Annotated in this window: 52 protein-coding genes and 1 pseudogene (1 of these 53 cut by a window edge); 25 read left to right on the top strand and 28 right to left on the bottom strand. The window is 71.9% G+C overall.

The window, feature by feature from the left end; all coding sequences use genetic code 11:
• From ACPT94_RS06545 to ACPT94_RS06530, 4 genes are all read right to left on the bottom strand, one after another.
• Positions 1-1,348, bottom strand: the 5' portion of a protein-coding gene (locus ACPT94_RS06545) for a phospho-sugar mutase (RefSeq protein WP_425245323.1). Its footprint begins 293 nt before the window's first position; the window shows 1,348 of its 1,641 coding nt (coding positions 1-1,348); the start codon lies at positions 1,346-1,348; the stop codon falls past the left edge of the window.
• Positions 1,349-1,652: 304 nt separating this feature from the next.
• Positions 1,653-2,477 carry a purine-nucleoside phosphorylase gene (locus ACPT94_RS06540; RefSeq protein ID WP_360334757.1) on the bottom strand — a complete coding sequence of 275 codons (825 nt, stop codon included), beginning with the start codon at positions 2,475-2,477 and terminating at the stop codon, positions 1,653-1,655.
• A gap of 102 nt (positions 2,478-2,579) precedes the next feature.
• Positions 2,580-2,861, bottom strand: coding sequence for a type II toxin-antitoxin system RelE family toxin (locus ACPT94_RS06535; protein WP_360334754.1), 282 nt, complete (start codon positions 2,859-2,861; stop codon positions 2,580-2,582).
• Between the two features lie 51 nt (positions 2,862-2,912).
• Positions 2,913-3,350, bottom strand: coding sequence for a gamma-glutamylcyclotransferase family protein (locus tag ACPT94_RS06530; RefSeq protein WP_425245322.1), 438 nt, complete (start codon positions 3,348-3,350; stop codon positions 2,913-2,915).
• A 118-nt stretch (positions 3,351-3,468) separates the two neighbouring features.
• On the opposite strand from ACPT94_RS06530, the gene ACPT94_RS06525 reads away from it, so the two are divergent.
• Complete coding sequence (locus ACPT94_RS06525; protein ID WP_360334748.1) at positions 3,469-4,917, top strand: NAD(P)H-quinone dehydrogenase; 1,449 nt, start codon at positions 3,469-3,471, stop codon at positions 4,915-4,917.
• A gap of 352 nt (positions 4,918-5,269) precedes the next feature.
• Positions 5,270-6,235 (top strand): DeoR/GlpR family DNA-binding transcription regulator, encoded by a 966-nt coding sequence (locus tag ACPT94_RS06520; RefSeq protein WP_360350162.1) that lies wholly within the window; start codon positions 5,270-5,272, stop codon positions 6,233-6,235.
• Between the two features lie 176 nt (positions 6,236-6,411).
• Here ACPT94_RS06520 and ACPT94_RS06515 read toward each other — a convergent pair whose 3' ends face one another.
• The gene (locus ACPT94_RS06515; RefSeq protein ID WP_360350165.1) at positions 6,412-6,588 is read right to left on the bottom strand and encodes a hypothetical protein; all 177 of its coding nucleotides are present in this window, start codon (positions 6,586-6,588) and stop codon (positions 6,412-6,414) included.
• A 169-nt stretch (positions 6,589-6,757) separates the two neighbouring features.
• Positions 6,758-8,530, bottom strand: coding sequence for an acetyl/propionyl/methylcrotonyl-CoA carboxylase subunit alpha (locus ACPT94_RS06510; protein WP_360350168.1), 1,773 nt, complete (start codon positions 8,528-8,530; stop codon positions 6,758-6,760).
• Positions 8,531-8,904: 374 nt separating this feature from the next.
• Here ACPT94_RS06510 and ACPT94_RS06505 point away from each other — a divergent pair, with 374 nt between their 5' ends.
• Positions 8,905-9,447 carry a hypothetical protein gene (locus tag ACPT94_RS06505; RefSeq protein WP_360350171.1) on the top strand — a complete coding sequence of 181 codons (543 nt, stop codon included), beginning with the start codon at positions 8,905-8,907 and terminating at the stop codon, positions 9,445-9,447.
• Here ACPT94_RS06505 and ACPT94_RS06500 read toward each other — a convergent pair.
• The 4 genes from ACPT94_RS06500 to ACPT94_RS06485 form a co-directional block, all read right to left on the bottom strand.
• Positions 9,416-10,036 (bottom strand): Maf family protein, encoded by a 621-nt coding sequence (locus ACPT94_RS06500; protein ID WP_360350174.1) that lies wholly within the window; start codon positions 10,034-10,036, stop codon positions 9,416-9,418. The two genes, ACPT94_RS06505 and ACPT94_RS06500, sit on opposite strands and share 32 nt — an antisense overlap.
• Before the next feature lie 40 nt (positions 10,037-10,076).
• Positions 10,077-10,205, bottom strand: coding sequence for a morphogenic membrane protein MmpB (gene mmpB / locus ACPT94_RS06495; protein ID WP_360350177.1), 129 nt, complete (start codon positions 10,203-10,205; stop codon positions 10,077-10,079).
• Between the two features lie 216 nt (positions 10,206-10,421).
• Positions 10,422-10,628, bottom strand: coding sequence for an acyl-CoA carboxylase epsilon subunit (locus ACPT94_RS06490; RefSeq protein ID WP_360350180.1), 207 nt, complete (start codon positions 10,626-10,628; stop codon positions 10,422-10,424).
• Between the two features lie 9 nt (positions 10,629-10,637).
• On the bottom strand, positions 10,638-12,233 hold the full coding sequence (locus ACPT94_RS06485) for an acyl-CoA carboxylase subunit beta (protein ID WP_360350184.1): 1,596 nt from the start codon (positions 12,231-12,233) through the stop codon (positions 10,638-10,640).
• Between the two features lie 110 nt (positions 12,234-12,343).
• On the opposite strand from ACPT94_RS06485, the gene ACPT94_RS06480 reads away from it, so the two are divergent.
• Both ACPT94_RS06480 and ACPT94_RS06475 read left to right on the top strand, forming a co-directional pair.
• Entirely contained in the window at positions 12,344-13,216 is an 873-nt protein-coding gene (locus ACPT94_RS06480; protein ID WP_360350187.1) for a biotin--[acetyl-CoA-carboxylase] ligase, read from the top strand.
• 678 nt (positions 13,217-13,894) lie between these two features.
• Positions 13,895-15,058, top strand: a complete 1,164-nt coding sequence (locus tag ACPT94_RS06475; RefSeq protein WP_360350189.1) for an adenylate/guanylate cyclase domain-containing protein — start codon at positions 13,895-13,897, stop codon at positions 15,056-15,058.
• Positions 15,059-15,075: 17 nt separating this feature from the next.
• Here ACPT94_RS06475 and ACPT94_RS06470 read toward each other — a convergent pair whose 3' ends face one another.
• Positions 15,076-15,720, bottom strand: a complete 645-nt coding sequence (locus ACPT94_RS06470; RefSeq protein ID WP_360350192.1) for a hypothetical protein — start codon at positions 15,718-15,720, stop codon at positions 15,076-15,078.
• A 231-nt stretch (positions 15,721-15,951) separates the two neighbouring features.
• Between ACPT94_RS06470 and ACPT94_RS06465 the strand changes: the two genes are divergently transcribed.
• From ACPT94_RS06465 to hutH, 3 genes are all read left to right on the top strand, one after another.
• Complete coding sequence (locus tag ACPT94_RS06465) at positions 15,952-16,752, top strand: enoyl-CoA hydratase/isomerase family protein (protein WP_360350195.1); 801 nt, start codon at positions 15,952-15,954, stop codon at positions 16,750-16,752.
• A gap of 97 nt (positions 16,753-16,849) precedes the next feature.
• Complete coding sequence (locus ACPT94_RS06460) at positions 16,850-18,019, top strand: GGDEF domain-containing protein (RefSeq protein ID WP_360350198.1); 1,170 nt, start codon at positions 16,850-16,852, stop codon at positions 18,017-18,019.
• A gap of 83 nt (positions 18,020-18,102) precedes the next feature.
• A complete protein-coding gene (hutH, locus tag ACPT94_RS06455) occupies positions 18,103-19,671 on the top strand; it encodes a histidine ammonia-lyase (protein WP_360350273.1) in 1,569 nt (522 codons plus the stop codon).
• Positions 19,672-19,743: 72 nt separating this feature from the next.
• Here hutH and ACPT94_RS06450 read toward each other — a convergent pair whose 3' ends face one another.
• Both ACPT94_RS06450 and ACPT94_RS06445 read right to left on the bottom strand, forming a co-directional pair.
• Positions 19,744-20,490: a hypothetical protein gene (locus tag ACPT94_RS06450; protein ID WP_425245321.1), complete on the bottom strand. Its 747-nt coding sequence runs from the start codon at positions 20,488-20,490 to the stop codon at positions 19,744-19,746.
• Positions 20,491-20,574: 84 nt separating this feature from the next.
• On the bottom strand, positions 20,575-20,886 hold the full coding sequence (locus ACPT94_RS06445; protein ID WP_425245320.1) for an LPXTG cell wall anchor domain-containing protein: 312 nt from the start codon (positions 20,884-20,886) through the stop codon (positions 20,575-20,577).
• A 109-nt stretch (positions 20,887-20,995) separates the two neighbouring features.
• Here ACPT94_RS06445 and ACPT94_RS06440 point away from each other — a divergent pair, with 109 nt between their 5' ends.
• From ACPT94_RS06440 to ACPT94_RS06425, 4 genes are all read left to right on the top strand, one after another.
• Positions 20,996-21,364: a hypothetical protein gene (locus ACPT94_RS06440; protein WP_425245319.1), complete on the top strand. Its 369-nt coding sequence runs from the start codon at positions 20,996-20,998 to the stop codon at positions 21,362-21,364.
• Positions 21,365-21,603: 239 nt separating this feature from the next.
• Complete coding sequence (locus ACPT94_RS06435; RefSeq protein WP_360350210.1) at positions 21,604-22,869, top strand: L,D-transpeptidase; 1,266 nt, start codon at positions 21,604-21,606, stop codon at positions 22,867-22,869.
• A gap of 146 nt (positions 22,870-23,015) precedes the next feature.
• Positions 23,016-24,476, top strand: coding sequence for an ABC transporter permease (locus tag ACPT94_RS06430; protein WP_425245318.1), 1,461 nt, complete (start codon positions 23,016-23,018; stop codon positions 24,474-24,476).
• Between the two features lie 46 nt (positions 24,477-24,522).
• Positions 24,523-25,206: an ABC transporter ATP-binding protein gene (locus ACPT94_RS06425; RefSeq protein ID WP_425245317.1), complete on the top strand. Its 684-nt coding sequence runs from the start codon at positions 24,523-24,525 to the stop codon at positions 25,204-25,206.
• A gap of 145 nt (positions 25,207-25,351) precedes the next feature.
• Here the strand turns inward: ACPT94_RS06425 and ACPT94_RS06420 are convergent.
• The 4 genes and pseudogenes from ACPT94_RS06420 to ACPT94_RS06405 all read right to left on the bottom strand — a co-directional run.
• Positions 25,352-25,465 (bottom strand): annotated as a pseudogene (locus ACPT94_RS06420) (aminotransferase class I/II-fold pyridoxal phosphate-dependent enzyme); the annotation flags it as partial.
• A gap of 80 nt (positions 25,466-25,545) precedes the next feature.
• The gene (gene pdxR, locus ACPT94_RS06415; protein ID WP_360350275.1) at positions 25,546-27,036 is read right to left on the bottom strand and encodes a MocR-like pyridoxine biosynthesis transcription factor PdxR; all 1,491 of its coding nucleotides are present in this window, start codon (positions 27,034-27,036) and stop codon (positions 25,546-25,548) included.
• Positions 27,037-27,047: 11 nt separating this feature from the next.
• Positions 27,048-27,767: a B3/B4 domain-containing protein gene (locus tag ACPT94_RS06410; protein WP_425245316.1), complete on the bottom strand. Its 720-nt coding sequence runs from the start codon at positions 27,765-27,767 to the stop codon at positions 27,048-27,050.
• A gap of 2 nt (positions 27,768-27,769) precedes the next feature.
• Positions 27,770-28,378, bottom strand: a complete 609-nt coding sequence (locus tag ACPT94_RS06405) for a LysE family translocator (protein ID WP_360350219.1) — start codon at positions 28,376-28,378, stop codon at positions 27,770-27,772.
• 176 nt (positions 28,379-28,554) lie between these two features.
• On the opposite strand from ACPT94_RS06405, the gene ACPT94_RS06400 reads away from it, so the two are divergent.
• From ACPT94_RS06400 to ACPT94_RS06390, 3 genes are all read left to right on the top strand, one after another.
• Complete coding sequence (locus tag ACPT94_RS06400) at positions 28,555-29,337, top strand: group II truncated hemoglobin (RefSeq protein WP_425245315.1); 783 nt, start codon at positions 28,555-28,557, stop codon at positions 29,335-29,337.
• Positions 29,338-29,845: 508 nt separating this feature from the next.
• On the top strand, positions 29,846-31,003 hold the full coding sequence (locus ACPT94_RS06395) for a right-handed parallel beta-helix repeat-containing protein (RefSeq protein ID WP_425245314.1): 1,158 nt from the start codon (positions 29,846-29,848) through the stop codon (positions 31,001-31,003).
• Between the two features lie 210 nt (positions 31,004-31,213).
• Positions 31,214-31,975, top strand: coding sequence for a Type 1 glutamine amidotransferase-like domain-containing protein (locus ACPT94_RS06390; RefSeq protein WP_360350228.1), 762 nt, complete (start codon positions 31,214-31,216; stop codon positions 31,973-31,975).
• 122 nt (positions 31,976-32,097) lie between these two features.
• Here the strand turns inward: ACPT94_RS06390 and ACPT94_RS06385 are convergent, their stop codons facing one another.
• Positions 32,098-33,150 (bottom strand): NAD(P)-dependent alcohol dehydrogenase, encoded by a 1,053-nt coding sequence (locus ACPT94_RS06385; RefSeq protein WP_425245313.1) that lies wholly within the window; start codon positions 33,148-33,150, stop codon positions 32,098-32,100.
• 168 nt (positions 33,151-33,318) lie between these two features.
• Here ACPT94_RS06385 and ACPT94_RS06380 point away from each other — a divergent pair, with 168 nt between their 5' ends.
• Together ACPT94_RS06380 and msrA are read left to right on the top strand one after the other, a co-directional pair.
• Positions 33,319-34,233, top strand: a complete 915-nt coding sequence (locus ACPT94_RS06380; RefSeq protein WP_360350234.1) for a helix-turn-helix domain-containing protein — start codon at positions 33,319-33,321, stop codon at positions 34,231-34,233.
• Between the two features lie 205 nt (positions 34,234-34,438).
• Positions 34,439-34,951, top strand: coding sequence for a peptide-methionine (S)-S-oxide reductase MsrA (msrA, locus tag ACPT94_RS06375; RefSeq protein ID WP_360350237.1), 513 nt, complete (start codon positions 34,439-34,441; stop codon positions 34,949-34,951).
• A gap of 265 nt (positions 34,952-35,216) precedes the next feature.
• Here the strand turns inward: msrA and ACPT94_RS06370 are convergent, their stop codons facing one another.
• Positions 35,217-36,335: a hypothetical protein gene (locus ACPT94_RS06370; RefSeq protein ID WP_360350240.1), complete on the bottom strand. Its 1,119-nt coding sequence runs from the start codon at positions 36,333-36,335 to the stop codon at positions 35,217-35,219.
• Between the two features lie 155 nt (positions 36,336-36,490).
• On the opposite strand from ACPT94_RS06370, the gene ACPT94_RS06365 reads away from it, so the two are divergent.
• Positions 36,491-37,645 (top strand): cystathionine gamma-synthase, encoded by a 1,155-nt coding sequence (locus ACPT94_RS06365; RefSeq protein WP_425245312.1) that lies wholly within the window; start codon positions 36,491-36,493, stop codon positions 37,643-37,645.
• A gap of 72 nt (positions 37,646-37,717) precedes the next feature.
• Here ACPT94_RS06365 and ACPT94_RS06360 read toward each other — a convergent pair whose 3' ends face one another.
• The 3 genes from ACPT94_RS06360 to ACPT94_RS06350 form a co-directional block, all read right to left on the bottom strand.
• Entirely contained in the window at positions 37,718-37,966 is a 249-nt protein-coding gene (locus ACPT94_RS06360; RefSeq protein WP_360350245.1) for a hypothetical protein, read from the bottom strand.
• 61 nt (positions 37,967-38,027) lie between these two features.
• On the bottom strand, positions 38,028-38,525 hold the full coding sequence (locus ACPT94_RS06355; protein WP_425245311.1) for a sigma factor-like helix-turn-helix DNA-binding protein: 498 nt from the start codon (positions 38,523-38,525) through the stop codon (positions 38,028-38,030).
• Between the two features lie 144 nt (positions 38,526-38,669).
• Positions 38,670-39,185, bottom strand: coding sequence for a MarR family winged helix-turn-helix transcriptional regulator (locus ACPT94_RS06350; RefSeq protein ID WP_360350281.1), 516 nt, complete (start codon positions 39,183-39,185; stop codon positions 38,670-38,672).
• Positions 39,186-39,348: 163 nt separating this feature from the next.
• Between ACPT94_RS06350 and ilvA the strand changes: the two genes are divergently transcribed.
• The 3 genes from ilvA to ACPT94_RS06335 all read left to right on the top strand — a co-directional run bounded on the left by ilvA (position 39,349) and on the right by ACPT94_RS06335 (position 42,583).
• A complete protein-coding gene (gene ilvA / locus ACPT94_RS06345) occupies positions 39,349-40,578 on the top strand; it encodes a threonine ammonia-lyase (RefSeq protein WP_425245310.1) in 1,230 nt (409 codons plus the stop codon).
• A gap of 173 nt (positions 40,579-40,751) precedes the next feature.
• On the top strand, positions 40,752-41,729 hold the full coding sequence (locus tag ACPT94_RS06340) for an ATP-binding cassette domain-containing protein (protein ID WP_425245309.1): 978 nt from the start codon (positions 40,752-40,754) through the stop codon (positions 41,727-41,729).
• Positions 41,726-42,583, top strand: a complete 858-nt coding sequence (locus tag ACPT94_RS06335) for an ABC transporter permease (RefSeq protein ID WP_360350256.1) — start codon at positions 41,726-41,728, stop codon at positions 42,581-42,583. Before ACPT94_RS06340 ends, ACPT94_RS06335 begins: the two co-directional genes overlap by 4 nt.
• Positions 42,584-42,682: 99 nt before the next feature.
• Here the strand turns inward: ACPT94_RS06335 and greA are convergent, their stop codons facing one another.
• On the bottom strand, positions 42,683-43,183 hold the full coding sequence (gene greA / locus ACPT94_RS06330) for a transcription elongation factor GreA (protein WP_360350259.1): 501 nt from the start codon (positions 43,181-43,183) through the stop codon (positions 42,683-42,685).
• Between the two features lie 180 nt (positions 43,184-43,363).
• Positions 43,364-43,762: a DUF4307 domain-containing protein gene (locus tag ACPT94_RS06325; RefSeq protein ID WP_425245308.1), complete on the bottom strand. Its 399-nt coding sequence runs from the start codon at positions 43,760-43,762 to the stop codon at positions 43,364-43,366.
• 170 nt (positions 43,763-43,932) lie between these two features.
• Between ACPT94_RS06325 and mca the strand changes: the two genes are divergently transcribed.
• A complete protein-coding gene (mca, locus tag ACPT94_RS06320) occupies positions 43,933-44,793 on the top strand; it encodes a mycothiol conjugate amidase Mca (RefSeq protein ID WP_360350284.1) in 861 nt (286 codons plus the stop codon).
• Complete coding sequence (locus ACPT94_RS06315) at positions 44,786-45,052, top strand: hypothetical protein (RefSeq protein ID WP_425245307.1); 267 nt, start codon at positions 44,786-44,788, stop codon at positions 45,050-45,052. Before mca ends, ACPT94_RS06315 begins: the two co-directional genes overlap by 8 nt.
• Before the next feature lie 223 nt (positions 45,053-45,275).
• On the opposite strand, the gene ACPT94_RS06310 is transcribed toward ACPT94_RS06315, so the two are convergent.
• Together ACPT94_RS06310 and ACPT94_RS06305 are read right to left on the bottom strand one after the other, a co-directional pair.
• Entirely contained in the window at positions 45,276-45,398 is a 123-nt protein-coding gene (locus tag ACPT94_RS06310) for a hypothetical protein (RefSeq protein WP_425245306.1), read from the bottom strand.
• 47 nt (positions 45,399-45,445) lie between these two features.
• Entirely contained in the window at positions 45,446-48,652 is a 3,207-nt protein-coding gene (locus ACPT94_RS06305) for a tetratricopeptide repeat protein (protein WP_425245305.1), read from the bottom strand.
• A 158-nt stretch (positions 48,653-48,810) separates the two neighbouring features.
• Here ACPT94_RS06305 and ACPT94_RS06300 point away from each other — a divergent pair, with 158 nt between their 5' ends.
• Complete coding sequence (locus ACPT94_RS06300) at positions 48,811-50,844, top strand: thioredoxin domain-containing protein (RefSeq protein ID WP_425245304.1); 2,034 nt, start codon at positions 48,811-48,813, stop codon at positions 50,842-50,844.
• Positions 50,845-51,256: 412 nt separating this feature from the next.
• Here ACPT94_RS06300 and ACPT94_RS06295 read toward each other — a convergent pair whose 3' ends face one another.
• A complete protein-coding gene (locus ACPT94_RS06295; protein ID WP_425245303.1) occupies positions 51,257-52,450 on the bottom strand; it encodes a glycosyltransferase in 1,194 nt (397 codons plus the stop codon).
• Positions 52,447-53,673: a glycosyltransferase gene (locus tag ACPT94_RS06290; RefSeq protein WP_360350768.1), complete on the bottom strand. Its 1,227-nt coding sequence runs from the start codon at positions 53,671-53,673 to the stop codon at positions 52,447-52,449. The genes ACPT94_RS06295 and ACPT94_RS06290 overlap by 4 nt, the downstream gene beginning before the upstream one ends.
• Before the next feature lie 651 nt (positions 53,674-54,324).
• Between ACPT94_RS06290 and ACPT94_RS06285 the strand changes: the two genes are divergently transcribed.
• On the top strand, positions 54,325-55,752 hold the full coding sequence (locus ACPT94_RS06285; RefSeq protein ID WP_425245302.1) for an ArnT family glycosyltransferase: 1,428 nt from the start codon (positions 54,325-54,327) through the stop codon (positions 55,750-55,752).
• The last annotated feature ends 69 nt before the right edge of the window (positions 55,753-55,821 follow it).

Below are 55,821 nucleotides of genomic sequence, written 5' to 3'. Positions count from 1 at the left end.
CGGCGGCGATGACGGAGAGGTCCTCCACCCGCACCGAGAGCTGGTCGGTGGCGTGCAGGCCGTGCTCGACGGCGAGATCGTCGAGCAGGTCGAGCAGGGTGCGGCCCTGCTCCCTCTGCTGGGAGGCGAGCTCGGTGATCAGCAGGGCGGCCGTGATGCCGTCCTTGTCGCGCACGCCCTCGGGGTCGACGCAGTAGCCGAGCGCCTCCTCGTAGCCGTAGCGCAGGCCGTCGACGCGGGCGATCCACTTGAAGCCGGTGAGGGTCTCCTCGTAGGGCAGCCCGGCCTTCTCGGCGATACGGCCGAGGAGGGAGGAGGAGACGATCGACTCGGCGAAGGTGCCGCGCGCCCCGCGCTGGACGAGATGGGCCGCGAGCAGCGCGCCGACCTCGTCACCGCGCAGCATCCGCCATTCCCCGCCGTCCTTGACGGCCACGGCACAGCGGTCGGCGTCCGGGTCGTTGGCGATGACCAGGTCGGGGTCGGTCGCACGGGCCTTCGCGAAGGCGAGGTCCATGGCGCCGGGCTCTTCCGGGTTCGGGAAGGCGACGGTCGGGAAGTCCGGGTCGGGTTCCGCCTGCTCGGCGACGAGCGCGGGCTCCGGGAACCCGGCACGGGCGAACGCGGCGAGCAGGACGTCCTTGCCGACGCCGTGCATCGCCGTGTAGACGGTGCGGGCGGTGCGCGGGGAGCCCTCCGCCAGTACGGCGTCGGTGCGGGCGAGGTAGGCCTCGAGGACGGACTCGTCCAGGAGCTCCCAGCCGGTGGTGGGCCGCGGGACGTCGTCGAGGGACCGTACGGCCGCGATCTCGGCGGCGATCTCCGCGTCCGCCGGCGGGACGATCTGCGAGCCGTCGCCCAGGTACACCTTGTAGCCGTTGTCCCGGGGCGGGTTGTGGCTGGCGGTGACCTCGACGCCGGCGACCGCGCCCAGGTGCCTGATGGCGTACGCCAGGACGGGGGTCGGCAGCGGGCGGGGCAGCACGGCCGCGCGCAGGCCCGCGCCCGTCATCACGGAGGCCGTGTCCTGGGCGAACTCCGCGGACTTGTGGCGGGCGTCGTACCCGATGACGACCAGGCCGTCCTGCCCGCCCTTCGCCTTGAGGTACGCGGCCAGGCCGGCGGCGGCGCGGATCACGACGGCACGGTTCATGCGCATCGGGCCGGCGCCGAGCTCGCCCCGGAGGCCGGCGGTGCCGAACTGCAGGGTGCCGGAGAAGCGGGCGGCGAGTTCGGCGCGGTCGCCGGCGTCGAGGAGCTTCGCGAGTTCCTCGCGGGTGTCCGGGTCGGGGTCCTCGGCCAGCCAGGACTGGGCGCGGACGAGGAGATCGTCGAGATCGTGGTGCACGGTCGGTCAACCTCTCGTGAGTGTGGTGAGTTTCCTCGCCCCCGCCGCCCCTACCCTTCCCGCCCCCGGGGGCTGCACCCCCGGACCCCCGCTTCGGCCCTGGACGGGCCTCGTTCTCAAGAAAACGCGTTCTCAAGAAAACGCCGGACAGGCTCGATCGCCCGGCCGGCGCTCGAAAGCCGATGCCGGACGGGGTGGTCCGGGGTGGTTGGTTGTGGTGCTTCCTGACCGACCGAGTCGGGTGGTGGGCGCAGGCGGGGGCCAGGGGGCGGAGCCCCCTGGCGGGGTCGTGGGGGCAGAGGCCCTACAGGCGGCCCAGCACCTGCGCCAGCAGGGACCCCATCCGCGTCGCGCTGTCCCGCCCCGCCTGGAGGACCTCTTCGTGGTTCAGCGGCTCACCGGTCATGCCGGCGGCGAGGTTGGTGACGAGGGAGATGCCCAGCACCTCCGCACCGGCCTCCCGTGCGGCGATCGCCTCGAGGACGGTCGACATCCCCACCAGGTCGGCACCGATCACCCGGGCCATCCGGATCTCCGCCGGGGTCTCGTAGTGCGGGCCGGGGAACTGCGCGTACACCCCCTCCTCCAGCGTGGCGTCGATCTCCTTGCACAGCGTCCGCAGCCGCGGCGAGTACAGATCGGTGAGGTCGACGAAGTTCGCGCCGACGATCGGCGAGGTCGCCGTGAGGTTGATGTGGTCGCTGATCAGGACCGGCTGCCCGGGCCGCATGCCCTCACGCAGACCCCCGCAGCCGTTGGTCAGCACGATCGTCTTGCTGCCGGCCGCCACCGCCGTACGGACGCCGTGCGCGACGGCGGCCACACCACGGCCCTCGTAGTAGTGCGTGCGGCCCAGGAAGACCAGCGCGCGCTTCTCGCCGATCTTGTACGAGCGGATCTTGCCGCCGTGCCCCTCGACCGCCGGCGGCGGGAAACCGGGCAGCTCGGTGACCTGGAACTCGGCGTCGGGCGCGCCCAGTGCGTCCACGGCCGGGGCCCAGCCCGAGCCCATCACGAGGGCGACGTCGTGGGTCTCGGCGCCCGTCAGTTCGCGCAGTCGCGCGGCGGCGGCGTCGGCGGCGGCGTACGGGTCGCCCTGGATGTCGTCCGGGAGAAGAGATGCGTTCACGCCGATGAGGGTAGCCGGTCTCTGCCTACGCGCGTAGATGCCGGAGCCCACGGGATGGCGATCGTTGTCTTGTCGTTTCCAACCAGGGGCGGAGGCCGGGCGTCACTCGCCCGTGACGAAGATGTCCTTGTCGTTGAAGACTTCGATGATGAAGATCAGCAGTCGGCCCACGCTGACCGTGTACTCGATGAGGATGTTCTGCGTCAGCCGGATGGTCCGGTCGTCCCCGGTGGAGCTTATCGGCCGGGACAGGTCCGGGAAGGGGTCGGCGGCCAGCATCGTGATGCCCTTGTCGAAGGCGGCGCGCTGCTGCTCGTCGAGTCGGTCCCGTGCCGCTGCCGCCTGCTCGGTGTAGTAGACCGTGTACGCGGTCCTGCCGGTCATCGCGCCCTCCCGTCCGTGTGTCGGTCCCGACCAAGTCTAGGTCGGGTGCCTTCAGCAGGGACGCTTCCGTAGCTCCATCACGTAATCGTGTGGTGCTCCGGCCGACTCCGCCGCGTCCGCGACCTCTCCGAGGTACCGGGCCGACGGCAGGCCGCCCTCGTAGCTGTTCAGGACGTACACCCAGGCGGCCGTCTCGCCGTCCAGGGTGTGCACCCGTACCCGGAGCCGGCGGTAGATGCCGAGGCCGACGCCCTCCCAGCGGTCCAGCGAGTCCTCGTCCATCGGCGCGAGGTCGTACAGCGCGACGAAGACCTGGGAGAGGGGGTCCTCCACGAGCGTCGCCAGGGCGCCCTCCCAGCCCATGTGCTCGCCGCCGAAGGTGAGCCGCCAGCCGTTCAGCCAGCCCGTCGCGCGCAACGGCGAGTGCGGGGCGCGGCGGGTCATCAGCCGCGCGTCGAGGTTGCCGGCGTACGCGGCGTAGAGCGACATGCGACGAGGGTACGGCAGCTCGAACGGACGTCACTTGCGTCGTCCGGCGTCGCTGCGGCACCTGGCGGTACCGCCGCCCGGCCCCCCGAGGCAGTCGTACGTTGAAGCGTGCGGGACAATGGGGTACGTGACTCGGATCGTGATCATCGGTGGCGGACCCGGCGGCTACGAAGCGGCGCTGGTGGCCGCGCAGCTCGGCGCGGAGGTGACCGTCGTCGACTGCGACGGTCTGGGCGGGGCGTCGGTGCTGACCGACTGCGTGCCGTCGAAGACCCTGATCGCCACGGCAGAGGTGATGACCACCTTCGACTCCTCCTACGAGGAGCTGGGGATCATCGTCGCCGACGACACCCCGCCGCTGGAGCAGGCCGCCCGGGTGGTCGGCGTGGACCTCGACAAGGTCAACCGACGGGTGAAGCGGCTCGCGCTCGCCCAGTCGCACGACATCACCGCCTCCGTCACCCGCGCGGGCGCCCGTGTCCTGCGCGGCCGGGGCCGGCTGGAGGGCATGCAGGCCCTCGACGGCTCCCGCAAGGTCGTGGTCACCGCCGCCGACGGCACCGAGGAGACCCTCGTCGCCGACGCCGTCCTCCTCGCCACCGGCGGTCACCCCCGCGAGCTGCCCGACGCCCAGCCCGACGGCGAGCGCATCCTCAACTGGACCCAGGTCTACGACCTCCGTGAGCTGCCCGAGGAGCTCATCGTGGTCGGGTCGGGTGTGACGGGCGCCGAGTTCGCCGGCGCCTACCAGGCCCTCGGCTCCAAGGTCACCCTCGTGTCGTCCCGTGACCGCGTGCTGCCGGGCGAGGACCCGGACGCCGCCGCCGTCCTCGAGGACGTCTTCCGGCGTCGCGGTATGAACGTCATGGCCCGCTCGCGCGCCCAGTCCGCCAAGCGCGTCGGCGACCGCGTCGAGGTCACCCTCGCCGACGGCCGTGTCATCACCGGCTCGCACTGCCTGATGGCCGTGGGCGCCGTCCCGAACAGCGCGGGCCTCGGCCTGGAGGAGGCGGGCGTCCGGGTCCGCGAGTCCGGGCACATCTGGACCGACAAGGTCTCCCGGACGACGGCCCCCGGCGTGTACGCGGCCGGTGACGTGACCGGTGTCTTCGCCCTCGCCTCCGTCGCCGCCATGCAGGGCCGTATCGCCATGTACCACTTCCTCGGCGACGCGGTGGCCCCGCTCAACCTCAAGACCGTCTCCTCCAACGTCTTCACCGACCCCGAGATCGCCACCGTCGGCTACACCCAGGCCGACGTGGACGCGGGCAAGATCGACGCGCGGGTGGTCAAGCTGCCCCTCCTGCGCAACCCGCGCGCGAAGATGCAGGGCATCCGCGACGGCTTCGTCAAGATCTTCTGCCGGCCGGGCACCGGGATCGTCGTCGGCGGTGTAGTCGTCGCGCCGCGCGCCTCGGAACTGATCCACCCCATCTCGATCGCCGTCGACAACAATCTGACGGTCGAACAGATCGCGAACGCCTTCACCGTGTACCCGTCCCTTTCGGGCTCGATCGCCGAGGTGGCACGGCAGTTGCACACGAGGAAGTCGGGCGGCGAGCTCTAGGGCCGGTTGCGAAAGTGGCGTCGTCGCCCGAAGGGCGGCCGCGCGGCGTCCGGTGCGTGCTCTCGGCGTGCCGCCCGGAAGCCCTCGTACTGGGCGTACTCGGGCTTTCGGGCGGTGCGGCGAGAGTGCGTGCCGGGCGTCGGGCGGCAGGCGCCACTTTCGCAACAGGCCCTAGCCCTCTCGGGCGGCCGGCGGCAACTTCCCGCTGGTCACGGGGAGTTGTGGCCCGTGCGGGTGGCATAGGCGCCGGAACTAGGCTCCTATACCACCTCGCGCCCCACTGTGCGAACAACTTCTGCTATTCGGCGCAAAGAGCTGAAAGCAGACGGTCGCCCGCGTTACTGTCAGTTTCGTGTTCGCTGCAGAACGTCGCCAATTGATCCTCGAAATGGTGCGAGCGAACGGGGCCGTGTCGCTCCGTGAGCTCGCCCGCGTCGTCCAGACCTCCGAAGTGACCGTACGGCGGGACGTGCGCGCACTGGAGGCAGAAGGACTCCTCGACCGCCGGCACGGCGGTGCGGTACTGCCGGGCGGTTTCACGCGGGAGTCCGGCTTTCCGCAGAAGTCCCATCTCGCGACCGCCGAGAAGACCGCCATCGCCGACCTCGCCGCCAACTTCGTGGAAGAGGGCGAGGCCATCGTGGTCGGGGCGGGTACCACCACCCAGGAGCTGGCCCGCCGGCTCGCCCGGGTGCCCGGCCTCACGGTCGTCACCAACTCCCTGTTGGTCGCCCAGGCGCTGGCCCACGCCAACCGGGTGGAGGTCGTGATGACCGGCGGCACCCTCAGAGGCTCCAACTACGCCCTCGTCGGCAGCGGAGCCGAACAGTCCCTCCAGGGCCTGCGCGTCTCCCGGGCCTTCCTCTCCGGAAGCGGACTGACCGCCGAACGCGGCCTGTCCACGTCCAACATGCTCTCCGCATCGGTCGACCGGGCCCTCGTGCAGGCCGCCGCCGAGGTCGTCGTCCTCGCCGACCACACCAAGCTCGGCACCGACACGATGTTCCAGACCGTCCCGACCGACGTCATCACCCGCCTGGTCACGGACGAGCCGCCCGCCCACGACGACCGCGCCCAGACCGAGCTGCAGGCCCTGGCGGACCAGGGGGTGCAGATCGCCGTGGCCGGGGCGCAGGGAAACCCGGGGGGTGAAGCGGTCCCGGCGCGCCGCCAGCAGCAGCGCCGGGACGTGCCTCTCCCGGCCCCCCGCCGCGGCCAGGTCCCGGGCGCCTCGGCAGGCCTGCGCGCCGCCACGGTCCTCGGCGAACAGCCCCCGGGCGGGGAGCGGGCCCGGGTGGCCGACCTCCGCCGCCGCTGAGCCCGCCGCCGGCACCCCGTACCGGTGCGACGGCGACCCCGAGCGACCAACCTGCGCCCTGTGGCCGACGTGCTGGTGAGGACCGTACGCAGGCCTCATGCGGTGGGCGCGCGGGCCGTACCGTCGCCCCAGGGGCGGCGAAGCCGTCCGACGGGACGCCCGGGGACGCCACGGAGTCAGCGGGGCGGACGTGCGGCGGGTGAGTCCGTCGCCGTCATGGCGCGCTCCTCGAAGCCGGGCCCCTGGAAGCCGGGCCCTTGGGGGACAGCCGCCCTCGGCACCGGGCGGCCGCCGATCACCGCGACCCCGCCCGTCGACGTGGCCGGGTTCGTCTCCGGCCCGTAGCCCGGCATCCCCCGATCTCCTTCGCCCTGCCTGCCACCACCGGATGCGACCCCGCGGGTCTGGTGATCACCCGGCACGCTTCCGGCCGGCCGCGCGCCGCGCACAACGGGCGAGGCGCCCGGCGGGCCGTTGCTCCAGCCCGCCGAGCGCCTCGACGCCGTATTCGATCCCGGTGTGTCAGTCCTTGATCTCGCAGATCGCCGCGCCGGACGTGATCGACGCGCCCACCTCCGCGGACAGGCCCTTGATCGTGCCGGAGCGGTGCGCGTTCAGCGGCTGCTCCATCTTCATGGCCTCCAGGACGACGATCAGGTCGCCCTCCTGGACCTCCTGGCCCTCCTCGACGGCGACCTTGACGATCGTGCCCTGCATCGGGGAGGCGAGGGTGTCGCCCGAGGCGACGGGGCCGGACTTCTTCGCCGCGCGGCGCTTGGGCTTGGCGCCCGCCGCGAGGCCGGTGCGGGCCAGCGACATGCCGAGGGAGGACGGCAGGGAGACCTCGAGACGCTTGCCGCCGACCTCGACGACGACCGTCTCGCGGCCGGGCTCCTCGTCCGTCTCCGCGTCGGCGGGGGCGGTGAAGGGCTTGATCTCGTTGACGAACTCGGTCTCGATCCAGCGGGTGTGGACCGTGAACGGGTCGGTGGAGCCGGTCAGCTCGGGGGCGAACGCCGGGTCGGTGACGACCGCGCGGTGGAACGGGATCGCCGTGGCCATGCCCTCGACCTGGAACTCGGCCAGGGCCCGAGAGGCCCGCTGCAGGGCCTCCTTACGGGTGCGGCCGGTGACGATCAGCTTCGCCAGCAGGGAGTCCCAGGCCGGACCGATGACCGAGCCCGACTCCACACCCGCGTCTAGGCGCACGCCCGGGCCGGACGGCGCGTCGAACGTGGTGACCGTGCCGGGGGCGGGGAGGAAGTTGCGGCCCGGGTCCTCGCCGTTGATGCGGAACTCGAAGGAGTGGCCGCGCAGCGGCGGGTCGTCGTAGCCGAGTTCCTCGCCGTCGGCGATGCGGAACATCTCGCGCACCAGGTCGATGCCGGCGACCTCCTCGGTGACCGGGTGCTCGACCTGGAGACGGGTGTTGACCTCGAGGAACGAGATCGTGCCGTCGTTGCCGACGAGGAACTCCACCGTGCCGGCGCCGACGTAGCCGGCCTCCTTCAGGATGGCCTTGGAGGAGGAGTACAGCTCCGCGACCTGCTCGTCGGACAGGAACGGCGCCGGGGCCTCCTCGACCAGCTTCTGGTGGCGGCGCTGCAGCGAGCAGTCACGGGTGGAGACGACCACCACGTTGCCGTGGCTGTCGGCCAGGCACTGGGTCTCCACGTGCCGCGGCTTGTCCAGGTAGCGCTCGACGAAGCACTCGCCCCGGCCGAAGGCGGCGACGGCCTCGCGCACCGCGGAGTCGTACAGCTCGGGGACCTCTTCGAGGGTGCGGGCCACCTTCAGACCGCGCCCGCCGCCACCGAAGGCGGCCTTGATCGCGATCGGCAGGCCGTGCTCCTTGGCGAAGGCCACGACCTCCTCGGCGCCGGACACCGGGTCGGGCGTACCGGCCACCAGGGGCGCGCCCGCGCGCTGGGCGATGTGGCGGGCCGCCACCTTGTCGCCGAGGTCGCGGATGGCCTGCGGGGGCGGGCCGATCCAGATCAGGCCCGCGTCCAGCACCGCCTGGGCGAATTCGGCGTTCTCCGAGAGGAAGCCGTAGCCGGGGTGGATGGCGTCCGCGCCCGACTCACGCGCGGCGTTCAGCACCTTCTCGATGTCGAGATAGCTGGTGCCCGGCGTGTCACCGCCCAGGGCGAACGCCTCATCCGCGGCGCGGACATGCAGAGCGTCCCGATCCGGGTCTGCGTACACGGCAACGCTCGCGATACCGGCATCCCGGCATGCCCGGGCCACGCGGACTGCGATTTCGCCACGGTTGGCGATGAGCACCTTGCGCACGATTGAGGCTCCCTCCTTGAAACAAGCCGAGTTTAGGGACTGCCGACACGGCACTTCGACCCGTCCCCAAAGGTGAGCTTGCCCACACGGAGCGTGATGCGAGGCTCACTCGACCGCGAAATCCCTTGTAGTACCGCCGTACGCAGCACTCCTCCCGGAAACCCTAGCCCTCCACTGTGGTCAAGGTCTCTGTGAAGGCGTGCTGCGGCCCACTCTGTTTCTTTGTGGAGTCCCTACGAATGGCCCAACGATTCTTTGCTGCGGCCGGAACCCTTGTCCCGGGGTTTACCCGTTAGTAGCGTTCACGATGTCTCGAACGTACTTGAGGTAACAGCAGTCCTGCTCGGGGCTGGGTCGAAAGTGGGTGGGGACCGGTGGTGCGCAGACCGGTGGCAGCGATCGTGGCGGTCGTGCTCTTCGCGGAGGCACTCGGTGTCGCCGCGCTGAACTGGTTCCTCGGGATCGTCGTGGACCGGCAGGACATGTCCCTGGCGGGCCTGGACCCGGACACGATGTCGACGTCCTCGAAGATCGGCGGGATCGTCTTCGGTCTCTACTTCGCCCTGTGCGGTCTGGTCGCCCTGCTGGTGGCGCTGCGGGGCCGCCCGCCGGCCGGCCTCGGCCGCGTCCTGCTGATCAGCGCCGCGGTGGTGCACGGCCTGCTGGGCGCGTTCGTCTGGGGGCTCGTGGGCTGGCCGGCGTTCCTGTTCATGGTGGTCGTGCTCGCGCTCATCGTGCTGCTGCTGATGGGCTACGACCGGCAGGAGGGCGCGGGCGCCGCGGAACCCCGTGACGCCGGCCCGCAGGACGGCGGATCCAGGGACGGCGGGCCGCAGGACGGCGGATCACAGGACGACGGGCCGAAGAACGAGGGTCCCGCCCCGATCACTCCGCCGACGGCGCCCACAACTCCGTGATGCCGACCCCCAGTTCGGCCAGCAGCCGCCGCAGGAGGGGCAGGCTGATACCGATGACGTTGCCGTGGTCGCCGTCGATGCCGTCGATGAACGGGGCCGAACGGCCGTCGAGGGTGAACGCCCCGGCGACGTAGAGCGGCTCGCCCGAGGCGACGTACGCGGCGATCTCCTCGTCCGTCGGCTCCCCGAAGCGGACCACGGTGGAGGCGACGCCGGAGGTGTAGCGCCCGCTGGTGGTGTCGTAGACGCAGTGGCCGGTCTGGAGCGTGCCCGCGCGGCCGCGCATCGCCTTCCAGCGGGCGGTGGCCTCCTCGGCGTCCGCGGGCTTGCCGAGGGCCTCGCCGTCCAGGTCGAGGACCGAGTCGCAGCCGATCACCAGAGCACCCATGACCTCCGGCTTCGCCGCCACCACGGAGGCCTTCGCCTCGGCGAGGGCGAGCGCCAGCTCGGCGGGGGTGGGGGCGGTGACGGCGTCCTCGTCGACCCCGCTCACGATCACCTCGGGGTCGAGCCCGGCCTGCCGCAGCAGACCCAGCCGGGCGGGGGACTGGGAGGCGAGCACGAGTCGACGGCGCGGCTGATCAGTCATGGGCTCAGCGTAGCGCTGACGCCGGTCCGGGCAGGTTCCGTCATCCGAGGCCGATCACGATCATCGCCAGCATCATGGCCAGGGCCAGGAAGAGGCCGAGACGCCGCAAGGTCTCCTGCATGTCGCGCAGTTCCTTGGGCGGCTCGTTCTCGGGGTCGGACCACAGCATGGTTCCAGGGTGCGGGAGGCTGCCGCCGGGCCGCCTGAGTACGCGTACTCAATGTCTTCGGCGCATCCGGTGCATCCGGCGTATCCGGCGTATCCGGTGTATTCGGCGTATTCGGCCCGCAGTCGGTGGTTCTCCGACCGCGGGCCGGTGGGGCTTGTCGCGCCGCCGCGCGGAGCCGCATGTCGATACGGTCCCGCGCCCCCGGGTGGGCTGCGCTCAGCTCGGCCAGTACGTGCGGGCCCAGGACGCCTGGCCCGGTCGCGGCAGCCGGTGTCCCGCGATGCGCGACGGGTCGGACCAGGCGTCCTTCGTCGTCGGTGCGCCGGGTGGCGTGGTGGACGCCGCCGCGGCGCGGGCCCTGACCACCGCCAGTGCGGCGGCCAGCTCCTCAGGGGTCGGGTTGCCCCGTACGACCTTGATCACAGCGGCTCCTTACAGGGGGATGTTGCCGTGCTTCTTCGGAGGCAGGGATTCCCGCTTGGTACGCAGTTGACGCAGGCCGCGCACGACGTGGCGGCGAGTGTCGGACGGCATGACCACGGCGTCGATGTAGCCGCGCTCGGCCGCGATGTAGGGGTTGAGGAGGGTGTCCTCGTACTCCTGGATCAGCCGGGCGCGCACCGCCTCCAGATCCTCGCCGTTCGCCTCGGCCTCCGCGATGGTGCGGCGGTGCAGGATGTTGACCGCGCCCTGGGCGCCCATGACGGCGATCTGGGCGGTCGGCCAGGCCAGGTTGAGGTCGGCGCCCAGGTGCTTGGAGCCCATGACGTCGTACGCCCCGCCGAAGGCCTTGCGGGTGATGACCGTGATCAGCGGGACGGTCGCCTCCGCGTAGGCGTAGATCAGCTTGGCGCCGCGGCGGATGATGCCGTCGTGCTCCTGGTCGACGCCGGGCAGGAAGCCCGGGACGTCGACGAAGGTGATGACGGGGATGTTGAAGGCGTCGCAGGTCCGCACGAAGCGCGCGGCCTTCTCGCTCGCCTTGATGTCCAGGCAGCCCGCGAACTGCATCGGCTGGTTCGCGACGATCCCGACCGGGTGCCCCTCGACGCGGCCGAAGCCGGTGAGGATGTTCGGCGCGAACAGCGGCTGCGTCTCGAAGAACTCGGCGTCGTCCAGGACGTGCTCGATCACCGTGTGCATGTCGTACGGCTGGTTCGCGCTGTCCGGGACGAGCGTGTCCAGCTCCAGGTCCTCGTCGGTGACGGAGAGGTCCGCCTCCTCCGGGAACACCGGGGCCTCGCTGAGGTTGTTCGACGGCAGGTACGACAGCAACTGCTTGACGTACTCGATGGCGTCCTTCTCGTCGCCGGCCATGTGGTGCGCCACACCGGACGTGGAGTTGTGGGTGCGGGCGCCGCCCAGCTCCTCGAAGCCGACGTCCTCGCCCGTGACCGTCTTGATGACGTCCGGGCCGGTGATGAACATGTGCGAGGTCTGGTCGACCATCACGGTGAAGTCGGTGATCGCGGGGGAGTAGACCGCGCCGCCCGCGCAGGGTCCGACGACCAGGCTGATCTGCGGGATGACACCGCTGGCGTGCGTGTTGCGGCGGAAGATCTCGCCGTACGCGCCGAGCGAGGCCACGCCCTCCTGGATGCGGGCGCCGCCGGAGTCGTTGATGCCGATGACCGGGCAGCCGGTCTTCAGCGCGAAGTCCATGACCTTGACGATCTTCTGGCCGTAGACCTCGCCGAGGGCGCCGCCGAAGACGGTGAAGTCCTGGGAGAAGACGGCGACGGGCCGGCCGTCCACGGTCCCGTATCCGGTCACGACCCCGTCCCCGTAGGGGCGGTTCTTGTCGAGGCCGAAGTTGGTGGAGCGGTGGCGGGCGAACTCGTCCAGCTCGACGAAGGACCCCTCGTCGAGGAGGAGTTCGATGCGCTCACGGGCCGTCAGCTTGCCCTTCGCGTGCTGCTTCTCGACGGCACGTGTGGAGCCGGCGTGCGTCGCCTCCTGAACGCGGCGCTGGAGATCCGCGAGCTTTCCCGCGGTCGTGTGGATGTCGATCTCTTCCGGCTCGGACATCGGGATGCGGCTCCCTGCCTGCTCAAAAGGGGGGACGGTTACTCATCCGTAGCGTAGTGGTGTGCCTCTGCATCGGCAGTGCGGCGTTTACCACACCTAGGGTGGCTTGCATGACGCCGCGAGATGCATCAGGAAACTCAGCAAACAGCAGCCGGTGGGCCGATCTCGAACGGCCGCCCCTCAACGCCGCGAGTCTGCGCCGGGGGCTGGTGCGGGAGGGAGGGCTGTGGACCGGGGTGGACGTGGTGCAGCGGACCGGGTCCACGAACTCCGACCTCGTGGCTCTGGCGGCCGCGGGGAAGGCGGCGGAGGGGGCTGTGCTGGTCGCCGAGGAGCAGACCTCCGGGCGCGGCCGGCTCGACCGGCAGTGGACGGCGCCCGCGCGGTCCGGGATCTTCTTCTCCGTGCTCCTGAGGCCGGCCGAGGTGCCCGTGGAGCGGTGGGGGTGGCTGCCGCTGCTGACGGGGATCGCGGTGGCGACGGGGCTGTCGCGGGCCGCGGGGGTGGATACGGCGCTCAAGTGGCCGAACGACCTGTTGGTGACCGTCGGCGGGGAGGAGCGCAAGGCCGGGGGGATCCTCGCGGAGCGGGTCGGGGCGGACGGGGTGGTGCTGGGCGTCGGCGTCAACGTCACGTTGCGGGCCGAGGAGCTGCCGGTGCCGCAGGCGGGGTCGCTGGCGCTGGCCGGGGCGGTGAGTACGGATCGGGATCCGTTGCTTCGGGCTGTGCTGCGGGCGTTGGAGGAGTGGTACGGGCGGTGGCGGGGGGCCGGGGGTGATCCTGCGGTGAGCGGCGTGCAGGAGACCTATGCGGCGGGGTGCGCGACGTTGGGGCGGGTGGTGCGGGCCGAGTTGCCGGGGGAGCGGGCTGTTGTGGGGGAGGCGGTGGCTGTGGACGGGGACGGGCGGCTGGTGATCGCGACGGGGGAGGGGGTGCGGGAGCCGGTGGGGGCGGGGGACATCGTGCACCTGCGACCTGCGTGAGGTGCTCCGCCCCTGCGGGGGGCTCCGCCCTTGGACTCTGTGCGGGGCTGTGCCCCATCGTCCCCGGGGCTCCGCCCTTGGACCCCGTGCGGGGCTGCGCCCCTGCGCCCCCTGCGGGGCTGCCGCCCCGCACCCCGCTTCGGCCCTGAACGGGCCTCGTCCTCAAACGCCGGACGGGCTGAGGTACCTGACCGGCGCTCGTTGGGCACCGTCGGCCGGGCTGAGATGCCTGTGTGGCGCTCGTCAGGGACCGGCGGGCGGGGTGAGATGCCTGTGCGGTGCTCGTCAGGGACCGGCGGGCGGGGTGAGATGCCTGTGTGGCGCTCGTCAGGGACCGGCGGGCGGGGTGGGCTGTGGGCTGCGGCGGCTGCTTCTTGTTCGAGCGAGTCGGGTGGTGGGTGGGCATAGGCCGGGGGTCTGGGGGCGGAGCCCCCAGCGGGGTGTGGATCGGGGGCGGTGCCCTGGCGAGTGGTGGGTGCGGGGTACGGGGGGCGGGGAGTGCCCAGGTGGTGCGGGGGCTGGGGGCGGGGGCCCCAGTCGGGCCCGCTGGGGGTGCAGGGGGCGGAGTCCCCGGCGTCGGAGACCCCTGCTCCACCTAACGGAGTGAGCTGGCGCACACCTGCCGTAGAGTTGAGGCCGGTCGATACCTGACCGCGATAGATCGGAAGGGCAGCAGGCGTGACCGTCGACGACACGGGCTCCGGCGCGGGCGCGGACGGCCGGATTGACCCTCCGCCACTCTCGGCTTCGCTCGAGCGGGGGGACCCACAGGCCGCCGAACCCGGCGACGACCCGCTCGCCCTGCGTCTCGAGCAGCTCATCCTCGGCGCCGAGCGGCGCTACACCCCTTTTCAGGCGGCCCGCAGCGCCGGCGTCTCCATGGAGCTGGCGTCCCGCTTCTGGCGGGCGATGGGCTTCGCCGACATCGGGCAGGCCAAGGCGCTCACCGAGGCCGACGTGCTGGCCCTGCGCCGGCTCGCCGGTCTCGTCGAGGCGGGGCTGCTGAGCGAGGCGATGGCGGTGCAGGTGGCGCGGTCCACGGGGCAGACCACCGCCCGGTTGGCCGAGTGGCAGATCGATTCCTTCCTGGAGGGGCTGACCGAGCCCCCCGAGCCGGGCATGACCCGCACCGAGGTCACCTATCCGATCGTCGAGCTGCTGCTGCCCGAGCTGGAGGAGTTCCTCGTCTACGTGTGGCGTCGGCAGCTCGCCGCCTCCGCCGGGCGCGTCGTCCAGGCCGCCGACGACGAGGAGATGGTCGACCGGCGGCTCGCGGTCGGGTTCGCGGATCTCGTCGGGTTCACGCGCCTGACCCGTCGTATGGAGGAGGAGGAGCTCGGCGAACTCGTCGAGGCCTTCGAGACCACCGCCGCCGACCTCGTCGCCGCGCGCGGCGGGCGGCTCATCAAGACGCTCGGTGACGAGGTCCTCTACGCCGCCGACGACGCCGGGACCGCCGCCGACATCGCCCTGCGTCTCGTCGAGACCATGAGCAACGACGAGACCATGCCCGAGCTGCGCGTCGGCATGGCCTTCGGCACCGTCACCACCCGGATGGGCGATGTGTTCGGTACGACCGTCAACCTGGCCTCGCGGCTGACCTCGATAGCCCCACGGGACGCCGTCCTCGTCGACAGTGCCTTCGCCGAGGAGCTCATCCGTACCGGCGACGCACCCTCCTCCGAGGCGGAGGCCGCGGAGGAGGCGGCTGCCGCCGAGAAGGAGGGCAAGGAACCGCCCGTCTACCGGTTCGCGCTCCAGCCGATGTGGCAGCGGCCCGTGCGCGGACTCGGCGTGGTCGAGCCCTGGCTGCTCACCCGGCGGGGCAACGGGAGCGAGTGAGCGACGAGTGAGCCCCGTCAGCGCGGGGCGCTGAGCGGGTCCACGCACAGGCCGATCACCGGTACGCAGATGCCGGGCTGCTCCGGCTGCGGAGCGGGTACGGCGGTGGTGGGGGTCGGTGCCGGTGTACGTGCGGGTGCAGGTGTGGGTGTCAGTGCCGGCGTCGGAGTGGGTGTGCTCGGCTGTCGGGCGGTGGTCGCCGGGGGCGTGGTCGGCGGGGCAGGTGCGGTCGTTCGTGGTGGGGACGGGGTGAGTGAGGCCGCGTAGGGGCCGCTCGGTGTGCGGACCGGGGTCGTCGGGGACGCGGTCGGGGCGCCGCTGCCCATGGGCGCGGGGGCCGTCGGTGCCGCCTCCGGGGTCGGGTCCGCCGTGGCGGCCGCACGGGTCGTGTCCGCGGTGGGCTCCATGCGCGGTTCCGCCTCCGCCGTGCCCAGGCCTCCCACGCCCGGGTCCGGTGTCAGGCGGACGAGGCTCAGGGCGCCGGCCGCCAGGGCCAGGCCGCCCGCGGCGAACAGGACCTTGCGGGGGCGGGGGCGGCGGTGCCGGCCTCGGGTGCGGGGGGTCCGGAGAAGGGCGGTCGGCTCGGGGTCCGTGGGTTCCCCGCCCGCCTCGCCTCGATATCCGTAGGTCCCGGTCTGCGTTTTCACCGGTGTGGTCGTCATCGCGCTCCCTCCCCGAGGTGGTTGCGCCCCCTCCGCGCCGTGGCGGACGCACGTTATGCGCTTCCGTGGGCGGTGCGGGCGGAGTCGGGCGAGATGTCACTCGAACGGGTTGACGGGGGGTCCCCTCGGTCTCTCCGGCCGCTCGTTCCCCGGTTCGGCCTTTCCCCGGTCCCGCCCGGCTGCGATGATCGGGCGAGCCAGGTAGTTAACCCGCGTTAACCGGAGGGTGTCATGAGCGAGGAACGGTTCGGGGAGTTCGTGCTGGTGCGGCGGCACGGGGACGGGCATGTCGCGGAGCTGGCCCTCGACCGGCCCAAGGCCATGAACGCCGTGTCGACCGAGATGGCCCGGTCCATCGGGGCGGCCTGTACGGCGCTGGGCGACGACAAGGGCGTACGGGTGGTCGTCCTCACCTCGACGCATGAGCGGGCCTTCTGCGTCGGGGCCGACCTGAAGGAGCGGAACTCCCTCAGCGACGCCGAGTTGGTGCGGCAGCGGCCGGTGGCGCGGGGGGCGTACACCGGCGTGCTGGAACTGCCGGTGCCGACGGTCGCGGCGGTGCACGGGTTCGCGCTGGGGGGCGGGTTCGAGCTGGCGCTCGCGTGCGACGTGATCGTGGCCGACCGCACGGCGGTGGTGGGGTTGCCCGAGGTGTCGGTCGGGGTGATTCCGGGGGGCGGGGGTACGCAGCTGCTGCCCCGGCGGGTGGGGGCGGCCCGGGCGGCCGAGCTGATCTTCAGCGCGCGGCGGGTGGAGGCCGCGGAGGCGCGGCAGCTGGGGCTGGTGGACGTGCTGGTGGAGGAGGGGCGGGACCGGGAGGAGGCGCTGGCGTTGGGCGCGCGGATCGGGGCCAACTCACCGGTGGGGCTGCGTGCGGCCAAGCGGGCCCTGCGGCTGGGGCAGGGGCTGGATCTGCGGGCCGGGCTGGAGGTCGAGGACGCGGCCTGGCGGTCGGTGGCCTTCTCGGGGGACCGGGCGGAGGGGGTCGCGGCCTTCAACGAGAAGCGGAAGCCGGAGTGGCCGGGGGAGTGAGTTCCCTCGGCGCCCCTGAATAGGGGACGCGGTACCACCGACACTCCACCGCCCACCTGGTGTCCCGTTTGTAAGTAAATATCCCTAGCCTGGTGAGATGGGTGAGGACAGACGCCTCGCGGCCGTGGTGGCGCTGGCGCAGGGGATGGCGGCCGCGCACACGCCCCGGGAGTCGTGGCGTGCGGCGGCGCTCGGGGCGTGCCGGGCGCTGGCCGGCGCCTTCGCCGCGCTCTCGGTGTGGGAGCGGGAACTGGGGCGGCTGCGGGTCCTCGTCAACGTGGGGGACCGGGCGCCCGACGAGGAAGAGTTCCCGGAGGGCGAGGCCTACCCGGTGCACCAGTTCCCGGAGATCACCGAGTTCCTGCACGAACGCTGGGTGTCCGGGGGCGAGCCCCACGCGTGGGTGGAGACGGCGGACGGGCCCGCCGCCGGGCGGCCCGGCCACCGCCATCAGGGGGCGCCTCCCGGTGTCAGCTGGGGGAGGGTCGCCGCCCTGCGCCGGCGCGGACGCGGCTCCTGCGTCGTCGCGCCGATCGTGCTGCACGGCCGCGCCTGGGGCGAGCTGTATGTGGCCCGCTCCTCCGGCACCCCCGTCTTCGACCGCGCCGACGCCGACTTCGCCACCGTCCTGGCCGCCGTCGTCGCCGCCGGGATCGCGCAGACCGAGCGGCTGGAGGAGGCGCGTCGGCTCGCCTTCACCGACGCCCTCACCGGCCTGGCCAACCGCCGCGCCGTCGACGTACGGCTGGAGGAGGCGGTCGAGCGGCATCGGGCGCGGGGGGAGGTCGTGAGCCTGGTGGTGTGCGACCTCAACGGGCTGAAGCGGGTGAACGACACCCAGGGGCACGCCGTCGGGGACCGGCTGCTGGAGCGGTTCGGGTCCGTGCTGTCGCTGTGCGGGGCAATGCTGCCGGGGGCGCTGGCCGCGCGGCTCGGCGGGGACGAGTTCTGTCTGCTCGCCGTGGGGCCGCCCGCCGACGACGTCGTCAAGGTCGCCGAAGAACTCTGCCGCCGGGCCGGCGAGTTGGAGCTCGGTGAGGGCGTGGCCTGCGGGGTCGCCTCCACCGGGGACCCCATCGGGCCCGTGCGCTCCGCCCGCCGGCTCTTCCGGCTCGCCGACGCCGCCCAGTACCGCGCCAAGGCCCTACGGGCCGTCCGGCCGGTCGTCGCGGGGCGGCAGGGGCCCGACGACCCCGTCGTCCGCCTCGCCGACGAGCCGCCCCGGGGGCCGTCGGCCGAGCGGCGGCGCTTCCGTGGGCGGCACTGACACGGTGACCTGTCGGTAAGGGGCGAACCCCGCCCCCACTGGTGACATCTTCGTCTTCACTGCGTACGCTCCTGAATATGGATATGCACATTGTGGTGGTGGGGACTTCCGGGGTGACCGCGTCCGACGTGCTCGCCGTGGCGCGCGGCGGCGCCCGGGTCGAGCTGTCCGAGGAGGCGGTGGCGGCCCTCGCCGCGGCCCGCGAGATCGTCGACGCGCTGGCCGCCAAGCCCGACCCCGTCTACGGCGTCTCCACCGGTTTCGGCGCCCTCGCCACCCGGCACATCAGCCCGGAGCTGCGCGCGCAGCTCCAGCGCAACATCGTCCGCTCGCACGCCGCCGGCATGGGGCCGCGCGTCGAGCGGGAGGTCGTACGGGCGCTGATGTTCCTGCGGCTCAAGACCGTCTGCTCCGGGCACACCGGCGTACGGCCCGAGGTCGCGCAGACCATGGCCGACCTGCTGAACGCCGGCATCACCCCGGTCGTCCACGAGTACGGCTCCCTCGGCTGCTCCGGCGACCTCGCCCCGCTCTCGCACTGCGCCCTCGCACTCATGGGCGAGGGGGACGCCGAGGGCCCGGACGGCGTCGTACGGCCCGCCGGTGAGCTGCTCGCCGCGCACGGGATCGCGCCCGTCGAGCTGCGCGAGAAGGAGGGGCTCGCCCTCCTCAACGGCACCGACGGCATGCTCGGCATGCTGATCATGGCCCTGGACGACCTCGACACCCTCTACAAGTCCGCCGACGTCACGGCGGCGCTCTCGCTCGAGGCCCTCCTCGGCACCGACAAGGTCCTCGCGCCCGAGCTGCACGCCATCCGCCCGCACCCGGGGCAGGGCGCCAGCGCCGCCAACATGCTGGCCGTGCTGAAGGGTTCCGGGCTGACCGGGCACCACCAGGACGACGCGCCCCGCGTCCAGGACGCCTACTCGGTGCGCTGCGCCCCGCAGGTCGCCGGCGCCGGACGGGACACCATGGCCCACGCCCGGCTGGTCGCCGAGCGGGAGCTCGCCTCGGCCGTCGACAACCCCGTCGTCCTGCCTGGGGGCACCTCCCAGGCTTTCGGCACTGGGGGAGGGCGCGTCGAGTCCAACGGCAACTTCCACGGCGCCCCCGTGGCCTACGTCCTCGACTTCCTCGCCATCGCCGCCGCCGACCTCGCCTCGATCGCCGAGCGCCGTACCGACCGGCTGCTGGACAAGAACCGCAGCCACGGGCTGCCGCCGTTCCTCGCGGACGACGCCGGCGTCGACTCCGGCCTCATGATCGCCCAGTACACGCAGGCCGCGCTGGTGAGCGAGCTGAAGCGGCTGGCCGTACCGGCCTCCGCGGACTCGATCCCGTCCTCCGCGATGCAGGAGGACCACGTCTCGATGGGCTGGTCGGCGGCGCGCAAGCTGCGCACCGCCGTCGACAACCTCACACGCGTGATCGCCGTCGAGCTGTACGCCGCCACGCGCGCCGTGGAGCTGCGCGAGGGGCTCACGCCGGCGCCGGCGACCCGGGCGGTCCTCGACGCCGTACGGGAAGCGGGAGTTCAGGGTGCCGGTCCCGACCGGTTCCTGGCGCCCGACCTCGCGGCGGCCGACGCGTTCGTGCGGGACGGGCGGCTCGTCGCGGCCGTGGAGACGGTCACCGGGCCGCTGCGGTAGCAGACGGGCCGGGGCCCTGCCGTCGTGGGTGACGGCAGGGCCCCGGTGTCGATGTGCGTACCCGAGCGAGGACTACTTGAGCTTGGCGACCTGCGCCTGGACCACGGCCGCCGGGATCTCGGTCTTGTCGCCGCCCGCGAGCGCGGCGAAGTTCACCGTGTAGAACGTGGCGATGGTGTTGCCCTTGCGGATCACCTCGGTGTGGAAGGTGGCCGTGCCCTCGCCGTCCATGTCGACGTCCTCGGCGAACGCGATCGCCTCGTCGCCGCCTCCCGTGCCCTTCTCCGAAGTGACCTTGGTGACCTTGGACTTCTCGCCCCCGGCGGCCAGGCCGTACCCGCCGGCACAGGCCGTCACGCCGTCGGAGACGGCCTTCATGGCCTTCTCGGCGCCGTCACCCGCGTACGAGGAGAGGCCCACGAACGTCATGTCGATGTTGAAGGCCTCCGCAAGGTCCGCCGGGGACTTGGTGGCGCTCGACGCCTTGTCCTCCGAGACGGTGTTACTGGCGTTCGCGTCCGTGTCGCCCGGCGCCAGCGCGGCCGTGGCCCAGGCGAGCGGGTCGCACGCCGCCTTGTCCGTCTTCACCTCGGCCTTGGATTTCGGGAGGGTGTCGTCGCCCGACGCGACCTTGTACCCCTTGACCTCGCCCTGCGCGAGAAGCAGCTTCTCCAGCTCGGCCGCGGTCAGCGCGGCGGCGGCCGGGGCCGACGACGAGGCGGCGGAACCGGTCCCCGAACCGGAACCCTTGGACCCCTTGTCCTTCTTCGACCCGTCGCTCGAACAGCCGCTGATGAGGGCGAGCGAGAGAGTGCTCACCACGGTCACGGCACACAGCCGCGCCCCCCAAGATCTCTTCATGAGCGGACTATGAAGGTTGGGTCAAGTAAGCGTCAAATCAATTCACAGACCGAGGCGTTCGCGGCGAACGGAATAAACCACGAACCCCGCACCCAGGGCGAGCAGCGTCGTTCCGCCGATCACGTACGGGGTGGTGTCGAAGCTTCCGGTGTCGGCGAGGCGGACGCCGTCGGTGTCGGCCGAGGTGTTGGTGGCCGTCGTGTCCGCGGCCCGCGCCTGGGTCGTGGCCTGCGGCGTCACGTCCGTTCTCACCGGGGCGTCCTGGGTCGCGTTGGCGTTCGGGACGAACCACAGGGCACCCAGCAGGGTCCCCGCGGCGGTGGCGGTCAGCAACGGACGGCGAGCGGATGACACGGAATATCGATCCCCTTGTGGCGCTGGCGAATTGGCCGTGTGGGCAGATGCTAATGAAAGGCGCGGGTCGCGGGAAAGTTGCGGGAGGCGAGAGCCGTACGCTCCGGGCATGAGCACTGAAGAGACATCCCGATATGTCCGGCTTCGCGTCGAGCTTGTCCTCGAGATCGAGAACGAGGACGCCGTGACCAAGGCCGCCCTGCGGCGGATCGCGGCGGACCCGGAGGCGCCGGAGAGCGAGCGGGCGCACGCCGAGAGCGCTGTGACGGAAGACACCGCCGAGGCCCTCGCCTATCTCGTCGACCCGTTCGACCTGGTCAGCGAGGTGCCGGGGGTCGAACTCCAGCAGGCCTCCTGGTCGAGTGAGCCGATCGACTACGACCCTGACTCGCCGGACTGGGACCTCGACGAGGATGATGTCGAGGAAGATGACGAGGCGGACGGCGAAGAGGGCGGCCGCACGGGCGGCATCGGCTGAGCCTCTCGGGGAATTCGTGACCCCGGGCGGCAACCGCCGGCCGGGGTTTCGTCGTCTCAAGGGGCGCACTGACCGACACCCGCGCCACGGGCCCCGGCGGACCCTTCCGCCTCGGCGGTTTCCACCGCTCCCGCGGACGTGGCGTGGCCCACACATCAGGAAGATGTGGAACGGGACGAACCGGTCGTAGCGTTGATGTTCTTTGACGGGGACTCTCGGGGTTTCGGGAATCGGCAACGATGGAGAAGCGTGTGATGACGAACAGTAGGCGGCGCAGGGGTCTGAGGACCGCGTCCGCACTGCTCGGCAGTGTTCTGTTGCTCTCTGCGTGTTCCGGCGGCGACAGCAGCGCCTCCGACGGCGGAAACGGCAGTTCCTCCCAGGCCAAGGCCGACGAGGCCGCGGCCCAGAAGGCTTCCGAGGCACAGATCAAGATCACGCCCGCGGACGGCTCGGACAACGCCTCCATCAACAACTCGGCGGCCGTCACGGTGAGCAAGGGCACGCTCACCCAGGTGACGATGACCACCGCCGACGGCAAGGCCGTCGAGGGCGAGCTCTCCGCCGACAAGACCAGCTGGAAGCCCAGCGTCCAGCTCGAGCGCTCCACCACCTACAAGCTCGCGGCGACCGCGAAGGACTCCAAGGGGCTCGAGGCCCACGAGAACGCGTCCTTCACGACGGTCTCCCCGGACAACAGCTTCATAGGCAACTTCACGCCCGAGGACGGCTCCACCGTCGGCGTGGGCATGCCGGTGTCGATCAACTTCAACAAGGAGATCACCAACAAGGCCGCCGTCCAGAAGGGCATCACGGTCACCTCCAGCAGCGGCCAGGAGGTCGTCTGCCACTGGTTCAACACCCAGCGCATGGACTGCCGGCCCCAGGACTACTGGCAGGAGGACTCCACCGTCACGCTGAAGCTCGCGCTCGACGGCGTCGAGGGCGCCCAGGGCGTCTACGGCGTCCAGCAGAAGACGGTCACCTTCAAGATCGGCCGCAACCAGGTCACGTACGTCGACGCGAAGACCAAGCAGATGAAGGTCACGCAGGACGGCAAGACCATCCGCACCATCCCGATCTCCGCCGGCTCGCCCGACAACAAGACGTACGAGGGCCAGATGGTGATCTCCGAGAAGTTCAAGGAGACCCGGATGAACGGCGCGACGGTCGGCTTCACCGACGACGACGGCAAGGGCGAGTACGACATCAAGGACGTGCCGCACGCCATGCGCCTGACCACCTCCGGCACCTTCGTGCACGGCAACTACTGGGGCGCCAAGTCCATCTTCGGCTCGGTGAACACCAGCCACGGCTGTGTCGGCCTGTCCGACACCAAGGGCGCCAACGACCCGAACACGCCGGGTGCCTGGTTCTACAACAACTCGATCGTCGGTGACGTGGTGGTCGTCCAGAACACCGGCGACAAGACGGTCTCGCCGGACAACGGCCTCAACGGCTGGAACATGGACTGGGCCCAGTGGAAGGCGGGTTCGGCCGTCTGACGGCCCTCCCCCGACAGCCGGGTCACAGCTGACCGATGCCGCCCCCAGGGGCGGCATCGGTGTTTCCGGGGCCGGACACGGCCTTCTCATCCGTCTCTTATCAGCGCCTTATCCCTTCATCAGGGTGCGTACCTAGCTTGCGGCGCATGTTCTTCACCTACCTGAGGCGCGAACTGCGCCGCCGCAGAAAGGCGGCCCTCGTCGTCGCCTCCGGCCTCGCGCTGGGCATCGCGCTGGTCATCGTGGTCACCTCCGTGTCCTCCGGCATGGGAAAGGCCCAGGACAAGGTCCTGCAGTCCCTGTACGGGCTGGGGACGGACATGACGGTCACCAAGGCCGCCTCGCCCACCGCGAACGCCTCCGAGCGGCCGCGCTTCCAGTTCGACGCGCAGGACAACGACTCCGGCGAGGAGCAGAGCAGTGACCGCGTGTTGGTGCAGGGCTTCCAGACCCTGTCGGCCTCGACCGTCACCAAGGTCGGCGAGCAGAACGGTGTCGCGGACGCGGTCGGCGGGCTGAGCCTCCAGGTCATCAAGGTCAGCGGCCAGTTCACCCGCGGCCAGTTCCAGCAGAACGGCACCGGCGGCCAGCAGGGCGGCCCGGGCGGCGCCGGCGGCGGGAGCGGCCAGCCGCAGGGCGAAGTACGGGGCGGCGGCGCGAACTTCGACGTCAACAACTACTCCGTCTACGGCACCGACGTGACCCGGCCGGCGCTCGGCCCGCTGACCTCCTCCAAGATCACCAGCGGCCGTACCTTCAAGTCCACGGAGACCGACGCCAAGGTCGCCGTGCTCGACTCGGCGTACGCCAAGGAGAAGAAGCTCAAGGTCGGCTCCACCGTCACCATCAAGAGCGTCAAGTTCAGCGTGATCGGCATCGCCACCGCCGACAGCGGTGACTCGGCCGCCAACGTGTACATCCCGCTGACGCAGGCGCAGACGCTCAGCGACTCCAAGGACAAGGTCACCACGATCTACGTCCAGGCGACCGACTCCCAGAAGATCGACAGCGTCAAGTCGGCGATCCAGAAGAACGTTTCGGGGACGACGGTGACGACGTCGGCCGACCTCGCGGACACGGTGTCCGGCTCCCTGTCGACGGCGTCCTCGCTCGCCACCAGCGTCGGCAAGTGGCTGTCCATCGCGGTGCTGATCGCCGCGTTCCTCGTCGCCGGGCTGCTCACCTCCTCCGCGGTGTCGCGACGGGTGCGGGAGTTCGGCACGCTGAAGGCACTCGGCTGGAAGTCCGGACGGGTCACCCGGCAGGTGGTCGGGGAGGCCATGGTCAACGGACTGCTGGGCGGAGCGCTGGGCATCGCGCTCGGTCTGGCGGGAGCGTATGCCGTGACGGCGATCAGCCCCACGCTGCAGGCCCAGTTGGGCGGCGGTGGCGGTGGCGGCCAGGGCGGTCCCGGCGGCGGGGGCTTCGGCGGCCCCGGGCGGCAGGCCGCGAAGACGCTGGACGTCGTGCTGACCGCGCCCGTGAGTGTGACGACCGTGGCGATCGCCGTCGGCCTCGCCGTGGCCGGTGGGCTGATCGCGGGGGCGTTCGGCGGCTGGCGGGCTTCCCGACTGCGGCCGGCGGACGCGCTGAGGCGCGTCGAGTGACCGACGCCGACACCCCGACGCCCCGACCACACCCAGGAGTTGACCCATGTACGAACTCAGAGACGTCACCAAGCGCTACACCCGCGGCAAGGAGACCGTCCACGCCCTCGACGGCGTCGATCTGACCATCCCGGACGGGGACCGGCTCGTCATCCAGGGCCCCACCGGCGGCGGCAAGTCCACCCTGCTGCAGATGCTCGGCGGGCTCGACCGGCCCTCCGAGGGCGAGGTCGTGCTCGACGGCGTCGACCTCGCCAAGCTGTCCGAGGCCAAGCTGACGCAGGTGCGCAGCCAGAACATCGGCTTCGTCTTCCAGGCCTTCAACCTCATCCCGACGCTCACCGCGCAGGAGAACGTGGAGACCGCTCTCGTCCCCCTGGGCGTGAGCGCGAAGGAGCGGCGCGAACGGGCCGCCGAGGCGCTGACCTCCGTAGGGCTCGGCGAACGGCTCGGGCATCTGCCCGGTGAGATGTCCGGAGGCCAGCAGCAGCGCGTGGCCATCGCCCGCGCGCTGGTGAAGCGGCCCAAGGTGCTGCTCGCCGACGAGCCCACCGGCAACCTCGACGAGTCCATGCGCGACGAGATCATGGACGTGCTCGAGACGCTGTGGAAGGAGCACGGGCTGACTTTCATCATGGTCACCCACGACTCCTCGATCGCGAAGAAGGCCCAGCGGCTGGCGACGATCCGCAAGGGCAAGATCACGGTGAAGGAGAACGCCGTCTCCTGACGGACCCCGGGTCTGTCCAGCCGTCCCGCACGGGCCGGTGAGGGGGAGGGCTGTGTGGGCGGTGCGGCGGGGCGGCGCGGGTCGGCTCGGCGGGCTTCGGGCCGGTGCGGGTCAGGCCTGTCCGGGGGGGGCAGGTCAGTCCGGGTCAGGTCAGTTCGCGCAGTGCCTCGCCGAGGGCCGCGACTCCTTCGGGGATGACGCCGGCCGGGGTGGCCGCGTAGCCGAGGACGAGGCCGGGGCGGCCGGGGAGTTGGCGGTGCGGCGGGGCGGCGCGGGTCGGCTCGGCGGGCTTCGGGCCGGTGCGGGTCAGGCCTGTCCGGGGGGTCAGGTCATCCCGGGTCAGGTCAGTTCGCGTAGTGCCTCGCCGAGGGCCGCGACTCCTTCGGGGATGACGCCGGCCGGGGTGGCCGCGTAGCCGAGGACGAGGCCGGGGCGGCCGGGGAGTTGGCGGTGCCAGGACAGCGGCTGGCACTTCACGCCCCGGGCGAGCGCGGCGGCGGCCAGCTCGGTGTCCGGGACGTCGGGCGCGTAGGTGACCGTGAGGTGCAGGCCGGCCGCCGCGCCGTGCACCACCGCGCCCGGCAGTCGTTCGGCGAGGGCGTGGATCATCGCGTCGCGGCGGCGCCGGTGACGGCCGCGCAGCATCCGCAGATGCCGCTCCAGGCCGCCGGACTCCATCAGCCGGGCGAGGACGAGTTGCGGCAGCACCGCGTTGCCGAGGTCGGTGAAGCGTTTCGCGTCGACCAGCGCGTCCCGGTGGCGGCGCGGCGGCACCACCCAGCCGATCCGCAGCGCGGGCGCGAGCAGTTTGGACACGCTGCCCAGGTAGCAGACCTGGTCGTCGAGGAGGGCGCGCAGCGCGGGCACCGGCGGCCGGTCGTAGCGGTGTTCGGCGTCGTAGTCGTCCTCGATGATCAGGCCGCCGTCCGCCGCCCAGCCCAGCAGTTCCCGGCGGCGCTCGCCGCTGGTCACCACGCCGGTGGGGAACTGGTGGGCGGGCGTGAGCAGCACCGCGCGGGCGCCGGTGGCGCGCAGCGCGTCCACCCGTACGCCTTCCTCGTCGACCGGCACCGGCGGGGTGGCCAGGCCGCCGTTCTCCAGGTGCTGCCGGCTGCCGAGCGAGCCGGGGTCCTCGACGGCGACGGCGTCGACGCCCTCGGCCCGCAGGACCGGGTGCAGCAGGGTGAGGGCCTGTGCGGTGCCGGCGACGACGAGGACCTCGTCCGGCTCCACGCGGATGCCGCGACCGCGTGCCAGCCAGCCGGTGAGGGCGCGGCGCAGCTCCGGGGCGCCGTGCGGATCGCCGTAGCCGAGGTGCTCGGCGGACAGCTCGGAGAGCACGGCCCGTTCCGCGCGCAGCCAGGCCGAGCGGGGGAAGGCGGTGAGGTCGGGCCGGCCGGGCGTGAAGTCGATACGGGCGGGGGCGGCGCGCAGCGCGTCGAAGACGTCGGCGCCCGGTCGCCCGAGGAACGGCGCGCCCGTCACGGCGGGGCCTTGTGCGGCCGGCACGGGCGGCGCGGCGGGGGAGACCGCGACCACGACCGTTCCGCCGCGCCGGCGCCCTTCGACATGGCCGTCCTCGGTCAGCCGCCGGTACGCCTCGGCGACCACCCCGCGGGAGACGCGCAGTTCGGCGGCGAGCACCCGGGTCGGCGGCAGCCTGCTGCCCACCGTCAGCCGGCCGTCGGCCATCGCCCGCCGCAGCTGCCGCACCAGCCAGTCCGCCTTGCCGCCGGGAGGCGCGTCATCGGCGTCGAGCTGCAGGAAGTCCGACCCGTGGGCCGGGGATCCGACGCCCGCCGCCTGTTCCCTCTCGGTCACCCGGCCCATGCTGCCACGGGTCACCCGGGCCCCTGTCCGCCGTCCGGCCAGACGAACTCCGGCGCGGCGGAGGAGAGGACGGTGGTCGTGGGCTCGGCCGGCCAGTGCGCGGCCAGCTCCTCGGCGACGGTCTTCAACAGCTCCGGCACGGTCTGCCCACCGCCGTCGTGCAGGGCCTCCGCCACCACGAGGATCCGACGGGTGTCCGCGCCGACCGCGGAGTGGCCGCTCTGCCGGTTGGTCCAGCGGCGGGCATGGGAGCGTCCGGCCGAGTCGGCGAAGATCACCTCGCCGGGCGCGGGATGCTCGACGCCGCCGCCGAAGGCCGTGTACTCCTCGTCGCCGCGCGCGGGGCGCACCTCCAGCAGCGGACCGGCGATGCGGTCGGCGTCGAGGGCCGCCACCGGGACGGCGTACGCGGCGGAGATCGCGTTGCACAGGTCGACCACCGGATGGATGCGCGGCAGGCTCCCCTCCTTCCGCAGCCGCCGCAGCAGCGACTCCGAGGCACACCGGTACTGCGTCGGCCGGAGCCCCATCCGGGTGAACGCCCGCCGCCAGGCCAGCACTTCGGGGAACCCGCTCTCGCTGCCGGCCGCCAGCCGCTCCAGGGCGCGGGCGGTGTACTCGGCTACACGCGGGCCGACGTCGGCGGAGGCGTCGACGCCGGTGGCGTACAGGGCGCCGGCCGTGAGGCCGGGGTGGTCGGAGCGGACGGCGTCCGCGTGCCGGAACCGCATGCTCACGCCACCGCCAGCCGCGCGCTCAGTCCCACGAAGCAGGCGGCGAACACCCGGCGCACCCCGGTCATCACCCCGGGCCGGGCCAGCAGCCGGTCGCGTACGGCGGCGGCGCACCACCCGTAGGCGGCGAACACGACGAAGGTGAGCGCCATGAAGACGGCCCCGAGCCGCAGCATCGCGCCGACGGAGCCGGAGCCGGACTCCCCGGCGGGGACGAACTGCGGCAGGAAGGCGACGAAGAAGATCGTGAGCTTCGGGTTGAGCAGGTTGACCAGCACCGCGGAGCCGATCACCCGGGCCGCGGACCGCTCCCCGGCCCCCTCCACGGCCAGGGCCCCCTTCTCCCGCACCACGGCCCAGGCCATGTACAGCAGATAGCCGACGCCCAGGTACTTCACCGTCTCGTAGGCGACCGCGCTGGTGTGCAGCAGCGCGGCGAGGCCGGTGATCGTGGCCGCCAGGTGCGGCACGATCCCGAGGGTGCAGCCGAAGGCGGCGACCACGCTCGCCCGGCGGCCGTGGGCCAGCCCGGCGGCGAGGGTGTACACCACCCCGGTGCCGGGGGTGACCGCCACGACCAGGGCGGTCAACAGGAACGCGATGCTCAAGGAAACCTCCGGGAAGCTCGACGCACGTGCCGGCCCTCACCCTGCCGGGCCCATGGCCCACTCGACAGGGCCAAAGCGAGCGGCTTGGACAGGTCCAAAAAGCCTCCCGCTGAGCGCTGAGCGAACGCGACGCCGGAGGGGCAGCCTCCACCGTCCCGTTGTGCTTGCGTGATCCCATGACCGCCGAGACAGCCAGCACAGTCATCGAGTACATCCGGTACCGCATCCCCGAAGAGCGCTCCGCGGAGTTCCTCGCCGCCTACACCCGCGCCGCACCCCACCTGGCGGCCTCACCCCACTGCGTCGACTACGAACTCACCCGCTGCGAGGAGGACTTCGCACACTTCGTCCTGCGCATCACCTGGACGTCCACCGAGGACCACCTCCAGGGCTTCCGCACCTCCGACCTGTTCCCGGCCTTCCTCGCGGAGATCCGACCGTACGTCGGCGACATCGAGGAGATGCGCCACTACAAGCCCACGTCCGTGCGCGGCCGGGGCTCCGCCGTGCCCACCCTGTACGAGTGGGCGGGCGGCGCCGAGGCCTTCTCCCGCCTGACGGAGGTCTTCTACGCCAAGGTGCTCGACGACGACCTCCTGGCCCCGGTCTTCGCGGGCCTCGCCCCCGAGCACGCAGCGCATGTCGCCCTCTGGCTCGCGGAGGTCTTCGGCGGACCCGAGGCCTACTCCGCGACCCAGGGCGGCCACAGCCACATGGTCGCCAAGCACTTCGGCCGCGGCATCACCGAGCCCCAGCGCCGCCGCTGGGTCGAGCTCATCCAGGACGCGGCCCACGAGGCCGGCTTCCCCACGGACGCGGAGTTCCGCTCGGCCTTCCTCGCGTACGTCGAGTGGGGCACCCGTCTCGCCGTGTACTTCTCGGGCCCGGACGCGAAGCCGCCGGCGGAACAGCCGGTGCCGAAGTGGGGGTGGGGGATGGCGCCGCCGTACCAGGGCTGACGGGACGGTTGCTGCTCAGGCCTGGGGCCGGCTGATGCGGTCGGCCCGACGGTGGCTGGTGACGAGGGGGCGTACATCGGACCGTCGGCGCTGCTCTCCGCGCGAGGGCAGGGGACAAGCAGCCCGTCCGGCGACCGGGGACGAGGCCTGTTCAGGGCAGAAGCGGGGGTCTGGCGGCGGCAGCCCCCGGAACGAGGCCCGCGCCGGCACGGGGCACCTGTCGGGCGGAGTGCCTGAGACTCCGCGCCCGGCACTAGCCGCACCGTGGGCGGGCGCTGCTCCAGCCTCGTGACGCCGGACGGATCGCATCGTCCCCGGACGACACCGCGGGCGCCCGCGACGCCGAGGCGCCCGCGGCCACCGAACCTCCCGCCCAAGGTTTCTGACGCCACAGCACGAAGACCGGCGTTCACCCCCCTGGCTCGTCCCGGAGGGCGGAACCGCGCGCGCTGGAGATCCTGATCACAGCGGGGATCCAACCGGGCCCCCACGGAACAAGGAGTCTCCCGTGCGATTCGCACCCAAGGCGGGCAGCACGCTCGCGGCCGCCGGACTGGCCCTCGGCCTCGCCACGATCCCCGCCCCCGCCCACGCCGCACCGATCATGTGTGACGAGGCGGCCCTCGTGGCCGCCATCAACGCGGCCAACCTGGCCGGTGGCGGCACCATCGACCTCGCCCCGAACTGCGTCTACTCCCTCGATACGGCCCAGTCCCCCGTCGGCGACAGTGGACCGAACGGGCTACCGGTGATCACCGAGCCCATCATCATCAACGGCTCCAACTCCGTCATCGAACGCGCCGCCGCGGCCGGCGCCCCGAAGTTCCGCCTCTTCGAGGTCGGCGGCACGGACGGCGAGCTCACCCTCAACAAGGTCACCCTGCGGGGTGGCAACCCCGCCGACCTGGGCAGCGAGGACGGCGGTGCCGTCCTGGTCGACGCCGGCCGCGTCCTGGCCGTCAACAACAGCGTCCTTTCCGGCAACAGCGCTCAGGAGGGCGGCGCCATCGCTTCCCTCACCGGCAGCAGCACCACGATCTCCAGCAGCGTCGTCAGAGACAACGTCGCCTCCTTCGGCGGCGGCGGCGTCTACAACCTCGGCGGCAGCGTCACGGCCCGCTCCAGCGTCGTGTCGGACAACAAGGCCGACCACGGCAGCGGCATCCACAATCTCGGCACCCTGGTCCTGCAGTCCAGCGTCGTGCGGAACAACTCCGCCCCGCTCATGGGAGGCGTGGGGGGCGGCGTCTACAACACCGGCACCGCGACGATCAGCAGCAGCGTCGTGCAGAAGAACACCGCCGGCATCGGCGGCGGCCTCTTCAACCTCACCGGCTCCATGACCGTCAACCTCAGCGCCATCAGCGGGAACACCGCGGACAACGAGGGCGGCGGAATCCGCAACTACGCCACGCTCAACGTCACTTCCTCCACCCTCTCGAGCAACAAGGTCACCGCCGCGGGCTCCCAGGGCGGCGGCCTCTACAACGGCACGGGCACGGCGACCCTTACGCAGACCTTCGTGGCGGGCAACAGCGCCGTGCTCGAAGCCGGCGGCATCTACGAGAACCCCGGCAGCACGGTCACCCTGGTGGGCGGCGCCGTCACCGGCAACACCCCCAACAACTGCCGGCCCTCCGGAGCCGTCCCCGGCTGCGTCAACTGACCAGCCGCACCGCGCCCGGCCGCAGGGCGACGCCCACGACCGGGAAGGCCCGGCAGGGCGGCAGCGCCCACTGCCGCCCTGCCGGCCGCCGACCGGTCCGCGGTCGCAGCCCGTCGCGCCGAGAACGCCCCGGTGGAAAATGCTCCGGCGAAAGCGGCCCGTTCGTGAGTTACTGACTCGAACAGTCCGACCGACCGGGGGGAAGCGCGCGTGCCCAGCCACGACAACGACAACAGCAGCGGTGATGTGTTCCTGATCGGCGGTGGCCGGGACGAGGCCACCGCCGAAGCCGTCTTCGGGCCGTTCCTGCGGGCCGCTTCCGCGGCCGTGCCCCGCATCCTCTGCGTCCTCGTAGACGAGGGCGACGGCGCCAAGCAGTTCGCTGAGTACGACGCGGTGCTGCGGCAGGCCGGTGACTGTACGCCGGTGCCGTTGCTGCTGCCCATCGGGCAGCCGTTCGAGGTGGAGGCGCTGGCCGAGGACGTGGACGGGCTCTTCGTGTGCGGCGGGCTGACGCCGGCCTATCAGGAGGCGTTCGCCGGATGCCGGGAGCAACTGGCCGGGCTGCTCGCCGAGCGCGGTCTTCCGTACGCCGGTTACTCCGCCGGGGCCGCCGTCGCGGCCCGGGACTCCGTGGTCGGGGGGTGGCTGTCGGACGGGGTCGTGGTGTGTCCGCCGGACACCGCCGAGGACCTGGAGGAGATCGAGGTACGGCCGGGGCTCGGGCTGGTGCCGTTCGGGGTGGATGTGCACGCGGCGCAGTGGGGGACGCTGCCGCGGCTGGTCGCCCTGGTGGCGGACGGGCGGTCGGCGCACGGGGTCGCCGTCGACGAGCACACGGTCGTACGGGTCACGGCTGAGGGACGTGCCCATGTCGCCGGGCGGGGACGCGCCCACTCCGTACGTCCCGCGCCCGGTGGCGGGGCCCTCGTGCGGTCCTACGGGCCCGGCGAGTCCTTCTCCGCCGTCTGAGGCCGCCCCGCACGCCCAAGGGCCCCGGCGCGCTGCCGGGGCCCTTGAGCAGGCCGGTCACACGGTCGAAAAGGGGTCGTTCTCACCGGCCTTCGGCGAGCTCACCGGCCTTCGGCGGGCCGTCAGATCGTCGCCGTGTCGATCACGAACCGGTACCGCACATCGCTGCTCAGCACCCGCTCGTACGCATCGTTGATCTCGGACGCGCTGATCAGCTCGATCTCCGCGCCGAAGCCGTGCCCGGCGCAGAAGTCCAGCATCTCCTGCGTCTGCGCGATGCTGCCGATCATGGAACCGGCGAGGGTCTTGCCGCCGCCGATCACCGAGAAGAGGTTGAGGGAGATCGGCTCCTCGGGGGCGCCGACGTTCACCAGCGCGCCCTCCGTCTTCAGCAGCGACAGGTAGGCGTTGAAGTCCAGCGGGGCGGACACCGTGGACACGATCAGGTCGAACGTGCCGGCCAGCTCCTCGAAGGTCTTCGGGTCGCTGGTGGCGTAGTAGTGGTCGGCGCCCAGCTTCAGGCCGTCGTCCTTCTTGCGCAGGGACTGCGACAGCACGGTCACCTCGGCGCCGAGCGCGTGCGCGATCTTCACGCCCATGTGGCCGAGGCCGCCCAGACCGAGGATCGCGACCTTCTTGCCGGGGCCGGCGTTCCAGCGCTTCAGCGGGGAGTAGAGGGTGATGCCGGCGCACAGCAGCGGCGCGGCGACGTCCAGCGACAGCCCGTCGGGGATGCGGAGGACGTAGTTCTCGTCGACGACGATCTTCTCCGAGTAGCCGCCGTAGGTCGGCCGGCCGTTCTTGTCGAGGCCGTTGTAGGTGGACACGCCGCCGCCGGTGCAGTACTGCTCCTGGCCGGCCTTGCAGTTGTCGCACTCCCGGCAGGAGTCGACGAAGCAGCCGACGCCCACGTGGTCGCCGACGGCGAACTTGGTCACACCGGGGCCGACCTCCGAGACGACGCCGGCTATCTCGTGGCCGGGCACCATCGGGAAGATCGCCTCGCCCCAGCCCTCCCGGGCCTGGTGGATGTCGGAGTGGCAGATACCGGCGAACTTGATGTCGATCAGCACGTCGAACTCGCCGACCGCGCGGCGCTCGATCGTGGTGCGCTCCAGCGGCGCCTTGGCAGCGGGAGCGGCGTACGCGGCAACGGTGGTCGTGCCAGTGGTCATGCAGGGATCTCCTAGCAGGTCGTACGCCCGGTCTGCCTTCGGACCGGGCACGGCGACCAGCCTGCCGCACCGACCGCTCGCCACCCAGGCCTCAGCTGTGCCTACGACCGCCGTGCCTACCACTGGCGGGGTCAGGATCGCGTGCGTACGACCGTGAATACTGGACGCATGGACGAACAGCCCGAACCCGTGCCGGAGCCCGGCGGGGGCCTGGACCGGCGTGCCGAGCTCAGCGAGTTCCTGCGCACCCGGCGGGCCCGGCTCAAGCCGGAGGACGTGGGGCTGCCGGACTTCGGGCGGCACCGCCGGGTGCCGGGGCTGCGACGCGAGGAGCTGGCGCAGCTGGCCGGGGTGTCGGTGGCGTACTACACGCGCCTGGAGCAGGGCAACGGGCGGAACGTCTCGGCGGAGGTGCTGGACTCCATCGCCCGCGCCCTGCGGCTGACCGACGCCGAGCACGCCCACCTCAGCCATCTCGCGAAGCCCAAGCACAAGAAGAAGCCGGCGGTGCGGACCCAGCAGACGCGGGTCGCGCTGCGGCAGCTGCTGGACCAGCTGGACGGGGTGCCCGCGTACATCGTGGGGCGGCGCGCGGAGATCCTCGCGTGGAACCGGATGGCCGCGGCCCTCTTCGGGGACTGGGGCGAACTGCCCGTCGCCGAGCGCAACTGGGCCCGGCTGGTGTTCCTGCGGCCCGACTACCGCGAGCTGTTCGTGGACTGGGAGCAGAAGGCGATCGACATCGTGTGCGCGCTGCGGATGGACGCCGGGTGCTATCCGGACGATCCCCGGCTGTCCGCGCTGGTCGGTGAGCTGTCCGTGAAGAGCGAGGACTTCCGGCGGCTGTGGGCCACCCACGACGTCAAGGAGAAGAGCCACGGCGTGAAGCGGATGAATCATCCGCTGGTGGGGGAGCTGTCGCTGAACTTCGAGGGGTTCCGGCTGCTGGGCGAGGGTGAGCAGTCGATGGTGACGTACCACGCGGATCCGGGGTCGCCTTCGGCGGAGGCGCTGCGCCTGCTCGCGCACTGGGGCGCCGACGCCACCCGGGCGGGCGCGGAGTCCCAGGCGCCGTCAGCCTGAGGCGCCCTGCGCCGCGCGGGGGTCGTTCGACGCGGGCGGGGGACGGCGGACTCGACGGGGTCCGCGACGCCGTCCCCGGGCAGCAGCGGGCGGGCACGGAATGGCTTGGAACCCTCGCGCGTTGAGGAGAGCGGGCAGGGGATGCCGGTGGTGTGCGAGCCGGGCAGTCCGAGCGACCGAGCTGACAGAAATTGGAGGGGCCGTAATGGCTGCGCAGACGCAGAGGGCCGTGCTGGCGGGCGGATGCTTCTGGGGGATGGAGGAGCTGATCCGCCACCTTCCGGGCGTGACGGCGACCCGGGTCGGATACACCGGGGGTGACGTGCCGAACGCGACGTACCGCAACCACGGCACGCACGCGGAGGCCATCGAGATCCTTTTCGACCCCGAGAAGACCGACTACCGCGCGATCCTGGAGTTCTTCTTCCAGATCCACGACCCGAGCACCAAGAATCGCCAGGGCAACGACATCGGCCTCAGCTACCGTTCGGCGATCTACTACGTGGACGACGAGCAGAAGCGGATCGCCGAGGACACGATCGCCGATGTGGACGCCTCCGGACTCTGGCCGGGCAAGGTCGTCACCGAGGTGGAGCCGGTCGGCCCCTTCTGGGAGGCCGAGCCCGAGCACCAGGACTACCTCCAGCGTTACCCGGACGGCTACACCTGCCACTTCCCGCGCCCGGGATGGCGGCTGCCCGCCCGCACGGAGCGCTGACCGCGAGGCGGCTGGGCGGCGGGCGGGGACGGACCGGCCCAGGCACCGCAGCCGGGCTGCGGTCGCGCATGCGGGACGGTTGTCGCCCGCTGCGGACCAGGGGCGCCGGTGGCGGGACACAGCCCGGTAAGGGGGGACGCCCCGGCGACCCCGCTCAGCCGCCGGTCGTGACGACGCCGGTGGGCCCGCAGTACCCGCCCGCGGGCTCCGATCGGGGGTCCGCGGACGTCAACGTGCGGGGCGTCCCGCGGGCTCCGGCCCGGACTCAGTGCGGCAGCGTCGCCGGGCTCCCGCCGTTCGCCTCGTAGCCCGCCACCGCCAGCGCCCGGTACACGGCGAACTCCGCGGCCGGGTCCGGGGACAGCGTCCACGGCAGCGCGCCCACGTGGCCGTCGACGTGTATCAGCTGGCTCATGGCCTCCGACCAGCGCTCGGCGCGCACCAGGAAGAAGACGAGGAGATGGCGCACGTGCGCCAGCATCGGATCGTCGGAGCGGGCTGCGTGCACGGCGAACAGCGCGCCGTGGATCGCCTTCTTCACGACCTCGCTCTGGTAGAAGCCGCTGACCAGGTTCACCTCGGGCAGGTGCTCGAACACCGCGAAGAGGGGCATCGCCGCCAGGAGGGAACCCTGGGGGGCTCTGGCCGCCGCGGCCTCCGCGAACTCCATCGCCGTCTCCCGCGAGCCGTGCCACTTCTCGCACCAGTAGTGCAGGGCCGCCAGATGCGCGCCCATGTGCGCCGGGGCACGGTCCAGGATCCTCAGCCAGAGCTGCTCGAACTCCGCCTGCGAGTAGTCCAGGCCGCGGGCCACCGACAGTTCGACGATGTACGGGATCGGGTCACCGGGGGCGAGCAGCGCCGCCTGGCCGCAGGCGTCCCTCGCCTCCTCCATGATGATCCGGAAGTCGTCCGCGCCCGGCGTGGACGTCCGCCACGCCTGCTGCACCAGGAACTCGGCGTGCACCGCCGCGCCGCCCGCGTCCTTGGGCGCCTCGGCCCGCCACACCCGCAGCCACTGCCCGCCGGGCGTCTCACCGACCCCGCCCGGCCGCTGCTGCAGCTCCAGCGCCGCGGCGCCGGCGAAGGCCTGCACGCGCTGCCAGCGCACCTCGCCCTCCGTCTCCGTACCGGCCAGGAGCTGCTGGGCCGCCCGGTAGTCCTGCGTGCGCTGCACCACGCCCAGGACGTCCAGCAGGTCCTGGTCGGGGCCGGGCATGCGGATGTCCAGCTCCTCCTCGCGGACGAAGCCGTAGTTCGCCGGGTCCGCGGCGTCCGGGTGGCCCGCCGGGACCTGCTCGATCATGCCGCGCCTGCGCCGCAGGAACGGCAGCAGCACGAAGCTGAGCATGACCAGCGCCATCAGGACCCACAGAATCTCCATGTCTCAAGGGTTCCAGACGCCGCCGACAATTGGCCAACCCCCTCCACCCACCTGTGGAAAAACGTCCCGTCGGGGCTCGGACGCGGCGGGTCCGGCGAGCGCCCGGCAGCCCGCCGTCCCCCACCTCCCCCTCCGGCGCACTACGCTCGATGCCCATGAGCGACAGGCACATCAGTCAGCACTTCGAGACCCTGGCGATCCACGCGGGCAACACCGCCGATCCCCTCACCGGCGCGGTCGTCCCGCCGATCTACCAGGTCTCGACCTACAAGCAGGACGGCGTCGGCGGACTGCGGGGCGGTTACGAGTACAGCCGTAGCGCCAACCCGACGAGGACCGCCCTGGAGGAGAACCTGGCCGCCCTGGAGGGCGGCGTCCGGGGTCTCGCGTTCGCTTCCGGACTGGCGGCCGAGGACTGCCTGTTGCGTACGCTGCTCAGCCCCGGGGACCACGTCGTCATCCCGAACGACGCGTACGGCGGCACGTTCCGGCTGTTCGCGAAGGTCGTCTCCCGGTGGGGCGTGGAGTGGTCGGTCGCCGACACCAGCGACCCGGCCGCCGTACGGGCCGCGATCACCCCGAAGACGAAGGCGGTGTGGGTGGAGACCCCCTCCAACCCGCTCCTCGGCATCACCGACGTCTCGGCCGTCGCCCAGGTCGCCCGGGACGCGGGCGCCCGGCTCGTCGTCGACAACACCTTCGCCACGCCGTATCTGCAGCAGCCGCTGGCGCTCGGCGCCGACGTCGTCGTGCACTCGCTGACCAAGTACATGGGCGGTCACTCGGACGTGGTCGGCGGCGCGCTGATCGTGAGCGACCGGGACCTCGGCGAGGAGCTGGCGTACCACCAGAACGCGATGGGCGCGGTCGCCGGGCCGTTCGACTCCTGGCTGGTGCTGCGCGGCACGAAGACGCTGTCGGTGCGGATGGACCGGCACAGCGAGAACGCGACGAAGGTCGCCGACATGCTGACCCGGCACGCGCGCGTGACGCGCGTCCTGTACCCGGGCCTGCCGGACCACCCCGGTCACGAGGTCGCCGCCAAGCAGATGCGGGCGTTCGGCGGCATGGTGTCGTTCCAGGTGGCGGGCGGCGAGGAGGCGGCCGTCGAGGTCTGCAACCGCGCCAAGGTGTTCACCCTCGGCGAGTCCCTGGGGGGCGTCGAGTCCCTGATCGAGCACCCGGGGCGGATGACGCACGCGTCCGCGGCCGGCTCGGCCCTGGAGGTCCCGGCCGACCTGGTGCGTCTCTCCGTCGGCATCGAGAACGTCGACGACCTTCTCGAGGACCTGCAGCAGGCCCTCGGCTAGTACCGGGCCGCTACCGGCAGGGCTCAGGGAGCCCATGGGGTGGTGGTCGAGGGGCTCAGGCGGCTCCGGGGCTCACCAGTCGGTCAGGGGTGGGGTCGTCTCCGACGGCGGCTCCACCCACGGCTGGGCCGTCATCGCCCAGACGGTGAACCCGACCACGGCCGCGAACAGCAGCAGCCACAGCAGACGCCGGGCGAGCGTCCGCCGGCGCAGCATGCGGCTGCCACGGCGTACGACGTCCGCGTGCAGCTCCGGCGGCACCCGCGGCACCGCCCGCTCCATGATCTGCCGTACGGCGGCCTCCCGCTCGGGCCGGTTCATCCGGACCTCCCGTCGACGGACGGCCTCACGCCGTCGCCGTCACCCTGTCCGCCCGGTCGCCTCATGACGTCGCCGCCTCGGCGCCCACCACGGCCGCCGGCCGTTTCCGTGGCGGATGCAGCACTGTCGCCGTGGCGCGGTCGCAGATCGTGCGGACGCGTTCGGACGGCACACCGAGAAGGGCCGCCACCTGTTCCTCGGCGACGCCCTCGTAGAGCCTGAGCACCAGGATGAGACGCTCCTGCGGGGTGAGGGGGGCCAGGGCTCCGGTGGGGCGGGTGCGGGTCAGGGTGCCGTACTGGTGCCAGGCGCCGTGGGCGAAGCGGGTGGCGAGGTGCTGTCGGGCGTGGTCGTAGGGGTCCTCGCCGCGGAGACGGTCCCAGCACGCGTACGTGTGCGCGAGGACCAGGGTGAGGAGGCGCCGCGCGCGGGGGTTGTCGTCCGGTGCCTCCGCGGTGAGCAGGGTGGCGGCGTGCAGCAGCCGGCCGCTCGCGCCGGCGACGAACGCCTCGAACTCCCGGGCCCGACGGGCCTCCTGGGCCGCATGCCGTACTCGCATCGCGTGCCTCCCGCCTGCCGGCGACCCCCTGGAAACGGATCCCTGCCGCATGCGGCGAACGGGGACCCGGTCTCATATGAGGCCAGGGGCGGGCCGTCGGTCAAGAGCCGCGCACGCGCGGGATCGCTTCCCGCGCGCGGGACGTCAGGAAGCGGGGGCGGGCTCCGCACCCGGGACGCCGGGGACGCCCTGGACGGCCATGCGGGCGGACAGCGCGCTGTTGAAGCGGGTGAGGAGCGTGCAGAACGCCTCACGCTCCTCCGGCGCCCAGTCGTGGGTCAGTTCGGCCATCAACTGCCGCCGGGAGGAGCGCACTTCCTCCAGGCGGGACATCCCGCGCGGGGACAGCTGGAGCACCACGGCCCGCCCGTCCTCGGGGTGCGAGGTGCGCTTGACCAGGCCGGTGTCGACGAGCGGAGCCACCTGCCGGGTGACAGTGGACGAGTCGATGCCCATGCTCGCGGCGAGCGCCTTGACGCCCATCGGGCCTTCCTTGTCGAGGCGGTTGAGCAGCAGGTACGCGGCGCGGTCCATGGAGTTGCGCACCTGCCCGACGCCGCCGAGCCGGGTCTGTTCGGCACGGCGCGCGAAGACGGCGACCTCGTGCTGCAGCGTGTCGAGAAGACCGGTGTCACCGACGGTCGTCATGTCCATCGACATTTCAGGTGTTGTGGGCATGGCCGGGGGCTCACTTCATGAAGGGGGTGCTGGGTTGGGGGACAGGGTACGCGGCCGGAAGGCGGGCCGTACCGGCGCTGCGGAAACCAGTCTCGGTGGTTGGTCGCTGCGGTCGTTTCCGCCTGTGAACTGCGATGCTTGAGTCATGAGCTACGGCACGGCTGACTCCTTGCGGCCCGTCACCCTCGACGATGTGCGCGGCGCCCAGAAGATGCTCTCGGGTGTGGCGCGGATGACCGCGATGGAGGGCAGCAGGCACCTGTCCCAGCTCGTCGGGGCGCCGGTGCACTTCAAGTGCGAGAACCTCCAGCGGACGGGTTCGTTCAAGCTGCGCGGCGCGTATGTGCGGATCTCCGGGCTGCTGCCGGAGGAGCGCGCCGCCGGGGTCGTCGCCGCGAGCGCCGGCAACCACGCGCAGGGCGTGGCGCTGGCGTCGTCGCTGCTGGGCGTGCGCTCCACGGTGTTCATGCCGAAGGGCGCCCCGCTGCCGAAGATCAGCGCGACCCGGGAGTACGGCGCGGAGGTTCGCTTGCACGGGCAGGTCGTCGACGAGACGCTGGCGGCGGCGCAGGAGTACGCGGCGCAGACCGGTGCGGTGTTCATCCACCCGTTCGACCATCCGGATGTCATCGCGGGGCAGGGCACGGTCGGGCTGGAGATCCTTGAGCAGTGCCCGGAGGTGCGCACGATCGTCGTCGGGATCGGCGGCGGGGGTCTGGCGGCGGGTATCGCGGTCGCGGTGAAGGCGCTGCGGCCGGACGTGCGGATCGTCGGCGTGCAGGCGGAGGGGGCGGCGGCGTATCCCCCCTCGCTGGCGGCGGGGCGGCCGATGGCGATCGACCATCCGGCGACGATGGCCGACGGCATCAGGGTCGGCCGGCCCGGCGACGTGCCGTTCGCGATCGTCGGCGACCTGGTGGACGAGGTGCGCACGGTGACGGAGGACGCGCTGTCCACGGCGCTGCTGCTGTGCCTGGAGCGGGCCAAGCTGGTCGTGGAGCCGGCCGGGGCGAGCCCGGTCGCGGCCCTGCTGAGCGCGCCCGGCGCCTTCGAGGGTCCGGTCGTGGCGGTGCTCTCCGGCGGCAACGTCGACCCGGTGCTGATGCAGCGCGTCCTGCGGCACGGCATGGCCGCGCAGGGCCGCTACCTGGCCGTTCGGCTGCGTCTGACGGACCGGCCGGGCGCCCTCGCCACACTTCTCGGGGTGTTGTCAGTGGTCGACGCTAATGTCCTCGACGTGAGCCATGTCCGGACCGACCCACGGCTCGGGCTCACGGAGGCGGAGGTCGAGCTGCACCTGGAGACGAAGGGTCCGGCGCACTGCCTCGAGGTCGGCCAGGCCCTGCGCGAGGCCGGCTACACCGTCATCGGCTGAGGTCAGGGCCCCCTTCGTCACTCGTTCGAGTAAGTCCATTGAGAGACGCGATACATCGCGATACGGTGTGTCGCGCGACGCATTCGACCTCCGACGAAACCCGTCGCAGGAAATCCCCCCACGCACAGCACAGGCGAATTCAATGACGCATCCCCAACGACGTGGAGACTCATATGCCAGGCGCCATCTACGCCGAAGGCCTGGTGAAGACCTTCGGTGACGTAAGGGCTCTGGACGGCGTCGACCTCGACGTCCCCGAGGGCACGGTCCTCGGCCTGCTCGGGCCGAACGGCGCGGGCAAGACCACCGCGGTCCGCTGCCTGACCACCCTTCTGCGCCCCGACCGCGGCCGTGCCGTGGTCGCCGGTATGGACGTGCTCAAGCATCCCAACGAGGTCCGGCGCTCGATCGGCCTGTCCGGTCAGTTCGCCGCCGTCGACGAGTACCTGACCGGCCGCGAGAACCTTCAGATGGTCGGGCAGCTCTACCAGATGAGGGCCGCCGCGGCGAAGGCCCGGGCCGCCGAGCTGCTGGAGCAGTTCGACCTCACGGACGCCGCCGACCGCACGACGAAGACCTACTCCGGCGGCATGCGCCGCCGCCTCGACCTGGCGGCCGCGCTGGTGGTGTCGCCGCCCGTGATGTTCATGGACGAGCCGACGACCGGCCTCGACCCGCGCAACCGCCAACTGCTGTGGGACGTGATCAAGCGCCTCGTCTCCGGCGGTACGACCCTGCTGCTGACCACGCAGTACCTGGAGGAGGCCGACCACCTCGCGCACGACATCGCGGTGGTCGACCAGGGCCGGGTCATCGCGCGCGGCACCTCCGACCAGCTCAAGGCCCGCACCGGCGGTGAGCGCGTGGAGGTCGTGGTGCACGAACGCGACCACATCCCGGAGGCCGCGGAGGTGCTGGCCGGCTTCGGCAAGGGCGAGACCACCGTCGAGCAGCACACCCGCAAGCTCACCGTGCCCGTGACCGGCGGTGCGAAGCTCCTCGCCGAGGTCATCCGCGAGCTGGACACCCGCGGCATCGAGATCGACGACATCGGCCTGCGCCGTCCCACCTTGGACGACGTCTTCCTGTCCCTGACGGGACACGTGGCCGAGGCGAAGAACGACGAGAACGGCAAGGAGGCCGTGGCATGAGCGCCGTCACCGACACCGTCCGCAGCGCGGCGCCCGCCCGCCCCTTCGGGCAGGCCGTCCGGGACTCCCTGGTCGTTGCAAAACGCAACCTGATCAGGATGTCCAGGATTCCCGAAATGGTCATATTCGGGTTGATTCAGCCCATCATGTTCGTGGTGCTGTTCACCTACGTCTTCGGTGGATCGATGCAGATCGGCGGCAGTACCAGCGCCACCGACTACAAGAACTTCCTCATGGCGGGGATCTTCGCCCAGACGGTCACCTTCGCCACCGCCGGAGCCGGCGCGGGCATCGCCGACGACATGCACAAGGGCCTCATCGACCGCTTCCGCTCCCTGCCCATGGCCCGTGGCGCGGTCCTCACCGGACGCACCCTCGCCGACCTGGTCCAGACGGCCCTCACCCTGCTCGTCCTCGCCGTCGTCGCCCTGCTGGTCGGCTGGCGCGTCGGCTCCGACGGCGACACGAACGCCGGCCGCGTCCTGGCCGCCTTCGGCCTGCTGCTCCTGCTCGGCTACGCCTTCACCTGGATCGGCGCCCTCATCGGTCTGTCCGTGCGCACCCCGGAGGCGGCCACCTCCGGCGGACTGATCTGGCTCTTTCCGGTCACCTTCATCTCGAACGCGTTCGTGGACACCAGCAACATGACCCCCTGGCTGCGCCACATCGCCGAGTGGAACCCCTTCAGCGCCACGGTCCAGGCCTGCCGTGTCCTCTTCGCCAACCCCGGCCAGTCACCCTCCGACGCCTGGCCCATGCAGCACCCGGTCTGGGCCTCACTGATCTACTCGGTGCTGATCATCCTGATATTCCGCACGCTGGCGGTGCGCAAGTACCGCTCGGCCACCGCGTGAGCACCACCGGACCCGCGCGGCGCGACCGCGGCACCCGCGCATGACGAGGCCCCTGGTGCCACGGGGGGCGCCAGGGGCCTCCAAGCGGAAGTGAGCCGGTCAGCCGTTGTAGGGCTCGGCCTTGAGGATGCGCACGGAGGCCTTCTTGCCGTTCGGCAGCTCGTACTCCGCGTCCTCGCCGACCTTGTGGCCGATCACGCCGGTGCCGAGCGGGGACTGCGGCGAGTACGTCTCGATGTCGGAGCTCGCGTACTCGCGCGAAGCCAGCAGGAAGGTCAGGGTGTCGTCCTCGTCACCGTCGAAGGCGATCGTCACGACCATGCCGGGTGCCACCGCGCCGTCCGCGGACGCCGGGGCCTCGCCCACCTTCGCGTTCTCCAGGAGCTGGGTCAGCTGGCGCACACGGAGCTCCTGCTTGCCCTGCTCCTCCTTGGCCGCGTGGTACCCGCCGTTCTCACGCAGGTCGCCCTCCTCGCGCGCGGCCGCGATCTTGGCGGCGATCTCCGTGCGCGCAGGACCAGTAAGGTACTCAAGCTCATCCTTGAGCTTGTTGTACGCCTCCTGGGTCAGCCAGGTGACGTTCTCGCTGGTCTGGGTCACAGGGTGCTCCTCGTCGGTGCTGGGAATACAAAGCATCGCCCTACCCGGAAGCATGTTCCTCCAGGGATGGGCGAAACCACGAGCCTAACAATTGAGTGGCCGAAGGGGGAGGACATAAGCCACCAGAATTACGTCAACGCAGGTCAGGCCCTACGCATTCCGGAGGACACGGTCCCGGCGTCAGTCCGGATGACAACCGAGCAGTTCGGCCGTCGTGCCCTTCGCCGTCGTACGGAGCGTGACCACCTTGTCGATGCGTGTGTCCGAGCCGGAGAAGCGGAAGTCCGCGCGGCCCACCTCGGCGCCGTCCGCGGACTGCGAGCGGACCGTGCAGTAGCCGCCGGCGCCCGCGTCCTTGCGGACCTCCAGGTGCACACGGACCGCGTCGTCCCTGATCTCGAAGGAGATCACCTCGCCGCTGATCTTGTTCTGGCCGACGTAGTGGTAGGCGAAGTACCCCACCAGTGCGAGCAGGGCCGCGCCCAGGGCGGCGCCGACGAGCTTGAGCGTGCGGTCGGCGCGCTCGTCCGAGGAGCGGCCGTAACGGCCCTCGGGCGGCCGCGTGCTCGCCGTACTCATGATCGTCCTCTCGACAGGGCACGGGACGAATGTCCCGAAAGGGCTCCCGGAGCCCGGCTCCGGAATTATTGACCCCCTGATTCGGTCACTATAGAAGCCGCCGATCGCACCCCTGCCTACGGGGGCGCCGACTTACCGAGGATTGAGTCTTGACTGACCAGCTACGACTGATGGCTGTCCACGCGCACCCCGACGACGAGTCGAGCAAGGGCGCGGCCACCATGGCGAAGTACGTGTCCGAGGGGGTGGACGTGCTGGTCGTGACCTGCACAGGCGGGGAACGCGGCTCCATCCTCAACCCCAAGCTGCAGGGCGACAAGTACATCGAGGAGCACATCCACGAGGTACGCAAGAGGGAGATGGACGAGGCCCGGGAGATCCTCGGCGTGAAGCAGGAGTGGCTCGGCTTCGTCGACTCCGGCCTCCCCGAGGGCGACCCGCTGCCGCCGCTGCCCGAGGGCTGCTTCGCCCTGGAGGACGTCGACACCGCCGCCGGGGAACTGGTGAAGCAGATCCGCTCCTTCCGCCCGCAGGTGATCACCACCTACGACGAGAACGGCGGCTACCCGCACCCCGACCACATCATGACCCACAAGATCTCGATGGTGGCCTTCGAGGGCGCGGACGACACCGTGAAGTACCCGGAGGACGAGTTCGGCCCGGCGTACCGGCCGCTGAAGCTGTACTACAACCAGGGCTTCAACCGTCCGCGCACCGAGGCGCTCCACCAGGCGATGCTCGACCGCGGCCTGGAATCCCCCTACGGGGAATGGCTCAAGCGCTGGGACGAGTCCGGGATCAAGGAGCGCACGCTCACCACGCACATCCCGTGCGCCGACTTCTACGAGATCCGCGACAAGGCGCTGATCGCGCACGCCACGCAGATCGACCCCGACGGAGGCTGGTTCCGGGTGCCGCTGGAGGTCCAGAAGGAGGTCTGGCCGACGGAGGAGTACGAGCTCGCGAAGTCGCGGGTCGATGTCTCCCTCCCCGAGGACGACCTCTTTGCGGGCATCCGCGACAATGCCTGACATGAGCGCAAGCGTGCACCTGGCAGTGACCCAGTTCGCCACCCTCGCGAAGGAGGTGGACGAGGACAAGGTCACCCCCGGCGTCCTCGGCTTCATCGTCTTCGCGGCGATGGCGATCGCGGTGTGGGGCCTGATGAAGTCCATGAACAAGCACATGGGCAAGGTCGACTTCAAGGAGACCCCGGAGGACCCGGCCACCTCCGGCGAGGGCGCCTCCGGCAAGGGCGCCACGGGAAAGACGTCACCGGCGAAGGGCTGAGCCCGGCCACCCGCCGAGCGGCTCCGGGCACCGGCTCCGGCCGCGCCCCCGCCGACGGCAAGGCGTGAGCCCGTCCGGGAAAGGCCCGGCATGCGGCGCCGTGGCCGGCCCGACGGAGCGGGGCCCGGCACCCCCGCCCGGGGTCCCGAGCCGGCCGAGCTCCGCCCCGTGCGCGCCCATCGCGCCGCCCCGGCGCAGCCGCCTCGCCCTCGGCGAAGATGCGTCAGGCGAAGGCGCGGACGCGGGTGCGTGGGCGGCCGGGCGGGTCGGAGCCGATGAGGTCGTCCGGGGCGGCGACGCAGCCGGGGGCGGGCCGCAGCGCGTACGGCGGCCGAGCGCCCCTCACTCCTCCTCGGCCTTCGCTCCTCCTCGGCCTTCGCTCCTCCTCGGCCCTCACTCCTCCTCGGCCTTCACCGCCACCCCCATCACCTCCCGTGCGTGCCTCCCCGGCACCATGCCCAGGCGCCACGCCTGCCAGCCCGACTCGAGGCGCACCCCCCGCTCCAGCAGCAGTGCGTACGCGTCCAGGGACTCCGTGAGCCTGGTGTCCCGGAGCGGATGGGCGGACCGGGCCAGCCGGGTCAGTTCCTCCTGGGCCACCGCTGTGCCGACCTCGACGCCGCCGGGGGCCGCGTACGGCAGCAGGGTGCAACGGAGGAAACGGGCCCAGTCCTCGCCGCGGTGATCGCCGTAGGAGGCGAAGAGGGCCGCCGCCTCGTCACAGAGGGCGAGGGCCTGGGGGATGCGGGCGTTGCCCGCGTCGACGATCGCGAGTTCCAGGCAGGTCCAGGCCTCGCCGTGGGCGAGGCCGATGCGCTGGAAGTCGGCGCGGGCGTCCATGAGGAGCTGGCGGGCGAAGCCCGAGTTGCGCAGCGACCCCGTCTGCGCCGCGCGTTGGTCGCGCGTCACCCGGGCCGAGTGGTGGCGGGCGCAGGCCAGGCCGTAGACGTCGCGCATGCGGGAGAAGAGGGATCTGGAGCGTTCCAGTTCACGGACCGCCCGGTCGAGGTCGCCCGTCTCCTCCAGGGCGAGGCCCAGGTAGTACACCGTCCACGCCTCGCCGCGCGCGTCCTCGTTGTCCCGGTGGCGGGAGGCCGCGCCGCGCAGACCGTCCACCGCCGGGGACGGGTCGCCGGCGATGAGGCGGGCGCGGGCCAGCTGGGTGAGCGCCCAGGCCTCGCCGCGCCCGTCACGGGTGCGGCCGTACAGCTCGAGGGCCCGGCGCAGGTCGGTATCCGCGCTGGGGACGTCACCGCGGCGGAGGTGCAACTGGCCGAGCTGGTAGTGGGCCCACGCCTCGCCGTGCACCGAGCCGCCCTCGCGGTGCAGGACCAGGGAGCGGGTCAGCAGGTCCAGGGCCTCCGCCAGCCTGGCCCGGTCCCGTTCCACCGCCGCCAGCGCGTGCATCGTCCACGCCCGGTCCGTCGCCAGCTCGGGCGCGGCCTGGAGGTCCAGGGCCTCCCGCAGCTTCGCCGCCGCCTCCGCGAGACTGCCCTGGTGGTGCAGGGTGATGCCCAGCGAGCACAGCGCACGGGCCGCGCCCGCGTCGTGATGGGCCTGGAGATAGAGGTCCACCACCGAACTGAGCGTCGTGCGGGCCTTGTCCAGCTCGCCCAGCTGGCGGGCCGCGATACCCGTACGCCACTGCACGGAGTGCACCAGCAGGTCCTGGCCGACCGACTGCGCGAGCTCGCTGAGCTCACCGAGGCGGTAGAGGTCGCCGCGCAGCAGGCAGTAGTCGCACAGGGCGCCCAGCAGGCTCAGTACGGCCGCCTGGTCGAGGCCCTCCGCCTGCCGCAGGGTGGCGGTGATGAAGCCGGACTCGTCGTCCAGCCAGCGCAGCGCCTCGTCGAGGGAGGTGAAGCCGTGCGGGGTGAACCGGTCCGACCGCGTCGACATGTTGCCGTCGACCAGGCGCAGCACCGAGTCGGCGAGCTCGGCGTGGCTGACGATGAGACGTTCCTGGGCGGCCGTGCGGTCGGCCGGGTCCTCCTCGTCGGCGAGGCGGGCCTGGGCGAAGGCGCGGACCAGGTCGTGCAGGCGGTATCGGTCGCCGCGGACCCGGTCCACGAGCCCCGCCTGCGCCAGGGCCGTCAGATGACGGGTCGCCTCCGTGCGGTCGGTCGCGAGCAGGGCCGCCGCGGCCGCCGCGCCGAGCGAGGCCCGCCCGGCCAGCGCCAGCCGTCGCAGCAGCCTTCGGGTGACGTCCGGCAGGTCGGTGTACCGCAGCCACAGCGCGCGCTCGACCGGGTCCACCGGGCCGTACGCCCCCAGGTCCGACGCCAGCCGGCGCGGGGAGCGCGGGCCCAGGGAGGAGCCCGCCACCCGCAGCGCCAGCGGCAGCCCGCCGCACAACTGCGTGATCCGGTCGGCGGATTCGGCGTCGTACGGGCCCGAGGCGTCCTGCGCCGCCGCGCCCAGCAGCTCCTCCGCGCCTGCCGCCTCCAGGGGCCGCACCGGCAGGTCGTGCACCCAGGCGGACAGGCCGGCCGGCAGGTTCAGCGGCTTCCGCGCGGTGACCAGGACCAGGCTGTCGGAGCGTTCGGGCACGAGCGCGGCGACCTGCTCGGCGTCGCAGGCGTCGTCCACGATCACCGCCACCGGCAGCCCCGTCAGATGCTGCTGGTACAGCTCGGTCAGCCGCTTGACCTGCTGTTCCGGGGAGGAACGCTCACGGAAGAGCAGCTGCTCGCGGGGCGCGCCGAGCCGGTTCAGCAGATGCAGCAGCGCGTCCCGGGTGGACAGCGGAGCCTCCCGCGCGCTGTCCCCGCGCAGGTCCACCACGCACGCGCCCCGGAACTGGTCCCGCAGCTCGTGCGCCGCCCGCACCGCCAGCGCGCTGCGGCCACTGCCCGGCGCCCCGTGCAGGACGACCACCGTCGGCCGGGTCTGCGTACTGGCCCGGGCCGTCTGCACCCACTGCCGGATCCGCCCCAGTTCCTGCCGCCGCCCCGCGAACGGCCCGATCAGCTCGGGCAGTTGGGCGTACGACTGCTCCAGCACCGTCCGCCCGCGCGCCGCCGCGCTCTTGTCCGCGCCGCGCAGCTGCGGCCCCGGCTTCTTCGGCCCCGTCGTCGCGCTCAACACCCGCTGCTGGTCCAGGAACGGACGGATCCCGCGCACCTCCAGCGCCGTGAGCCACTGCAGCCTCAGCTGTTCCGGCCCGCCGGGCTGGCCGGCCTCACCCGCGCGGTGATGCGCGGCCGGCAGATGCGATCCGGCCACTTTCACGACGGTCGTCGCCGCGCCGACGACCCCGACGGCCACGCCGGCCCCCAGCGCCGTACCCGTGCCCGTGCCCAGCGCCAGGTCGGCGACGGCGGTCGTCACCGCCGCGACGCCCGCCACCAGCAGCGGAGCTCCGCCGCCGGCCTCGCGCGCGTACCGCTGTCCGAAGCTGAGCCGGCCGGCCTCCGTCTCGTCCACGGCCCGCGCGTACGCCTCGTACTCCTCGGCGGCGGTCTGCAGTATCGCGTCCAGTGCGCCCCGCGCCCGCGTCGTCAGCCCCTGCCGGTCGGTACGGCCGCCCGAGCGTCGTACCTCTTCCTCCACGGCCCGTTCCAACAGCCGCTCGGCTTCCGCCCGATGGCTGTTCCGCATGTCACGTCCCCCTTTGGCGACCACAGCGTGTCCCGGTCAAGTGTGCGGCGGCGGACGCACGGGCGCGAGGGTGCGAACGGGGTCCGATCGCCGGGGCGACGGCGGGTGGCAGGACGCCTGACACGTGCCCGGCGGGGTACTGCGGCAGGATGGATCCCATGGCGAACCGACTGGCCCATGAGACCTCCCCCTACCTCCTCCAGCACGCCGACAACCCGGTCGACTGGTGGCCCTGGTCGGCGGAGGCGTTCGAGGAGGCGCGCAGGCGGGGGGTGCCGGTGCTGCTGAGCGTCGGGTACTCGAGCTGCCACTGGTGCCATGTGATGGCTCACGAGTCCTTCGAGGACCAGGAGACCGCCGACTACCTCAACGAGCACTTCCTCAGCGTCAAGGTCGACCGGGAGGAACGTCCCGACGTCGACGCCGTGTACATGGAGGCCGTCCAGGCCGCCACCGGTCAGGGCGGCTGGCCGATGACCGTCTTCCTCACGCCGGACGCCGAGCCCTTCTACTTCGGCACGTACTTCCCGCCCGCGCCCCGGCACGGCATGCCCTCCTTCCGGCAGGTGCTGGAGGGCGTACGGCACGCGTGGAGCGACCGGCGCGAGGAGGTCGCCGAGGTCGCCGGGAAGATCGTGCGGGACCTGGCGGGGCGGGAGATCTCCTACGGGGCCGGCGTGGCGCCGGGGGAGCACGAGCTCGCGCAGGCGCTGCTGGGGCTGACCCGGGAGTACGACGCGCAGCGCGGCGGGTTCGGCGGGGCGCCGAAGTTCCCGCCGTCCATGGTCGTCGAGTTCCTGCTGCGTCACCACGCGCGCACCGGGGCCGAGGGCGCGCTGCAGATGGCCCAGGACACCTGCGAGCGGATGGCCCGGGGCGGGATCTACGACCAGCTCGGGGGCGGCTTCGCCCGCTACTCCGTGGACCGGGACTGGCTCGTGCCGCACTTCGAGAAGATGCTGTACGACAACGCGCTGCTGTGCCGGGTGTACGCCCATCTGTGGCGGGCCACCGGGTCCGAGCAGGCCCGGCGGGTCGCGCTGGAGACCGCCGACTTCATGGTGCGCGAACTGCGCACCGCCGAGGGCGGATTCGCCTCCGCGCTCGACGCCGACAGCGACGACGGAACGGGGAAGCACGTCGAGGGCGTGTACTACGTCTGGACGCCCGCGCAGCTCACCGAGGTCCTCGGCGCCGAGGACGCGGAGCTGGCCGCGCACCACTTCGGCGTCACCGCGGAGGGCACCTTCGAGGAGGGGGCCTCCGTGCTCCGACTCCCGCAGGACGAGGGCGTGTTCGACGCCGAGAAGATCGCGTCGATCAAGGAACGGCTGCTCGAGGCGCGGGCGACCCGCCCGGCTCCCGGCCGGGACGACAAGGTCGTCGCCGCCTGGAACGGGCTCGCCATCGCCGCGCTCGCCGAGACCGGCGCCTACTTCGACCGCCCCGACCTGGTCGACGCGGCTCTCGCCGCCGCCGACCTCCTCGTCCGGCTGCACCTCGACGACCGGGCGCGGCTGGCCCGCACCAGCAAGGACGGCCATGTCGGGGCCAACGCGGGGGTGTTGGAGGACTACGCCGACGTGGCCGAGGGCTTCCTGGCGCTGGCCTCCGTGACGGGAGAGGGGGTGTGGCTGGAGTTCGCGGGGTTCCTGCTCGACCATGTGCTGGCTCGCTTCGTGGATCCCGAGTCGGGGGCGTTGTACGACACGGCCGTGGACGCGGAGCGGCTGATCCGCCGGCCGCAGGATCCGACCGACAACGCGGTGCCCTCCGGGTGGTCGGCCGCGGCGGGGGCGCTGCTCTCGTACGCCGCCCACACCGGCTCCGAGGCGCACCGCTCCGCGGCGGAGCGGGCGTTGGGGGTCGTGAAGGCGCTGGGGCCGCGTGTGCCGCGGTTCATCGGGTGGGGGCTCGCGGCGGCCGAGGCTCTGCTCGACGGGCCGCGTGAGGTGGCCGTCGTCGGACCTTCCGCCGACGATCCCGGGACGCGTGCGCTGCATCGGACCGCGCTGCTGGGGGTCGCGCCGGGGGCGGTGGTTGCCTGCGGCACGCCGGGCAGTGGTGAGTTTCCGCTGCTCGAGGGGCGTGAGTTGGTCGATGGTGGGCCTACTGCGTATGTCTGCCGGAGGTTTGTCTGCGAGATGCCGGTGACGGATGGGGAGGGGTTGCGAACGAAGCTCACTCCGTGAGGGTTCGCGGGGGCGGGACCGAGGAGGGGGGTTCTGTGCGTCGCGGGGTGCGGGTTCGTTGTGGCTGGTCGCGCAGTTCCCCGCGCCCCTTGGGTGGGTGTCCTCGCCGGAGTCAGCAGGGCCTCGCGCGCCCCTTGGGTGGGTGTCCTCGCCGGAGTCAGCAGGGCCTCGCGCGCCTTGGGTGGGTGTCCTCGCCGGAGTCAGCAGGGCCTCGCGCGCCCCTTGGGTGGGTGTCCTCGCCGGAGTCAGCAGGGCCTCGCGCGCCTTGGGTGGGTGTCCTCGCCGGGGCAGCAGGGTCCCGCATCCCTGAGGTAGGTGTTCCGGAGGCCCGCGGCCCTGAGGCGCTGCTGTCCCTGCCGGGTGTGGCGACGGGGCCCCGGGGCCCGCGGACCCCGGCCCCCGCGGCGGGCGGTCAGCCCAGTGGGTCCGGGATCGGTTCCGGTACTGGGTCCGGGGTGGGCCTGGTGGTCGTCGCCGGGGGCCGTTTCTGGAGGCGGCGGTAGAGCCAGCGGTCCACGACCAGGAAACGTGCGGTGAAGACGATCGCCATGGCGAGGGCCGTGGCCGGGAGGGCCGTCATGCCGCCGGTGCCGATGAGCAGGGCGGCCAGCGGGATGCGGGCGAGCAGGTCGATGTTGCCGACGGCCGCGAAGGACAGGAGTCGTACGTCGCGTCGGCGGTGGCGGCGCTGGTTGCGGTAGACGAAGGAGTCGATCAGGGCGAAGTTCCACAGCAGCCCGGCCTGGTTGGCGATGATCTCCGCCGGGGCGTAGTGGAGGCCGGGGGCCCAGGTGGTGAGGAGCCAGAGCAGGGCCAGGTTGGGGACGAAGCCGGAGAGGCCGATCAGGCCGAAGACCACGGCGCGGGCACGGGGGTCGGCGGTGCGCAGGGTGATGAGGTGGCGCAGGAAGCGCATGCCCTCTCGGGCCGTCGACTTGGACTCGCCGGCGTGCCGCTCGCCGAACGCGTACGGCACCTCGGCGATGCCGCGCGGACGGCACCGTACCGCCAGTTCGAGGAGGATCTTGTAGCCGAGGGGCTGCAGGCCCTCGTCCTCCGTCGACGCCCGGTCGACCGCGGTGCGGCGGATGGCGAAGAAGCCGCTCATCGGGTCGGTGAGGCCGCTCAGGGCGCGGGGGAACAGGGACTTGGTGACCAGCGTGGAGGTGCTGGAGACCAGCTTGCGGTAGCCGCCGTCGAGGCCGCCGCGGTCGCCGCCGGCCGCGTAACGGCTGGCCACGACCAGTTCGGCGCCGGTGGCCTCACCGCGGGCGATCAGTTCGGGGATGAGTTCCGGCGGGTGCTGGAGGTCGGCGTCGATGACGACGATCCAGGGCGCCGAGGCGCGGGCGATGCCCTCGACCACCGCGCCGCCGAGGCCGCCCTCGGGGACGGGCCGGTGGTGCAGGATCACCGGGACGGGGCTGTACGCCGCCTCCTCCCGGACGACCTCGCAGGTGCGGTCGGTGGAGTCGTCGGCGAAGACGACCTCCGCGCGCGTCCCGGCGGGGATCGCGTCGGATATGCGGGACAGCAGCTCGTGGATGTTGTCGGCTTCGTTGAAGGTCGGGACGACGATGGACACGTCGGCGGGCAGCGCCGTCACCGTGCCTCCTGGGGCTGCGGGGTCTGGACGGGGAGGTGGGCGCCGACGTGCGAGGTCAGCTCCCAGTCGCGGCGCCCGGTGTACTCGCGCCACACGGCGCGCAGCGCGGCGGCCGCGAGGATCACGGCGTACACGGGGCCGCCGAGGATGAGCTTGGCGTAGTGCCCGAAGCCGATGCGGAAGCCGTACTCACGGCCGAAGTCGTGCAGGGCGACCGCCTCGAAGACGATCATGGCGACCATCGGCAGCATGGGCAGCCAGGCGAACATCGAGAACGGCAGCGGAACGCCGCCGATGACGGCGAAGAGGACGCCGAGCGGGATCATCACGCCGGTCGCGGCCTGCACGAACGGGGTGCTGAGCGTGTAGCGGGCGAGCATCCGCTGGCCGAAGCCGGGCAGTTGACGCCACTCGCCCTTGCGCAGCACCTGGAGGAAGCCCTGGTTCCAGCGGGTGCGCTGCTTGTAGAGCGCCCTGACCGAGTCGGGCGTCTCCTCACGGGTGACGAGCGCGGAGTGGTAGGCGACGACGACCTTGGCGCCGCCACTGGACAGCCGGACGCCCAGGTCGCAGTCCTCGGCGAGGCAGTCGCCGTCCCAGCCGCCGGTCTCCCGCAGCAGCGCGGACCGGACGAAGACGGTGTTGCCACCGAGCGGGATGAACCCCTTGCGGGCGTGCAGGTGCAGCCGGCTGCGGAACCAGAAGAAGTACTCCAGGCAGTTGCGCAGGCTGTACCAGCTGCTCTGGTAGTTGATCAGCTGGACGCCGCCCTGGACGACGTCGGCGTTCTCCCGCCGGAAGGCGAAGTCCACGTGGCTGAGCAGCTCGGGGTGGACGACGTCCTCGGCGTCGAAGACCCCGATGACCTCCCCGCGGGCGTGCGGCAACGCGGTGTTGAGGGCGCGGGGTTTGTTCTTCTTGGCGTGGGTGTCGACCACCGTGCGCACCTTGTCGGGGTGCTCGGCGGCCAGTTCGTGGGCGATGGCGGCGGTGCCCGGGTCGTCGTGACCGACGATCAGCAGGATCTCGTAGTCCGGGTGGTCGATGCGCAGCATCTGCTCGACCGTGTGCCGCAGGACGGCCTCCTCGTGCCGGGCCGGGACGAGGAGTGAGAAGGACAGGTCCGACCTGCCGTCGGGTGTGGCGAAGGCCGTCGACTCCAGTGTCTCCGGGGTGCGCCAGGCATGGAGCATCCACCACAGGGTCATGCCGGCGGCGGCCATGAGGACGATCGAATCGATGAAAAGAATGGCGGAGACCACGAATTCCCCCCTCGGTCTTTCTTGGTCATCCTTGAACGTGTGAACGATGGTTCATCTCGTACAGGTGCTCGGAATGCTTCCGTCCGTCTGCGACCCCCCGGCCGACGGTCTTCCAGAACGCTCGCGATCCTTGCACGGCCCTTGGCGACGGGCCGGTTCCCAGCCGGTTCCCCAGTCCGGTTTCCCGGAGTTTTCGCGCATGATCGAAGTGGGCCCCGCGAGCAAAGTAGGGCCGAAGTTAGCAGCTTCGGCATTTCCCCCGCAATGTGGTCTCGTCGTGATGATCCCCGCCGCAAGCGGAATCGCAGATTCTGGTTATGTCGGGGCGAAAGGTGTGCCATCATGCTCCGGCATGCCTGATTCCGGGGGGTTTCAAGGGGGAGGCCCCCAGGCTGCCATCAAGCCCAGAAGTGGGTGGGGGGATTCCGTATGGGGACTGCAATACCGCACACACGTGCGCGTGATGCGTCCGAAACAGATGCTTTCGAAGGTTCTTCTTCCGTTTCCCTGCTGACACCCGGAGATTCCGGTAGTGGGCATTCCGTCATACCCGGGAGCGTGTTACGGAAGGATTTTCTCTGGGTTGCGCCCGTATTCCTCGCCGGACTCCTCGTGAGGCTCCTGGGAATCGGCAATTACCCATTCCCGAACGATGACGAGGGCACGTATCTCGCGCAGGCGTGGGCCGTACAGCACGGTGAACTCGCGCACTACACCTACTGGTACGACCACCCGCCGCTGGGCTGGATGCAGCTCGCCACCGTCTCCTGGCTGCCCAACTGGCTCCTGCCCGACCTGCCCACCTTCGTGCAGGGACGGATCGCCATGCTGCCGGTGGCCGCGGCGGCGATGGTCCTGGTCTATGTGATCGGCAGGCGCCTCGGGCTCGCCCGCCCCACGGCCGCCGCGGCGATGCTGCTGTACGCGCTGTCGCCGCTCGCCGTGGTGCTGCACCGGCAGATCTACCTGGACAACTTCGCCGTCCTGTGGGTGCTGGTGTCCTTCGCCTTCGCGCTGTCGCCGCGCCGCCATCTGTGGCACCACGTCGCGGCCGGCATGGCGTTCGCGGTGGCGGTGCTCTCCAAGGAGACCATCGCCGTCCTGCTGCCCGTGCTGCTGGTCACCCTCTGGCAGGGCAGCCACCCCAGCACCCGCAAGTTCTCCTTCGCGGGCTTCGCCTCCGGGTTCGTCCTGACCGGCCTGTTCTATCCGCTGTACGCCCTGCTCAAGGGCGAGTTGTTCCCCGGCGCCGGACATGTGTCGCTGCTCGGCACGCTCAAGTTCCAGCTCGGCGGACGCGAGGGCAGCGGCTCGGCCTTCGAGGAGGGCACCGACGCCCACCAGCTGTTCACGGACTGGCTGGACCGGGACCCGTACCTGCTGATCGGCGGCGCCGCGGCGGCCCTGTGCGCGTTCGCGGTACGCCGGCTGCGGCCCGCCGCCCTCGCCGTCCTCGTCCTCGCGCTGGTCGCGCTGCGGCCCGGCGGCTATCTGCCGCAGATGTACATCGTGCAGGTCCTGCCGTTCCTGGCGCTCACCCTGGCCGGGCTCACCCAGGCCGTGATCGCCCGGCTGCCCGGCAAACCGCATCTGCGGACCACCGCCGCCCTCGCGGCCGTGGCCGTGGCCGCGGTACTCGCCGGACCGCACTGGTACGAACGGGACCGCGCCGCCACCAGCGCCGACGACAACGGCGTCTACCACGACGCCGCCCGCTGGCTGCGCGAGACGCCCGTCGGCGACCGCGACCGGGTCCGCATCGTCACCGACGGCGTGCTGTGGCTGGACGCGGTCGACGCCGGCTACCGCCCGGGCACCGGCGTCATCTGGCACTACAAGCTCGACCAGGACCCGGCGGTCACCAAGACGCTGCCGCACGGCTGGAAGGACATCGACTACGTCGTGTCCACCGCCGCCCTGCGCGGTGAGCGCGAGCATCTCCCCACCCTGCGGGACCTGTTCGCGCACGGCACCCCCGTCGCCACCTTCGGCGAGGGAGGCGGCCGGATCGACATCCTCCGCATCGAGAACGACGAATGACGCACCACCTGTGAACAGGGCCTGCCGGACCGACGGCAGGCCCTCAGGGGGCCCGTGAACAAGGGGGGA

Source organism: Streptomyces aurantiaciflavus (assembly GCF_049808595.1).
Lineage (GTDB): Bacteria > Actinomycetota > Actinomycetes > Streptomycetales > Streptomycetaceae > Streptomyces.
Note: the sequence above shows the minus strand (reverse complement) of the source record. Positions and strands in the feature narration are given on the sequence as shown.

Excerpts from the sequence above, each read along its gene's own strand:
- ACPT94_RS06535 (WP_360334754.1), bottom strand. The coding sequence starts at position 2,861 with ATGACCGGCAGGACCGCGTACACGGTCTACTACACCGAGCAGGCGGCA.
- ACPT94_RS06530 (WP_425245322.1), bottom strand. The coding sequence starts at position 3,350 with ATGTCGCTCTACGCCGCGTACGCCGGCAACCTCGACGCGCGGCTGATG.
- ACPT94_RS06525 (WP_360334748.1), top strand. The coding sequence starts at position 3,469 with ATGGGGTACGTGACTCGGATCGTGATCATCGGTGGCGGACCCGGCGGC.
- ACPT94_RS06515 (WP_360350165.1), bottom strand. The coding sequence starts at position 6,588 with ATGCCGGGCTACGGGCCGGAGACGAACCCGGCCACGTCGACGGGCGGG.
- ACPT94_RS06500 (WP_360350174.1), bottom strand. The coding sequence starts at position 10,036 with ATGACTGATCAGCCGCGCCGTCGACTCGTGCTCGCCTCCCAGTCCCCC.
- mmpB (WP_360350177.1), bottom strand. The coding sequence starts at position 10,205 with ATGCTGTGGTCCGACCCCGAGAACGAGCCGCCCAAGGAACTGCGCGAC.
- ACPT94_RS06485 (WP_360350184.1), bottom strand. The coding sequence starts at position 12,233 with ATGTCCGAGCCGGAAGAGATCGACATCCACACGACCGCGGGAAAGCTC.
- ACPT94_RS06480 (WP_360350187.1), top strand. The coding sequence starts at position 12,344 with ATGACGCCGCGAGATGCATCAGGAAACTCAGCAAACAGCAGCCGGTGG.
- ACPT94_RS06470 (WP_360350192.1), bottom strand. The coding sequence starts at position 15,720 with ATGACGACCACACCGGTGAAAACGCAGACCGGGACCTACGGATATCGA.
- ACPT94_RS06465 (WP_360350195.1), top strand. The coding sequence starts at position 15,952 with ATGAGCGAGGAACGGTTCGGGGAGTTCGTGCTGGTGCGGCGGCACGGG.
- ACPT94_RS06460 (WP_360350198.1), top strand. The coding sequence starts at position 16,850 with ATGGGTGAGGACAGACGCCTCGCGGCCGTGGTGGCGCTGGCGCAGGGG.
- hutH (WP_360350273.1), top strand. The coding sequence starts at position 18,103 with ATGCACATTGTGGTGGTGGGGACTTCCGGGGTGACCGCGTCCGACGTG.
- ACPT94_RS06440 (WP_425245319.1), top strand. The coding sequence starts at position 20,996 with ATGAGCACTGAAGAGACATCCCGATATGTCCGGCTTCGCGTCGAGCTT.
- ACPT94_RS06435 (WP_360350210.1), top strand. The coding sequence starts at position 21,604 with ATGGAGAAGCGTGTGATGACGAACAGTAGGCGGCGCAGGGGTCTGAGG.
- ACPT94_RS06430 (WP_425245318.1), top strand. The coding sequence starts at position 23,016 with ATGTTCTTCACCTACCTGAGGCGCGAACTGCGCCGCCGCAGAAAGGCG.
- ACPT94_RS06425 (WP_425245317.1), top strand. The coding sequence starts at position 24,523 with ATGTACGAACTCAGAGACGTCACCAAGCGCTACACCCGCGGCAAGGAG.
- pdxR (WP_360350275.1), bottom strand. The coding sequence starts at position 27,036 with ATGGGCCGGGTGACCGAGAGGGAACAGGCGGCGGGCGTCGGATCCCCG.
- ACPT94_RS06410 (WP_425245316.1), bottom strand. The coding sequence starts at position 27,767 with ATGCGGTTCCGGCACGCGGACGCCGTCCGCTCCGACCACCCCGGCCTC.
- ACPT94_RS06400 (WP_425245315.1), top strand. The coding sequence starts at position 28,555 with ATGACCGCCGAGACAGCCAGCACAGTCATCGAGTACATCCGGTACCGC.
- ACPT94_RS06385 (WP_425245313.1), bottom strand. The coding sequence starts at position 33,150 with ATGACCACTGGCACGACCACCGTTGCCGCGTACGCCGCTCCCGCTGCC.
- ACPT94_RS06380 (WP_360350234.1), top strand. The coding sequence starts at position 33,319 with ATGGACGAACAGCCCGAACCCGTGCCGGAGCCCGGCGGGGGCCTGGAC.
- msrA (WP_360350237.1), top strand. The coding sequence starts at position 34,439 with ATGGCTGCGCAGACGCAGAGGGCCGTGCTGGCGGGCGGATGCTTCTGG.
- ACPT94_RS06370 (WP_360350240.1), bottom strand. The coding sequence starts at position 36,335 with ATGGAGATTCTGTGGGTCCTGATGGCGCTGGTCATGCTCAGCTTCGTG.
- ACPT94_RS06365 (WP_425245312.1), top strand. The coding sequence starts at position 36,491 with ATGAGCGACAGGCACATCAGTCAGCACTTCGAGACCCTGGCGATCCAC.
- ACPT94_RS06360 (WP_360350245.1), bottom strand. The coding sequence starts at position 37,966 with ATGAACCGGCCCGAGCGGGAGGCCGCCGTACGGCAGATCATGGAGCGG.
- ACPT94_RS06355 (WP_425245311.1), bottom strand. The coding sequence starts at position 38,525 with ATGCGAGTACGGCATGCGGCCCAGGAGGCCCGTCGGGCCCGGGAGTTC.
- ACPT94_RS06350 (WP_360350281.1), bottom strand. The coding sequence starts at position 39,185 with ATGTCGATGGACATGACGACCGTCGGTGACACCGGTCTTCTCGACACG.
- ilvA (WP_425245310.1), top strand. The coding sequence starts at position 39,349 with ATGAGCTACGGCACGGCTGACTCCTTGCGGCCCGTCACCCTCGACGAT.
- ACPT94_RS06340 (WP_425245309.1), top strand. The coding sequence starts at position 40,752 with ATGCCAGGCGCCATCTACGCCGAAGGCCTGGTGAAGACCTTCGGTGAC.
- ACPT94_RS06335 (WP_360350256.1), top strand. The coding sequence starts at position 41,726 with ATGAGCGCCGTCACCGACACCGTCCGCAGCGCGGCGCCCGCCCGCCCC.
- ACPT94_RS06325 (WP_425245308.1), bottom strand. The coding sequence starts at position 43,762 with ATGAGTACGGCGAGCACGCGGCCGCCCGAGGGCCGTTACGGCCGCTCC.
- mca (WP_360350284.1), top strand. The coding sequence starts at position 43,933 with ATGGCTGTCCACGCGCACCCCGACGACGAGTCGAGCAAGGGCGCGGCC.
- ACPT94_RS06315 (WP_425245307.1), top strand. The coding sequence starts at position 44,786 with ATGCCTGACATGAGCGCAAGCGTGCACCTGGCAGTGACCCAGTTCGCC.
- ACPT94_RS06305 (WP_425245305.1), bottom strand. The coding sequence starts at position 48,652 with ATGCGGAACAGCCATCGGGCGGAAGCCGAGCGGCTGTTGGAACGGGCC.
- ACPT94_RS06300 (WP_425245304.1), top strand. The coding sequence starts at position 48,811 with ATGGCGAACCGACTGGCCCATGAGACCTCCCCCTACCTCCTCCAGCAC.
- ACPT94_RS06290 (WP_360350768.1), bottom strand. The coding sequence starts at position 53,673 with ATGGCCGCCGCCGGCATGACCCTGTGGTGGATGCTCCATGCCTGGCGC.